Origin of the sequence: Burkholderia sp. Bp9143 (assembly GCF_003853645.1) — a bacterium.
GTDB lineage: Bacteria > Pseudomonadota > Gammaproteobacteria > Burkholderiales > Burkholderiaceae > Burkholderia.
In genome coordinates this window covers 57672-103550 of record NZ_QTPO01000032.1, presented here as the reverse complement: position 1 = coordinate 103550, position 45879 = coordinate 57672, and the positions used below count along the sequence as shown (strand labels likewise).

Genomic DNA, 45879 nt, shown 5'->3' with positions numbered 1-45879 from the left:
ACGGTGAACAAGAACGCGATCCCGAACGACCCGGAAAAGCCGTTCGTGACGAGCGGCATCCGTCTGGGTTCGCCGGCGATGACCACGCGCGGCTTCGGCCCTGCGGAAGCCGAGCAGGTCGGCAACCTGATCGCCGACGTGCTCGAGAACCCGGAAGATGCAGCGACGATCGAGCGCGTCCGCGCGCAAGTGGCCGAGCTGACCAAGCGTTTCCCGGTCTATCGCTGATCCGGCATGCGCTGCCCGTTCTGTCGGCATGAGGACACGCAGGTCGTCGACTCGCGCGTGTCCGAAGATGGCGCCGCGATTCGTCGGCGCCGTCGTTGTTCGGCTTGCGACAAGCGCTTCACGACGTACGAGCGGGTCGAGCTGAACCTGCCGGCCGTCGTGAAGAAGGACGGCAGCCGCACGGAATTCGACCGTCGCAAGATCGTCGCCAGCATGCAACTCGCGCTGCGCAAGCGGCCGGTTGCGGCTGACGCGATCGACGCGGCGGTCGCCCGCATCGAATATCAGCTGCTCGCAACTGGCGAGCGCGAAGTGCGTAGCGAGAAGCTTGGCGAACTCGTGATGAACGAGTTGCGCGGCCTCGATACGATCGCCTATGTCCGTTTCGCATCGGTTTACCGCCGGTTCGAGGACGTTTCCGAATTTGCCGACGTGATTGAAGAGTTCCGTCGCGCGGCCCCCTCCAAGCCTCCGCGTAAGCGCTGACGCGCTGCGTCCGTTCATCGTCTTCTCCGTGAGTTCAGTTCGCGCCGATTGTGTCGGCCGCGATCGCATGTCGCCAGTCGGCCGTTCGGCTAATGGCGCACGTTCGCACGCGTCGCTACAGTCGTCGCATCACGTTGACGGAGGGCGATGGCGATGGGACTGTACCGGCAGGGCGTTGAAAAACGCATGCGACGCTGCGGCGGCTTCACGCTCGTCGAGCTGATGGTCGCGATCGCGCTGGCAGCCGCGATCGGACTTTACGCGGCACCTGCATTCGATCAGTGGCGCACGCGCGAACGCGTGGATGCTCGCTCGCGCGCACTGCTCGGTGCGTTGTCGTTCGCGCGCGCCGAGGCGACGCGTCTCGGCGTGCGTGTCACGCTGTGCCGGGCCGGGCGCGATGGCGACTGCGTGCGCTCCGGCGAGCGGTGCGACCCGGCGGAATGGTCGTGCGGCTGGATCGTCAGCGGGCAGTTCGACGGGCAGTCGCGCGTGCTGCGGCGCTATCCGCGCGATGCCGATATCGCCGTTGCGGGCGCGGCGCACGATCTGGCATTTGCGCCGCCGGCGGGCCAGGTGATCGGCGGGATCAGGCGTTTTGAATTGCGTCCGCAGCGCGCGCTGTCCGGCGACGACACGCGCGTGTCGCGCTGCATCCGGATCGCGGCGGGCGGCCGGGCGCGCGTCGTCGCCGGTCGTTGCGACGCGGCATGAAGCGCGCGCTCAAGTCGATGCACGGCACGTCGCTGCTCGAAGCGGTGCTGGCCGTCGCGCTGCTCGCAATCGTGATGCTGGCTGTCGCCGGCAGCCAGCTCGCGATGACGCGCGCACAGCGGGCGACGATCTGGCGTGAACGCGCGCTGTGGCTGGCCGACGCACGCGTCGAGCGCCGGCACGCAGTCGCAGACGCCGGCGATGGCGATGGCATCGCGGCGCTCGCGGTCGCATCGTTGCCCGGCGGCACGATGACGCTCGACGGCGGGCCGGGCGGTATCCGCTACGTGATAGTCGGCTGGCGCCACGCCGACGCGGCGGCGCCAACGCGGTGCGAAGGCGCGGGGGCAACGATCAAGCCGCCGTCGTGCGTGCGGATTCCGTTTCGGGAGGCCGGGGCCAATGCCGATGAACGCTGATCGCCGCAGCCGCGCGCATACGCTGCTCGAAGTGCTGATCGCGATGACCGTCGGCCTGCTTGTGCTTGCCGCGGCCGGTGCGCTGTATCACGCTCAGCGCGTCGCGCAGCGGCGCGCGGAAGACGGGTTCCGGATGCGCGACGCGGCCGCGACCGCATTGATGCTGATCGGCCAGCAGATCCAGATGGCCGGGTTTCGACCGCTCGATGTCGAAGGCGCGTCGTCGTTGCCGCCGGTGTTCGGCTGTTCCGCGGGGCGCGTCCGAGGCGATGGCGCGCAGGTGCGCTGCGAAGCCGTGCGCGCGGCATCGGATGCAGTGCTGGTTCGGTATGTCGGCGACGCGGTGTCGACGTGGCCGACGATCAGCGCCCAGGTGTCGGATTGTCTCGGGCAGGGTGTCGGCGCTCCCGGTGAGCGGTCGCTTGTGGAAAACCGTTTCGACACGCATGTCAGTCCGTCGACGGGCGAGCCGGAGTTGTACTGCGAGGGAAGCGGGCGCCCGGGTACGCCGCAACCCGTCATGTCCGGCATCGACCAACTGCGCGTGCGTTACCTGCGTCGCGAAGGCGTGCAGTTCGTCGACGCGGAGGCGATGGGCGCCGGCGACTGGCACGATGTCGTCGCCGTGCATGTATGCGTGCGGGCGCGTGGCGAACCGATGCACAGGCCTGCGCGTCATGTCGATTGCGACGGTCGCCCGGCCGTTTCGCAGGATGGTCGCGCGCATCTGGTGCTGCATCGAATCGTTGCGTTGCGGAATGCCGCGGTCGCATTCGCCGATCCCGTCCGCGACGCGGCGCAGGACCATGAGGTATTGCGATGATCCACGCAAACGGATTCGTCGGCGAACTTGCGATGCGAATCGCGGCAAGCCGCGCAAGGAGGCGCGCCGTGGTTTTGCGACATGCAGCACGCGGTGAGGGCCTCATGCCGAGCCGAAGAGCAACGCGCACACGCTTTCCGTTCGCCAGCCGCGGCCGGCGTCGCGACGCCGGCCTTGCACTGCCTGCCGTGATCGCGGTCGGCGCGGCGGTCGCCGCGCTGACCGGTACCTGGTTCGAATCCGCACTGATGGAATCGCGCCGCACGCGTGCATTGTCGGACCGGTTGATTGCATTTCACGCGGCCGATGCAGCGCTGGTAGCCTGTACTGAGCGGTTGTTCCGGGGCGGGGCGCCGTACATGGACGAACCCGCGTCGCCCGGCGAGCCGGATGCATGGCGGCGTACGCCCGCGCTGAGCGTCGCCGACGCATTCGTTCCGTTTGCCTCCTGGCCGATGGCGGCCCAGCCGCCGCGTTGCCTGATCGAAGCCTGGCGAGGCGTCGGTCCGCAAGGGAGTCGCGCTTACCTCATCACCGCACGTGGTGTCGGCGGCCATGCGTCGAGCGTGGTCTGGCTGCAGAGTCAGGTCGCGCTGCGCGACGGACGCATCGTTGCGCAGCGCTGGCGTCGCGTCGCGGCGGTGCATCGATGAAACGGCCTGCATTGCTGCGACGATCGGCGGCGTTCACGTTGCTCGAACTGATGATCGTGCTCGCGATCGTCGCCGTGCTGGCCGGGTGGGGTATCCCGTCGTATCGCGAGCATGTCGCGCGCATGCATCGCGCATCCGCGGTCGCCGCGCTCTACCGCGCGGCTCAATTTCTCGAAACGCTGGACGGCGCGCCGCCACAGACGCTGCCGGACGCATACGCCCAGGCGCCGCCGGACGGGCACGCGGTCTACAGCGTGGCGCTGCGGCGATCGGTCGGCGACGATGCGCCCGTGGCCTATGAACTCGTTGCGAGTCCGCTCGATGCAGGCCCGATGCACAACGACGCATGCGGCGCGTTCACGCTGCGCTCGGACGGGACGAAAGGCAATGCGGGATCGAATGACGGAGAGGCTGACACGCAGGAGCGGACATGCTGGGGCGTACGTTGATCACGCGACAACGCACGGCAAGCCCACGGAGAACGCGCGACGGCACAGGGCCGTGCGCGTCTGTCGTCGCGTGTCAGTCGTCGTTCGCGGCAGGTCCGCGTTCGTCGCGCGACTGTTTCCAGATCTGGTAGACCTCCCACGCGGCGAACCCGACGGCGCCCCACTTCAGCGCAGGGCCCGCGCTCGCGCGCAGCAGCGAGCGAACGGGTTTCGCCAGCACGAGCGATGCGAGCGAACTCAACATCGGATACTGGTTGACGAGTTGCCCGAGGCTCGCGTTCAGGTTCCTGGCGGACTGGCTGAACTTGCCGCTCGACAGGCCGGGAATGAACACCTTGAGCCAACTGAAGCGCGTGACGGCGTGGCGCATTTCGGCGGCGGCTTCGGCAAGCTCGAGCCGCTCGACCTCGGACCGCAGGATCAGCAATTCCTTGCGGAGCGCGCGATGCTGCGATGCGCTCCAGTTCGATCGCGACGAATGGGGGCGGGGTGAATTGCCCGTGACGTTCTGGCTCATGGCGCGTCGGCGAAGTAGGTGAGAGGGGCGAACGCGACTGCGTTCACGGCTTGCCGCGGAAAATTTCGCGGTCTTTGTCGAGCTCGGCGAGCGTCGCCTCGAACACGGTCGGCGCATCGCTCAGGCCTGCGCGTGCCTTCACCGCACATACGATGCCGGCGATCGCGTACAGCGCGGTGATGGCCGCAAGCGATTGCCAGCGATAGGTGTCCCAGAACGCGATCGTGACGAGCACGGTCAGGCTGATGAGCGCCATCGTCGCGAGCATCATGGCGGCGAGCCCGAGGAACAGCACGCCCATCAGGCGTTCCTTCTCCTCGGCGAGTTCGATGCCGACCAGTTCGAGGCGCGTTTGCAGGAGGCCGATCGCGGAGCCGACGAGGCGGCGCAGCGGTCCCTGGCCGGACGGCTGCGGGTGGGTGTCTGTCGTCATGGATGAGGCGCTTGCGCGCGCAGTGAACGGCTAGGTCAAAGCCGGCCGGTGGCGAACCACCGGCCGGCTTCGGCACCCATGTGCCGCACCGGGCGGCACATGGGGCGGAACGGCGCTGAGCGCGTTACTTGCGGTTGATCAGCAGACCGATCAGCACGCCGACGCCGGCGGCGACGCCGATTGACGTCCACGGATGCTCGTGCACGTAGTCGTCGGTCGCGCGCGCGGCCTTCTTGCCTTTCTCGACCACCACGACCTGGACGTCGGTTGCCTTTTCCTTGGCCTGCTTCAGGCGCGACATGGCTTTTTCGCGCAGTTCGGCCGCACGGTCGCCCGTGCTGCTCGCCGCTTGCTTGAGCAGATCCTCGGCGTCCGCGAGAACGGTTTTGATATCCGACATCAGTTTCTCCTTGTTGATTTCCGACATTGCAACTCCCTTCATGCTGTCATGCTGCAGGTTCACATCCTAGCGAAACGCCTGCCCGCTGGCGAGCCGGGACGACACACGGCGGCAGTGCAAGACTGCATGTTAAACGACTCGCAATCATCAACAGAGCCGCAGACGATGCGAAAAGTTTCCCAGTGCGCCATCCGTCCCGGTTCGCCACCCGGCAAAAATGACAAAAAAGTATGAATATCAAACGTAATAATCGTTCGCATGTCCCATTGCTTCCCGTAAGCTGACGGACTGTCCCGCGCCGTCCAGCGCGCGGTTTCAACCAGCATCGTTCGAGGAGGGAACATCATGAGTCTGCGTCTTGGCGACATCGCACCGGATTTCGAGCAGGAATCGAGCCTGGGCTCCATCAAGTTTCACGAGTGGCTGGGCGACAGCTGGGGCGTCCTGTTCTCGCACCCGGCCGATTACACGCCAGTGTGCACGACTGAACTCGGGCTGACCTCGAAGCTGAAGGGCGAATTCGAGAAGCGCAATGTAAAGGTGATCGCGCTGTCGGTCGACGGCGTCGAATCGCACAAGGGCTGGATCAACGACATCAACGAAACGCAGTCGACCGTCGTCGGTTTCCCGATCATCGCCGACGCGGACCGCAAGGTGTCGCAGTTGTACGACATGATCCACCCGAACGCGAACGAAACGCTGACGGTGCGCTCGCTGTTCGTGATCGACCCGAACAAGAAGGTGCGGCTCACCATCACCTATCCGGCCAGCACCGGCCGAAACTTTGACGAAGTGTTGCGGGTGATCGACTCGCTGCAACTGACCGACAACTACAAGGTCGCGACGCCCGGCAACTGGAAGGACGGCGACGACGTCGTGATCGTGCCGTCGCTGCAGGATCCGGAAGAGCTGAAGCAACGCTTCCCGAAAGGCTTCAACGCCGTGCGTCCGTACCTGCGCCTCACGCCGCAGCCGAACAAGTAAGCGGCGGCTGCCGCATCGGCGGCGCGTGACGAACGCGCGCGCCGACGAAAACGGCCCGGCCGGCAGCGATGCCGGGCGGGCCGTGTCGTTTCAGCGGTGGCGATGCGGCGCGAAGGGCGCCGCGCAGCGCACGCGAATGATCAGAAGAATGCCTGGATGCCGGTTTGGGCGCGGCCCAGGATCAGCGCGTGGATGTCGTGCGTACCTTCGTACGTGTTCACCACTTCGAGGTTCACGAGGTGGCGCGCGACGCCGAATTCGTCCGAGATGCCGTTGCCGCCGAGCATGTCGCGCGCGAGCCGCGCGATGTCGAGCGCCTTGCCGCACGAGTTGCGCTTCATGATCGACGTGATCTCGACAGCCGCCGTGCCTTCGTCCTTCATCCGGCCGAGACGCAGCACACCCTGCAGGCCGAGCGTGATTTCGGTCTGCATGTCGGCGAGCTTCTTCTGGATCAGCTGGTTCGCGGCGAGCGGCCGGCCGAACTGCTTGCGGTCGAGCACGTACTGGCGCGCGGTGTGCCAGCAGGACTCGGCTGCGCCGAGCGCGCCCCAGGCGATCCCGTAGCGCGCCGAGTTCAGGCACGTGAACGGGCCGCGCAGGCCGCTGACGTTCGGCATCAGGTTCTCTTCGGGCACGAACACCTCGTCGAGGACGATCTCGCCGGTGATCGACGCACGCAGCCCGACCTTGCCGTGGATCGCCGGCGCCGACAGGCCCTTCCAGCCTTTCTCGAGGATGAAGCCGCGGATCGCGTCCTTGCCGTTTTCTTCCAATTTCGCCCACACGACAAACACGTCGGCGATCGGCGAGTTGGTGATCCACATCTTCGCGCCGGACAGCGAATAGCCGCCGGGCACTTTCTTCGCGCGCGTGACCATGCTGCCCGGGTCGGAGCCGTGGTTCGGCTCGGTCAGCCCGAAGCAGCCGATCCATTCGCCGGTCGCGAGCTTCGGCAGGTATTTCTGCTTCTGCGCGTCCGAGCCGAATTCGTGGATCGGCACCATCACGAGCGACGACTGCACGGACATCATCGAGCGGTACCCGGAGTCGACGCGTTCGACTTCGCGCGCGATCAGCCCGTAGCTCACGTAATTGAGGCCGGGGCCGCCATATTCTTCCGGAATCGTCGGGCCGAGCAGGCCGACCTCACCCATCTCGCGGAAGATTTCGGCGTCGGTGCGTTCATGGCGGAACGCCTCGGTGACGCGCGGCGCGAGCTTGTCGTGCGCGTACGCGTACGCGGCATCGCGCACCATCCGCTCTTCTTCGGTCAGTTGCTGGTCGAGCAGCAGCGGATCGTCCCAATGAAAAGTTGCAGCGGTCATCGTTTCATCTCCTGTCGGCCCAGAGTTAGCGCTTCAGCGCTTACTCTGGCCCCATGCTTCGCGGTCGGCCCAGAGTTAGCGCTTCAGCGCTTACTCTGGCCCCATGCTTCGCGGTCGGTCCAGAGTTGGCACTTCAGCACTTACTCCGGCTCCATGCTTCGCGGTCGGTCAGAGTTGGCGCTTCAACGCTTGCTCTGGTCTCATGCCTTACGGTCGGTCCCGGGTTGGCGCTTCGCTGCCTGGCCCGATGTCTAAAGTTCGCTTGACTAGAGTTTCGCTGTGCGGAACAATGTTTTGCAAAACGAACCCAGTGTAGCATCAGATGACGCTTTCAACCATCGACGAAACCACGATCGACGAACGCAAGTTCGTCGTTGCGCTCGCGCGCGGCCTCGACCTGTTGCGCGCATTCCGGCCCGGCGAGACGATGCTCGGCAATCGCGACTTCGCGGAGCGCACCGGGCTGCCGAAGGCGACGGTGAACCGGCTCGCCTATACGCTGACCGTGCTCGGCTACCTGCGCTACGACGAGACGCTCGGAAAGTATGCGCTCGACGCCGGCGTGCTGTCGCTCGGCTACGCGCTGTTGTCCGGCTCGGGGACGCTCGATCTCGCGCGGCCGCACATGCAGGCGCTCGCGCGCGAGATCGGCGCGGCCGTGTCGCTCGGCTGCCGCGACGGGCTCGACATGATCTATCTGGAGACGATCCGCAGCGAAACGGCGCTGACGCTCGGGCTGGCGCCCGGCTCCCGGCTGTCGATGCTGACGAGCTCGATGGGGCGCGCATACCTGGCCGTGCAGCCGGAGGACGTGCGCCGCGCGCTCTATGCCGATCTGCACCGGGCAGCCGGCGGCTCGGCCGACGCGGATGCGCTCGTCGCGGCCGCGCAGGACGCGGTGGCCGAATTTTCCGCGGGCGGATGCTGCTATTCGTTCCGCGCATGGCACATGGACGTGAACGCGGCGGCCGTGCCGTTTCGCGAGCCGCGCGAGGGGCGCTGGCTGATCCTGAGCTGCAGCGGGCCGGCGTCGTCGATGGACGAGGACGTCTTCCGCACGCAGGTCGGGCCGAAGCTGAAGGCGCTCGCGCAGCGGCTCGGGCAGACGGTCTGAAACGGGCGCCGCGAGCTGTGCGTCGTCGGGGGGGCTCGGGCACGGGAGAGGGCGCCGCGGCCGGTTGCAACGCGCGCGAACCACGCTCATCATCGTCCACCAGCTTTCCGACGATGACGAGGTTCGCGATGCCCCACCCGGAAACCATGGAAGGCGGTTGCGCATGCGGAGCGATCCGCTACCGGATCGCCGGCATTCCAACCGACGCAGGCTTTTGCCATTGCCGGCTCTGCCAGCGCACGACGGGTGCGGCGGTCGTCGCGTCGGCCTCGGTGCCGATCGACGCATTCGAGTATCTGCAGGGTGAGCCGACGGTCTATGCGTCGAGCGCGTGGGGCGAGCGGCGCTTTTGCGGCCGCTGCGGCGCGCAGCTCGAGTACCGGCTGGCTGTAGCCCCGACTACCGTGGAAATCAACTATGCGACGCTCGACGAGCCGTCGCGGCTGCATCCTGCGTGGCATGTCTGGTACGGAGACCGTTTCCCGGGCATCGAGATCGGCGACGATCTGCCGAAATACGCCGACGGCGGAAGAGACTAGGCCGCGGCCATCGGTGGCGATGCGGCGGCATCGAACATGCGAGCGTGTTCAACGCAGGTTCGACTGTTGCGCGTGACGGATAAAGCACCGAGTACCGCGCGGCATCGCGCCACGAACGACCCGGCGTGCCGACACCCCGATCCCCGCAGCAACACACTCGTTGAATCGAATCCACGATCCGGCGCGGCGCGCCCCGCCCCGCGAGCCGGCAGCCACGCCGTCAATCAGGCCGTGACGACCTTCGCGAACACCGGCCCCTGCATGAACCGCACGTCGTGCTGGCGCAGCAGCTCGCACTGCGTCTCGTCGACGACGCCGTCGAAAATCAGCGGAATCCGCACGCGCTGCGCATACGCGACCAACGCCTTCACCATCCCGTCGCGCAGTGCGATGCCCGCATCCATCTTGATGTAGTCGGGGCGCGCCATCTCCGATTCGACCGCGAGGATCCGGCCCGGGTCGGGCAGTTTGTCCGCGACCTTGAAGCCGTGATGCTGGTAGCTGCGCGTCAGGTAGCCGAGGAAGGTCTTGTGCGCGACCGCGACCGCCGGCAGCTCGATCACGATCCGCTCGGTCGGCAGCCCGAAACGCTGCAGCACCGACGAGAAATGCTTGCCATGGTCGTACTTCACGCTCTTGAGCAACCGTTCGTGCACGCGCAGGAACAGCAACCCGTGGCGTTGCGCGCCGAAGAAGTTGATCGCGTGCAGCGCACGCGACAGCCGGTCGATCGCGACGAGCGTCTGGTCGTCGACGGCCGAGTCGACCGGGTCGTGCGGCGCGCCCGTGACCAGCGTGACGGCCTGGAAGCCGAGTTCGTCGCCGTAGCGCTCGATCGCGTCCGCGAACGACGTCGACTGCGGCGCGCCGGGCATCGTCACGTCGTAGATCGGTTCATACGCGCTCGCGAGCGTGCGCTCCGGCAGATTGGCGCACGCGGTGCCGCCCTCGGCGAGCGCAAGGTGTTCCCGCAGATAGGGCAGTTGCCCGGCACGGACGACCAGCTCGGGAATGTTGGGCGGAATCATCGGCGTAGGAAGGAAAAATGGCGGCCGAAAGGGCCGCCTCATGTCTTGATATTAGCAGCGCGCGCCCGGCTCGGCTTGGCGTTTCGCTCATATGGTTATCCCGTCCTCGAGCCAATGGCTAGGGTTTACGTTGATTTCACTATTCGTAATTGGTTTTACTATTCGTAAATCCAAGGATTTGTCGCCGATCAAGAAAAGCGGCGTTCGGGCGCCCGGAACGGCGCCGTTTCCCGAATCCAATCAACAGGAAGCAAGGAGCGAGACGTGGCGGTTGACAGGAAGTGGACGGAGCAGGTCGGGCCGCGGCAGCGGCCGGCAACGGGCATGAGCGGAACGACGCAGCGCGCGGCGGCGCACGGACGGCGGGGCTGAGGAGCGGATGGCGACCATGAGCATCGATTACCAGACGCTGAAGTTCGACTACCGGCCGCGCGCGATGCGGGCCGCCGGCGATGACGCGGCCATCCACCCGGTGATCGTCGTCGGCGCGGGCCCGGTGGGCCTGTCGGCCGCGATCGACCTGGCGCAGCAGGGCGTACCTGTCGTGCTGCTCGACGACGACGACACGCTGTCGACGGGCTCGCGCGCGATCTGCTTCGCGAAGCGCACGCTCGAGATCTTCGACCGGCTCGGCTGCGGCGAGCGCTTCGTCGACAAGGGCGTGAGCTGGCACGTGGGCAAGGTGTTCCTGCAGGACGAACAGCTGTATGCGTTCGACCTGCTGCCGGAGGAAGGCCACGCGCGTCCCGCGTTCATCAACCTGCAGCAGTACTACGTCGAAGGCTATCTCGCCGAGCGCGCGTTCGCGCTGCCCAACCTCGACATTCGCTGGAAGCACAAGGTGACGGGTGTCGCGCAATCGTCGGAACACGCCACGCTCACCGTCGAGACGCCGGAAGGCGTCGAGACGCTGCACGCGCAATACGTGATCGCGGCCGACGGCTCGCGCAGCCCGATGCGCGCGGCGATGGGCCTCGAGAGCCGCGGCCGCACGTTCAAGGACCGCTTCCTGATCGCCGACGTGAAGATGAAGGCGGAATTCCCGACCGAGCGCTGGTTCTGGTTCGATCCGCCGTTTCACCGCAACCAGTCGGTGCTGCTGCACCGCCAGCCCGACAACGTGTGGCGCATCGACTTCCAGCTCGGCTGGGACGCCGATCCGGTCGCCGAGAAGCAGCCGGAACGCGTGATCCCGCGCGTGCGCGCGCTGCTCGGGGCGGACGTCGAGTTCGAACTCGAATGGGTGAGCGTCTATACGTTCCGCTGCCAGCGGATGGATACGTTCCGTCATGGCCGCGTGCTGTTCGCGGGCGATTCCGCGCACGGCGTGTCGCCGTTCGGTGCGCGCGGCGCGAACAGCGGCGTGCAGGACGCGGACAACCTCGCATGGAAGCTGAAGCTCGTGCTCGACGGCCGCGCGGACGACCGCCTGCTCGACACCTATGCGAGCGAGCGCGAGTTCGCGGCCGACGAGAACATCCGCAATTCGACGCGCTCGACCGACTTCATCACGCCGAAGAGCGCGGTGTCGCGCGTGTTCCGCGACGCGACGCTGAAGCTTGCTCGCGACTGCGAATTCGCGCGCAAGCTCGTGAACAGCGGCCGCCTGTCGGTGCCGGCCGTGCTGACCGATTCGCCGCTGAATACACCGGACCGCGATGGCGACGCGTTCGCGTGCGCGATGCGGCCGGGCGCGGCGGCGGCCGATGCGCCGGTGCGTGCGCAGGGCGCGTCGGGCTGGCTGCTGCGGCATCTGGGCGATGGCTTCGCGGGCGTGCTGTTCGGGTTGCCGGGCGACGCCGCCGCGCTCGCGCAGGCGCTCGACGGCCTCGCGCTGCCGGTGCGGCCGGTGCTGGTCGTGCCGGCCGGGCATGCGCAAGCGGTGGCCGGCGTCGACGTCGTGGAGGACGTCGACGGTTTCGTCGCGCAACGCTACGACGCGAAGCCCGGCACGTTCTACCTGCTGCGCCCCGACCAGCACGTCTGCGCGCGGATGCGCACGCTCGAGCGCCAGGCGATCGCCGACGCACTGGCGCGCGCGAGCTGCGCACGCGGAACACCGCATTGAACACGACAACGACACCGGCACTGGAGACACCCGTCATGCCCCGACTCGATACCCGCCCGCGCCTGGCCGATCCGGACGCGTTCTACGAAGCGCTGATCGACATGCATCGCGACCTGTCGGACGCCGACAGCCAGCTCGTCAACGCGAAGCTGATCCTGCTGCTGGCGAACCAGATCGGCGACGCCGACGTGCTGCGCGAAGCGATGGCGCTCGCGCGCCAGGGCGTGACGCCGCCCGTGCATCCGGCTGCCGAGGTGGCGCAGTGAGCGCGGCGCCGGCCGACGCGCGCGTGCTCGAAGTCGAGCGCGTGATCGACGAGACTCATCGTCCGGGCTTTCACTGGATGCTGCTCGTGTTGTGCGGGCTGTGTCTCGTGATCGACGGCTTCGATGCGCAGGCGATGGGGTATGTCGCACCGAGCGTGATCGCCGAATGGGGCGTGCCGAAGCAGACGCTGGGGCCCGTGTTCAGCGCGAGCCTGTTCGGGATGCTGCTCGGCGCGCTCGGGCTGTCGGTGCTGGCCGACCGGATCGGGCGGCGCCCGGTGCTGATCGGCTCGACGCTGTTCTTCGCGGTGACGATGCTCGCGACGCCGTTCGCGGGTTCGATTCCGGTGCTGATGGCGCTGCGCTTCGTCACGGGCCTCGGCCTCGGCTGCATCATGCCGAACGCGATGGCGCTGGTCGGCGAGTTCAGCCCGGCCGCGCATCGCGTGAAGCGGATGATGATCGTGTCGTGCGGCTTCACGCTCGGCGCCGCGATCGGCGGCTTCATCAGCGCCGCGCTGATTCCGGCGCTCGGCTGGCGCTCGGTGTTCTTCGTCGGCGGCGCGGTGCCGCTGGTGCTGACGCTCGCGATGTTCGCGCGCCTGCCCGAGTCGCTGCAGTTCCTCGTGCTGAAAGGGCGCGACGCGCAGGCACGCGACTGGCTCGCGCGCTTCGCGCCGCAGGCCGGCATCGACGCGAACACGCGCCTCGTCGTGCGCGAGCGCGCGGCGAGCGGCGCGCCGGTCGCCGAGCTGTTCCGCCATGGTCGCCTGCCGGTCACGCTGCTGCTGTGGGCCATCAGCTTCATGAACCTGATCGACCTGTACTTCCTGTCGAACTGGCTGCCGACCGTGATGCGCGACGCGGGCTATTCGCCGGGCACGGCGGTGATCGTCGGCACGGTGCTGCAGACGGGCGGCGTGATCGGCACGCTGTCGCTCGGCTGGTTCATCGAACGCCACGGCTTCGTGCGCGTGCTGTTCGCGTGCTTCGCGTGCGCGGCCGTCTCCGTCGGACTGATCGGCTCGGTCGCGCATGCGCTGCCGTGGCTGCTGCTCGTCGTGTTCGCGGGCGGATTCTGCGTGGTCGGCGGGCAGCCGGCCGTGAACGCGCTCGCGGGCCAGTATTACCCGACGTCGCTGCGCTCGACCGGCATCGGCTGGAGCCTCGGCATCGGCCGGATCGGCTCGGTGCTCGGTCCGCTCGTCGGCGGACAACTGATTGCGCTCAACTGGACCAACGGCGCGCTGTTCCATGCGGCCGCGGTGCCCGTGCTGTGCTCGGCGCTGTTCGTGCTGGGACTGGCCGGCGTAACGCGGCGCAACGGTGCGCAGGCGCCGAACGCCGCCATGAATTGATGGAGAAAGGAAACGATGACGCTTGACCTGTCGAAACCGGCGACCGCCGGCTACCTGAGCGGTTTCGCGAACGAATTCGCGACCGAGGCGCTGCCCGGCGCGTTGCCGCACGGCCGCAACTCGCCGCAGCGCGCGCCGTACGGGCTGTATGCGGAGCAGTTGTCGGGCACCGCGTTTACCGCGCCGCGCGGCCACAACCGCCGCTCGTGGATGTACCGAATCCGGCCGGCGGCCGTGCACCGGCCGTTCGAGCCGTTCACGGGCCCGCAGCGGCTCGTGTCGGAATTCGGCGATTCGGCCGACGTGCCGCCGACGCCGCCGAACCAGCTGCGCTGGGATCCGCTGCCGATGCCGGTCGAGCCGACCGATTTCGTCGAAGGGCTCGTGACGATGGCCGGCAACGGCTCGGCGGCCGCGATGAACGGCTGCGCGATCCACCTGTACGCGGCGAACCGCTCGATGCAGGACCGCTTCTTCTACAGCGCGGACGGCGAACTGCTGATCGTGCCGCAGCAAGGGCGCCTCTTCATCGCGACCGAATTCGGCCGGCTCGACGTCGAGCCGTTCGAGATCGCGGTGATCCCGCGCGGCGTGCGTTTTTCCGTCGCGCTGCCGGACGGCGACGCGCGCGGTTACATCTGCGAAAACTTCGGCGCGCTGCTGCGCCTGCCGGATCTCGGCCCGATCGGCTCGAACGGTCTCGCGAACCCGCGTGACTTCCTGACGCCGCAGGCCGCATACGAAGACCGCGAAGGCGCGTTCGAGCTGATCGCGAAGCTGAACGGCCGGCTGTGGCGCGCGGACATCGGCCATTCGCCGTTCGACGTCGTCGCGTGGCACGGCAACTACGCGCCGTACAAATACGACCTGCGCCTGTTCAACACGATTGGCTCGATCAGCTTCGACCATCCCGATCCGTCGATCTTCCTCGTGCTGCAGTCGCAGAGCGACACGCCGGGCGTCGACTCGATCGACTTCGTGATCTTCCCGCCGCGCTGGCTCGCGGCCGAGGATACGTTCCGCCCGCCGTGGTTCCATCGCAACGTCGCGAGCGAATTCATGGGGCTCGTGCACGGCGCGTACGACGCGAAGGCCGAGGGCTTCGTGCCGGGCGGCGCGAGCCTGCACAACTGCATGTCGGGCCACGGGCCCGACGCGGACACGTTCGAGAAGGCGTCGGCGAGCGACACGACGAAGCCGCACAAGGTCGACGCGACGATGGCGTTCATGTTCGAAACCCGCACGCTGATCCGGCCGACGCGCTACGCGCTCGACACCGCGCAACTGCAGGCCGACTACTTCGAATGCTGGCAAGGCATCAAGAAACACTTCAATCCGGAGCAAAAATGAGCGACACCCAAGACTGGCGCGCGACGCTCGACCCGGCTCGCAAGAGCTGGATCGAGACGGCGAACGATCCCGCCTGCGATTTCCCGATCCAGAACCTGCCGTTCGGGATCTTCAGCGATGCGAAGCAGGCGGCGCGCCATGCGGGCGTCGCGCTCGGCGACCAGATCGTCGATCTCGCCGCGCTCGCGCGTGCGGGCCTCGTGACGCTGCCGGCCGGCGCCGACGTGTTCGGCGCGCCGACGCTCAACCCGTTCATCGCGCTCGGCCGCGATGCGTGGCGCGGCGTGCGCGTGCAACTGTCGGACCTGTTCTCGCGCGACGACGCGCGGCTGCGCGACGACGCCGCGTTGCGCGCGCAAGTGCTCGTCGCGCAGCGCGACGCGACGCTGCACTTGCCGGTCGATATTCCCGGCTATACCGATTTCTATTCGTCGAAGGAGCATGCGACCAACGTCGGCTCGATGTTCCGTGATCCGAAGAATGCGCTGCTGCCGAACTGGTCGGAGATGCCGATCGGTTATAACGGCCGCGCGTCGTCGGTGGTCGTGAGCGGCACGCCGGTGCGACGCCCGAACGGGCAACTGAAGCTGCCCGACCAGGAGCGTCCGGTGTTCGGCGCGTGCCGCAAGCTCGATATCGAACTGGAGACGGGCTTCATCGTCGGCCGCGGCAACGCGCTCGGCGAGCCGATCGCGTGCGAGGACGCCGAAGCGCACATCTTCGGGATGGTGCTGCTGAACGACTGGAGCGCGCGCGACATCCAGCAGTGGGAATACGTGCCGCTCGGCCCGTTCAATTCGAAGGGCTTCGCGACGACGATCTCGCCGTGGATCGTCACGCTCGACGCGCTCGAACCGTTCCGCGTCGCGCAGCCCGAGCAGTCGCCGCAGCCGCTCGCGTATCTGCGGCATGCGGGCATGCATGCGTTCGACATCGCGCTGGAAGTGACGCTGCGCGCGGAGGGGGCCGCCGAAGCGACGTCGATCTGCCGCACCAACTTCAGGCACATGTACTGGACGATGGCGCAGCAGCTCGCGCATCACACGGTCGCGGGCTGCAACACGCGCGTCGGCGACCTGATGGGTTCGGGCACGATCAGCGGGCCGACCAGGGACTCGTTCGGCAGCCTGCTCGAACTGACGTGGAACGGCAAGGAGCCGCTCGCGCTGAATGGCGGCGGCAGCCGCACGTTCATCGAGGACGGCGACGAGCTCACGCTCGCGGGCTGGTGCCAGGGCGACGGCTATCGCGTCGGCTTCGGCGCGTGTGCCGGCAAGATCCTTCCAGCGCGGAGCGCGTGACGGACTGCGGCTCGACACGTCACGCGTAGTCCGGAAGGACAGGGCGGCCCGCATTGCGCGGGCCGTTTTCGTTTTGCCGGCGAGCGGCGGTGCGTATGCGCACGATGCATGCCGGTGTGTGACGGTGCGCACGAGCGTCAGCGTCACTATGTCTGCGTTTGCGTCTGCGTCTGCATCTGCGTCAACGTCAACGTCAACGTCAACGCCAGACCGCGCGCTGCAACGCGGCGCGTCGTTCCCACAGCGCGGCCGCGACGAACGCGGCGACGCAGACGACCAGCACGCCGATCAGCGCATTGCTCCCCAGCTGCTCCATCAACGCGCCCGCAACCAGCGGGCCGCCGAAGCTCGCGGCGCTCCACGACGCCGACACGAGCGAGCTCGCGGTAACGAGCGCCGCGCCTCGAAAGCGTTCGCCGCAAGCGACGAGCGACAGCGTGTAGATGCTGCCGGCCGCCGCGCCGAGCACGAACAGCAGCGGCCAGCACAGCCACGGATTCGCGATCACGAACGGCAGCAGCGGCAGGCCCGCGAGCACGATCCAGCCGGCGCCGAGGTGCACGCGTTCGCGGCCGAGCTTGTCCGCGAGCCAGCCGATCGGGAACTGCATCGCGGTGTCGCCGAACAGCATGATCGACGCGAGCAGCACGGCGGTCGCGCTGGCGACGCCGTGATCCATCGCGTAGAGCGGCAGCAGCGACAGCGCGAGCGTATCGAACAGCGCGAAGAAGCCGGTGCCGATGATCAGCGCGGGCATGCGCGGCAGCACGGCGAGCCAGCTGTCGTGCGCGGCGTGATGCGCGTCGTCGCCGGCGAGCGGCGCGCGCCGGATCGTCGCGAGCGTCGGCAGCGCGAGCAGGAACAGCGCGCCGCACAGCGCGAAGCGGATGTTCGTCGCGTCGGCGATCTGGCTGACGAGCACGGGGCCCGCCATCTGGAACAGCGTGAAATTGGTCGCGTAGATCGCGACCACGCGGCCGCGCGTCGAATCGTCGGCGAGCTGGTTGACCCATGCCTCGCCGATCGTGAACAGCAGCATCAGCGCCGCGCCGCACAGCACGCGCAGCACGGCCCACAGAATCAGGTTCGACGTGAACTGCATCAGCGCGGTGGCTGCCGCGAGCAGTACGACCGACACGACGATCGCGTGGCGTGCGCCGATACGCCGCGCGAGCGCGGTGACGAACGGGACGACCGCGAGGCCGCCCAAGGCCTGCGCGGCCGTCAACATGCCGACGACGTTGGTGCCGTGTCCGGCTTCGGTCAGTGCGAGCGCGGTGAGCGGCATCGTGGCGCCGGTGCCGAGACCGACCACAGCGACGCTCAGGATCAGCGCGAGGAAATCACGATTGAGAATGGCTTTCATCGGCCGCGATGCTACACCGCGGAAGTTGAAAGGTCCATGAAGGCCATCAGGATCGCATGGCGTTGCGTGCGCAACGAACCCGGCGACGCGCGGCTGGCGTGCCGCGCATCATACGGGTCATACGTATCCGGTCGGCCCGCTCACCGGGCGGCGTTCGAGCGACGCCGACCACAGCGTGAGCGCGAGCGCCGCGACGGCCATCGCGACCCCGACCCACGGCAGGTTCACGAGCGACACGCCGGAGCCGATCGCCGTCCCGCCGAGCCACGCGCCCGTCGCGTTGCCGAGGTTGAACGCGCCCTGGTTCAGCGTCGACGCGAGGTTCGGCGCATCGCTCGCGCGATCGACGATCAGGATCTGCAGCGGCGGCACGATCGCGAACGCGAGGATGCCCCACACGAAGATCGTCGCGAGCGTCGCGAACGGCAGGTGCATGGTGCCCGCGAACAGCGCGAGGACGATGCCGATCAGCGCGAGCGTCGCGATCAGCGACGGCATCCGGCGCCAGTCGGCGAGCTTGCCGCCGAGCGTGCCGCCGACGGTCAGGCCGAGGCCGAACAGCAGCAGCACGTAGGTGACCTGGCGCGGCGAGAAGCCCGTCACGTCCTCGAGGATCGGCGTGATGTACGTGAACACGCTGAACAGGCTCGCGGACGCGAGCACGCTGATGCCGAGCACCATCAGCACCTGCGGGTGCTTCAGCACGCTGAATTCGCGCGTGATGCTGGTGTCGGGCATCGCGAGGTGCTTCGGCAGGCATGCCGCGAGCGCGGCGGCCGCCGCGATGCCGATGCCGGTGACGGCCCAGAACGTCGCGCGCCAGCCATAGGCCTGGCCGAGCGCGGTGCCGAGTGGCACGCCGAGCACGTTCGCGAGCGTGAGGCCGGTGAACATCAGCGCGATCGCCTGCGCGCGACGGTTCGGCGCGACGAGGTTGCTCGCGACCACCGAACCGATCCCGAAGAACGCGCCATGGCAGAACGCGGTGACGACCCGCGCGGCCATCAGCACCGCATAGCCGGGCGCGATCGCGCAGAACAGGTTGCCCGCGATGAACAGCCCGATCAGGCCCATCAGCGCGCGCTTGCGCGGCATCTGCGCGGTGACGATCGCGAGGATCGGCGCGCCGATCGTCACGCCGAGCGCGTAGCCCGACACGAGCATCCCGGCGGCCGGGATCGACACGCCGAGGTCGCGGGCGACGTTGGGCAGCAGCCCCATGATCACGAACTCGGTGGTACCGATTCCAAATGCGGCGACGGCAAGGGCGAAAAGAGGTAACGGCATCGCGGTGGGCTACGGAAAAGGCCGCGGCCCAAGGCCGGCGCGGGATGCGCGGAACGGGCGGGGCGGGGAGACATCAGCCGCGATTCTACTTCAGTGAAAACCCCTATGCTCGGGGTCAAAACGGGTGTTGCCGGCATGCGACGCAGTGCCGGCGCAGGGTGCGCCACAGTGTGGGATTGTGCGGTGTCCAGTGGTGCTGGCGTGGAGAAATATCGGGTCGGAGTGAAGCCGGCGGAGCGGCCGTGCCGCGCGCCGTACGTTCGGTCAGCGGCCGGGCAGGGTGCTGGCGGGTGTCGAGTCGGCGCGGTCGTCCGGTGCGGCAACCTCGGGCGACGGCGACGAGCCGGCGGTCGTGCCGGAGGATGCCGCGCCATCGGCGGCCTGCGTCGCCGGCGCGTCCCAGCCGTTTTCGAACAGGCACGCGTCGATCGGCATCCGCGCGGCCCAGCGCTCTTCCTCGAGCATCGGCTTTGCATAGAACGCGTCGACGTGCCCGACGCACAGCACGGCGATCGGCTTCGCGCCGGCCGGCATGCCGAGCAGCGTGCGCAGCGCATCGACGTCGAACAGCGACACCCAGCCCATCCCGAGCCCTTCCGCGCGCGCGGCGAGCCACATGTTCTGGATCGCGCAGGCGGCGGACGCGAGGTCCATTTCCGGCAGCGTGCGGCGGCCGAACACGTGGCGCTCGCGATCGTCGGTCAGCGCGACGACCAGCAACTCGCCGCATTCGCGCACGCCTTCGACCTTCAGCCGCATGAATTCGTCCTGCCGCTCGCCGAGCGCATCGGCGGTCGCGCGGCGCTCGGCCTCGACCAGCGCATGAATCGCGGTGCGCAGCGCGGGATCGGTGATGCGGATGAAGCGCCACGGCTGCATGAAGCCGACGCTCGGCGCGTGGTGTGCGGCGCGCAGCAATCGCGCGAGCGTGGCCGGATCGACGGGCGCCGGCGTGAAGTGGCGCATGTCGCGCCGTTCGAAGATGGCGCGGTAGACCGCGGCAATGGCGGAGTCGTCGAAACGCATGAGCGGCAGAAGCAGGGGGAGGTCGGCGCAACGATAGCAGACACCGCGCGTGCGGCGTTACATCAGTCGAAACAAAATGATGAATCGTTGACGGATCGCGTGCGCCGGGCGCCGTGGGTCAGCGACCCGACGTGACGACGTTGGTCGGCGTGCCGGCGTGCCACGCCTCGATGTTCAGCAGTGTCGTGTGCGCGATCTCGGCGAGCGCCTCGCGCGTGAAGAACGCCTGGTGCGACGTGACGATCACGTTCGGGAACGTCAGCAGGCGCGCGAGCACGTCGTCCTGCAGCGGCAGGTCGGAGTGATCCTCGAAGAACAGGCCGCTTTCCTCCTCGTACACGTCGAGCCCGAGATGGCCGAGCTGGCCGCTCTTGAGCGCGTCGACCAGCGCCTGCGCGTCGACCAGGCCGCCGCGGCCGGTATTGATCAGCATCGCGCCATGCTTCATCCGCGCGAGCGTCTGCGCGTTGATCAGATGGTGCGTCGACGGCAGCAGCGGGCAGTGCAGGCTGACGATGTCGGCTTGGTGCAGCAGCGCGTCGAGCTCGACGTAGCGCGCGCCGAACGCGATCAGCTCGTCGTCGTACGGCGGCATCGAGTGTGCGAGCACGTGCATGCCGAAGCCCATCATGATCTTCGCGAACACGCTGCCGATCAGGCCGGTGCCGATCACGCCGACGGTCTTGCCGTGCAGGTCGAAGCCGAGCAGGCCGTTCAGCGAGAAGTCGCCTTCGCGCGTGCGTGCGACCGCGCGCGGCAGCCGGCGGTTGAGCGCGAGGATCAGCGCGACCGCGTGTTCGGCAACCGCATGCGGTGAATACGCGGGCACGCGCACGACCGCGATGCCGAGCCGCTCGGCGGCGGCCAGGTCGACGTGGTTGAAGCCGGCCGAGCGCAGCGCGATCAGGCGCGTGCCGCCGTCGGCAAGCCGCTCGAGCACGGCCGCGTCGACGGTGTCGTTGACGAACGGACAGACGACCTCATAGCCGTGCGCGAGAATCGCGGTGTCCGCGTCGAGGTGCGACGGCTGGAAGCGCAGCCGATAGCCGAATTGCCGGTTGGCGGCGGTAAACGATTCGTCGTCGTACTGCCGGCTGCTGAACAGGATCACGCGCACGCTGCACCTCCAATGGCTGTCGCGTGCAGTTTACTGCAGCCCCGTCTGCCGGCCCGTGACGATATCGACGCGCTCGGGCGTGCGCAGGAAGCCGTAGCCGGCCCGCTCGCGGGCCGCCTGCACGCCGAAATGCTCGAGTGCGTGCTCGACGAAGCTGCGTGTACGGGCCGGCACGTACTGGCGGTTCGGGTAGACGAGCGACAGCTGCGCGTCCGGGTCGTCGATCCGGTAGGCGGCCAACAGCCGCACGAGCGTGCCGGTGGCGAGCGCGTCGGCGACGCACGGCTCGGGCAGCACCGCGATGCCGGACCCGGCGACGGCCGCCGCCTGCACCAGCGCCAGCTGGTTGACCGTGCAGGTCGGGCGCACCGTGATCGAATGCGTGGCGCCGTCGTGGCCGACCAGCCGCCACGCGGGCGCATGCTGGTGCGGCGCGAGCGCGACCCAGTCGTGGCCCGGCAGGTCATCGGGCGCGCGCGGCTCGCCGCGCCGTTCGAGATAGGCGGGTGCCGCGCATGCGACGAACGGGGTCGGTGCGAGGGCGTGGCCGATCAGCGTCGGGTTGCCGTCGAGCCGGTTGCCGGTCACGATGCCGACGTCGTAGCCCGAATCGAGCACGTCGAGCGGCCCCTCGGCGACGGTGAGCTGCACGCGCAGTTCGGGGTAACGGTGCCGGAAACTGCTGACGAGCGGCGTCAGCGCGGGCGGCGACAGCAGGCCCGACGCGACGACCCGCAGCGTGCCGGCCGGCTCGCGCACGGCGTGCGCGACGGATGCCTCGAGATGGTCGAATTCCTCGAGCAGCGCACGGCAGCCGTCGAGGTAGCGCAGGCCGGCCTCGGTCAGCGACAGGTTGCGCGTGGTGCGGTGGATCAGCCGCGTGTTCAGGTGAGACTCGAGCATCGCGATCGAACGCGTGACGAGCGCATTGGACACGCCTAGATGGTGCGCCGCGCGCCGGAAGCTCTGCTGCTCGGCGACGCAGACGAACACACGCATGGTCTGAATCTGGTTCATGGCTCGCGAATTTCTGGCCCGGTTGATTGATTCTGGTGGTGATTTTTCGGTGCACGACCTGGAAAATCGTCGCGCGACACTCGGTTCTCGTTCGTATCGAAAAATCGGTTTTTCGATTCTGCAGACGATTGTTCATTACGGAAGCGATATCCGTCAACCTGAGAAAAGGGGCGGGTTGCGTAAAATCGAAATCACGGGTATCGCTTTAACGGATCGGGGGCGCTGGCGTGCGCCGGGGTTAGCTGGGAGTGTATTGAGGAAAACTGCCGTGGATTTGAATGTTTTCCATGTAAATCAATTGGTTGTGCGTGATGGAGCGCAGCCGGATGCGGTAATGGGTGAAATCGATCACCAATAGATGCTGTGGTAATGGATGTTTTTTGCGAAGGTCCGGTTTTCGAGGGCGGATTCCTGTCGCGCGATTTTTAGCGTGATGACCGGTATTTCGGTCGACGCGTGCATCGTGCTGAACTTGGGCATCAAGAGGTGCGTCGCAATATTGGCGGAGAAAATCGCGGGCATCGAACAGTCGTTGGAACCGTTCCGCATGCGGCCGGCAATGCCGCCGCAATACGAAACCCGGTCATGCGACGCGGGCGCGGCCGGCTGGCCCGGTCCGTCGACCGGGCCGGCGTCACGCTGTCCGGCGGCGCGTGCCTCTTGCGCGCGGACGCGGAACGCGGAATGATCGATCAGTTCGCCGTGCCGTGCGGCGAACGACGTCCGAGCGTTTTCTTCCTTCCTCTTTTACCTGCCATGTCCATCGATCATTCGCCGATTCCCTGTCCCGTCGTCGTGCCGCTCGACGCGATCCTGCCCGAAGAACCGCTGCTGATGATGGGGGCCGGCCCGGTCCCGATCCCGGCCGCGGTCGCGAAGGCGAACACGATCGTGATCAACCACCTCGGCGCGACGATGGCGAAGATCATCGAGCAGGTGAAGGAGATGGCGCGCTATGTGTTCCAGACCCGCACGAAGTGGGTGCTCGGCGTCGCCGGCCCCGGTTCCGCCGCGATGGAAATGGCGATCTCGAACCTCGCGTGGCGCGGCACGCGCGTGCTGTCGATCCGCAACGGCTTCTTCAGTGCGCGGATGGCCGAGATGGCCACGCGCGTCGGTGCCGACGTCGCGACGCTCGAAGTAGCCGACCGCTCGGTCGCGAGCCTCGACGAGATCGCGGACGCGATCGCACGCGAGCGGCCCGAGATCGTCACGATCGTGCAGGGCGAGACGTCGAACACCGTGTGGAACCGCGACCTGCGCGACATCGCGGCGCTCGCGAAGGCGGCCGGCGCGCTGGTCGTCGTCGACGCGGTGTGCACGCTGTCGACGATGCCGCTCGAGATGGACGCGTGGGGCATCGACGCGGTGATCACCGGCGGCCAGAAGGGGCTGTCGTCGATCCCCGGCGTGTCGCTGATCGCATTCTCCGACGCCGCGTGGGAGCGGATGAAGCAGCGTCCGGAACCGAACGCGCACTGGTGCCTCGACATGGCGCTCGCGGAGAACTTCTGGCACAACGCGGGCTATCACTACACGGCACCGGTGTCGGGCGTGCTCGCGCTGCACGAGGCGCTGCGGCTCGTCTGCGCGGAGACGCTCGAAAGCCGCTTCGCGCGCCACCTGCGCTGCTCGCTCGCGTTGCAGGCGGGCGTCGAGGCGATGGGGCTCGCGCTCTATGCGCCGAAGGACTGCCGGCTCAATTCGGTGGTCGGGATCGAGACGCCCGAAGGGCTGACGCCCGGGATGGTGTGCGGCCATATCTCGAAGCAGTACCAGGTCGAGATCTCGGGCTCGTTCGGGCTGCCGATCGTGCGGATCGGCCAGATGGGCGAACAGTGTCGCGAACACAACCTGTTCCGCACGCTGCATGCGTTCGGCCGCACGATGGTCGATCTGAAGGTGCCGGTCGACCTGCCGGCCGGCGTGGCCGCGCTCGAGCAGGAACTGTCGCAGCGGGGCGCGTAAGCGGGGAGACGGTCGTGCCGGGTGCGCGGGGCGCGGCCGGCCGTTGAACGACGCGCGCGGCGCTCAGCCGCCCTGCATCGCGCGCCGGTACGCGTTCGGCGTCGTGCCGTGCGCGTCGCGAAAGCGATGGCTGAAGTGGCCGGCGTTCGCGTAGCCGCATTCGGCCGCGACCTGCGCGAGCGGCAGCGCGGTCGTGCGCAGCAGCAGGCGCGCCCGTGCGAGCCGCTGCTCGGCCACCCACGCGTGCGGCGCGCGGCCGAACGACAGCCGGAACATCCGCGAGAAGTGGTATTCGGACAGTGCGGCGACGTCCGCCAGTTCGCCGAGCGTCAGCGGCTGCGACAGGTAGCTGTCGATGTAGTCGCGCACGCGGCGGCGCACGGCCGGCGCGAGCCCGCCGCGGAACGGCACGTCGGTGCGCGTCGTGCTCTGGCCGCGCAGCAGCAGGCTCAGCACTTCGTGCGCGGCCTCGTTTACGCGCAGCCGTCCGTCGGCATCGTCCCAGCGCTCCAGCGCAAGCGAACGGAACTGCGCCGCGATACGCGCATCCTCGAAATAGGTGCGGTCGGCGAGCTTCAGCTCGCGCGGCTCGCGGTCGAGTTCGCGGATCGCGCGCTGCGTGAAGTGCTCGGGCAGGAAGTACAGGTGGATGAAGTGCATCTCGCCGCGCACCCACCAGCGCGATTCATGGTCGCCCGGCAGCGCGCACAGCAGGCTCGGCGCGCCGTAGCGCGGCACACGTTCGCGCTCCGTCCGGTAGCCGCCGTCGAGATAGCACGACAGCGTATGGTGGCCGGGCTGTTCGTAGATCGTCTCGCTTTCGTCGGTGATGCGCGTCCATTCGGCGATCGCGAGATGATCGCCGAGCCACGTGAAGCGCTCGAGCGTCGCGTTCGCCTCGGCGAGGGTGCGGCACACCGACTGCAGGCCGAACGGCATCGCACCGCCGGCAAGGGCGGCGGCGTGATCGACGGGCGGGGCGTACAGGGACGAACTCATGGTGCGACGAGTATAAGCGCGAGCGCGGCGCGCCGTGCGGCCGCCCGAAAAAGACAGCAATTCCGGACAATCCGCGCAGGCGGGGCGGCGGCATAGTCGGAACCCGTTTCACTCGTTTCGCTTCGTTGCCGCCATGAACCTGTCGCTTTATTTCATCACCGTGCTGATCTGGGGCACCACCTGGATCGCGATCAAATGGCAGCTCGGCGCCGTGCCGCCACCCGTGTCGATCGCGTGGCGCTTCTGGCTTGCGGCGGCCGTGCTGTTCGCGCTGCTGCGCGTGATGCGCCGGCCGGTGCGTCCGCCGCGTGAGGCATGGCGCTACCTCGTCGCGCAGGGCGTCGCGCTGTTTTGCCTGAATTTCCTGTGCTTCTACTACTCGGAGCAGGTCGTGCCGAGCGGCCTCGTCGCGGTGATCTTCTCGACCGCGCCGCTGCTGAATTCGATCAACGGCCGGCTGTTCATGGGCCGCCCGCTGCGGCCGTCCGCGATCGCCGGCGCGCTGCTCGGGCTGACCGGCATCGCATGCCTGTTCTGGCAGCAGATGGCCGGCCACCTCGACGATCATGCGACCTGGACGGGCCTCGCGATCGCGTTCGCGGGCACGATGTGCTTCTCGGCCGGCAACCTGCTGTCGAGCCGGATGCAATCGATGGGGCTGCATCCGCTCGCGACCAACGGCTGGGCGATGCTGATCGGCGCGGCGATCCTGACGGTCGGCAGCGCCGTGGCCGGGTTGCCGTTCATGATCGACCCAAGCCCGCGCTATCTCGGCGCGCTCGTCTATCTGGCGGTGCCGGGCTCGGTGATCGGGTTCACTGCCTACCTGACCCTCGTCGGCCGGATCGGGCCGGAGCGCGCCGCGTACTGCACGGTGCTGTTCCCGATCGTCGCGCTGGCCGTGTCGACAGTCTTCGAGGGCTACCAGTGGTCGCCGCTCGCGGTGATCGGGCTGCTGCTCGTGCTGGCCGGCAATCTCGTCGCATTCGACCTGACGCGCCGGTTGTTCCTGCGCACGGCGTGATCGGCGCGGCCGTCGTGACGGCCGCCGGAAATAAAAAACGCCCGCGCGATGCGGGCGTTTTCCTTTGGACGCCAGGTCGTCCGGTGAGCGGCCCGCTCACGCCGCCGCGCCGCTCGCCGCGACCCGCGCCTGCCGCTGGTACAGCGCCATCGACAGCGCGACGCCCGCCGCCGCGGCCGCCGCCGCGAACAGGAACACCTGCGGATAGCCGAACGCACCGGCCACATAACCGGCGAGCGGACCCGTGATGCCGAGCGACAGGTCGAGAAACACCGAATACGCGGACAGCGCCGCGCCGCGGCTCGCCGGCGGGACGAGCGCGACGGCCTCGACGCCGAGTGCCGGGAAGATCAGCGCAAAGCCGAAGCCGGTCAGTGCGGCGCCGACCAGCGCGACGTGCGGCACGGGCGCGAGCCACAGCAGCACGAGGCCCGAGCATTCGAACGCGAACGACACGATCGCGACGCGGAAGCCGCCGTAGGTCTTGATCGTGTTCGCGAACAGCAGTCGCGCGCCGATGAACAGCGTTCCGAACACGGTCAGTGACAGCGCGGCGTTCGGCCAGTGGCGCGCCGCGTAGTACAGCGTGACGAAGGTCGCGATCGAACCGAAGCCGGCCGAGCCGAGCGCGAGGCCGAGGCCGTGCGGCAGCACGCGCGTGAACACGCTCGCATAAGACATCCGTTCGCCGTGCACGAGCGGCACGGAAGCGATCAGGCGCGCGAGGTAGAAGCCGATCGCGGCGAGCGCGATCACGATCACGCCGATCAGCGCCGGATTCAGCGTATGCGCGATCGCGACGCCGACGGGCGCGCCGAGCGCGAGCGCGCCGTAGGTCGCGATGCCGTTCCATGAGATCACCTTCGCGTTGTGCGCGACGCCGACCCGTCCGATGCCCCACAGGATCGCACCGGTGCCGCACAGACTTTCGCCGACGCCGAGCACGAGCCGGCTCGCGACCAGCAGCACGAGGCTCGCGACCGGCCAGTGAGCCAGCAGCAGCGCGACGAGCAGCAGCACGCCCGACACGCCGCAGCCGATCAGCCCGCGCAACACCGTCTGCTTCGGCCCGAGCGTATCGGCAAAGCGCCCCGCGAGCGGGCGCGAGGCGAGCGTTGCGAAATACTGGACGCTGATCGCCCCGCCCGCGACGATCGCGGAAAAGCCGAGGTCGTCGTGGACGAAGCCCGGCAGCACGGCGAGCGGCAGGCCGATGGTCAGGTAGCAGATGAACGTGAAGCAGACGACGGACACGATTTGCAGCGTGACGGCAAACCCGCTGCGCGGCGGTGTGACGGAATCGGAGGACATGGGGTCGGATCGAATGAGCGAAACGGAACGGAAGGCGGCGAAAAACGGAATCGGGATTTTCCCATGGAACCGGTTTTCACGCAGGTACCGTTTAGTTAATCGCGACCCGTTTTCGGTGCTGACGAATCGCTGACGGACCGGTGCGGGCGGGCCCGGAACCCAGGCGGGGCAAGGCGTGCGACGCCTGACGGGCGGCCCCGGCGCTCATATCGCGGCAGTTATATGGGCCCCATGCGTGATGGGCTATGGGTTGCGGAATTTGATGGTGATAGCGTGCAAACTGTCAGAGAAACGTCGGTCGAGCGCCCCGCGCAGGCCGCCTTGCCCCCACTTGAAGAACCATAGAGACATGAGTGAGCCGATTCGCTTCTACCATCGTCACGCGGTCCGCGAAGTCAGCGGCGCGGACGTCACCCGCACCGTGCTGCAGTACCTGCGCGAGGATGCGCACTGCACGGGCACCAAGGAAGGCTGTGCGGAAGGCGACTGCGGCGCGTGCACGGTCGTCGTCGGCGAACTGACCGACGCCGGCGCGGTCGAGTTCAAGGCCGTCAACGCGTGCATCCAGTTCCTGCCGACGCTCGACGGCAAGGCGCTGTTGACGGTGGAAGACCTGCGCCAGCCGGACGGTTCGCTGCATCCGGTGCAGCAGGCGATGGTCGACTGCCACGGCTCGCAATGCGGGTTCTGCACGCCCGGCTTCGTGATGTCGATGTGGGCGCTGTACGAGAAGCACGGCCACGAAGGCTGCGGCAGCGCGTGCGCGAAGGCGAAGGATGTGCCGACGCGCACCGAGATCGCCGATGCGCTCACCGGCAACCTGTGCCGCTGCACCGGCTATCGCCCGATCGTCGATGCGGCCGTGCAGATGTTCGATGCGACCGGCGAAGGTGCGCCGGCGCCGTCGGCACCGGTCGACACGGCCGCGCTGGCTCGCACGCTCGCGTCGCTCAAGCGCGACGACACGTTCGACTACACGACGCTCGACGGCGCGCGCTTCGCGGCGCCGCGCACGCTCGACGCGCTGGCCGCGCTGAAGGTCGAGCGCCCGGACGCGCGGCTCCTCGCCGGTAGTACCGACATGGGCCTGTGGGTTACCAAGCAGATGCGCCGTCTCGACGACTTGATCTACGTCGGCCAGATCGCCGAACTGCAGCACGTCGTGCACGGCGACGACTGGATCGAGATCGGCGCGGGCGTGACGGTCGAGGACGGGTATGCGGCACTCGCCGGCACGTATCCGGAACTGACCGAAATGTGGAAGCGCTTCGCATCGCTGCCGATCCGCAACGCGGGGACGATCGGCGGCAACGTCGCGAACGGCTCGCCGATCGGCGACTCGATGCCGGGCCTGATCGCGCTCGGTGCGCGCGTCGTGCTGCGCGGCGGCGACACGGTGCGCGAGCTGCCGCTCGAGGCGCTCTACACCGGCTATCAGCAAAAGGACATGGCGCCGCACGAATTCGTCGTCGGCGTGAAGGTGCCGACCCGCACCGGCGCGCGCGCGAAGCTGCAGTTCCGCACCTACAAGCTGTCGAAGCGGTTCGACTCCGACATTTCGGCGGTGTGCGCGGCGTTCGCGTTCATCGCGGACGGCGAACTGATCCGCGAGCCGCGCATCGCGTTCGGCGGGATGGCCGCGACGCCGAAGCGTGCGACGCATACGGAAGGCCTGCTCGACGGCGCGCAGTGGCACGAAGCCACCGCGCAGGCCGCGATGCAGGCGCTCGAGCTCGACTACCAGCCGCTCACCGACATGCGTGCGACGAGCGCGTATCGTCTCGATACCGCGAAGAACCTGATGTACCGATTCTGGCTGGAGACGCGCCCGCACGATCCGCTGCCGCCGCAAGCGCTGAACGTGCGTGAAGTGGCCGCCGAAGCCGGCGCCGACGTTGCCGATGCGTCGGCGCGCGTCTGAAGACGGAGAACACCGAACATGAACCAGCAAGCAGAACCGTTCCTGAACACCCTCGACCCGCAGGCCGACGCGGCCCAGGTGCACGTATCGCGCGCACACGAATCGGCCCACCTGCACGTGAGCGGGCGCGCGACCTACACCGACGACATCCCGCTCGTCGCGGGCACGCTGCACGCGGCGCTCGGGTTGTCCGCGAAGCCGCACGCGAAGATCGTCTCGATGAACTTCGACGAGGTGCGCGCGACGCCCGGCGTGGTTGCCGTGTTCACGGCCGACGATATCCCCGGCGTCAACGATTGCGGTCCGATCATCCACGACGATCCGGTGCTCGCCAAGGGCATCGTGCAGTTCGTCGGCCAGCCGATGTTCATCGTCGTCGCGACGTCGCATGAAACCGCGCGGCTTGCCGCGCGCCGCGCGCAGGTCGACTACGAGGAGCTGCCCGCGATCCTGACCGCGCAGGACGCGCGCAAGGCCGAAACCTACGTGATCCCGCCGCTGAAGCTCGCACGCGGCGACGCGGCCGCGCGGCTCGCCGCCGCGCCGCATCGCGAGTCGGGCGAGATGCTGCTCGGCGGCCAGGAGCAGTTCTACCTGGAAGGACAGATCGCGTACGCGGTGCCGAAGGACGACGACGGCATGCACGTGTACTGCTCGACGCAGCACCCGAGCGAAATGCAGCACCTCGTCGCGCACGTGCTCGGCGTCGCGTCGCACAACGTGCTGGTCGAATGCCGCCGGATGGGCGGCGGGTTCGGCGGCAAGGAATCGCAATCGGGCCTGTTTGCGTGCTGCGCGGCGCTCGCCGCGTGGAAGCTGCTGTGCCCGGTGAAGCTGCGTCCGGACCGCGACGACGACATGATGATCACCGGCAAGCGGCACGACTTCCATTACCGCTTCGACGTCGGCTACGACGACGACGGCCGCCTCGACGGCGTCGCGCTCGACATGACGTCGCGCTGCGGCTTCTCGGCCGACCTGTCGGGCCCGGTGATGACGCGCGCGGTGTGCCACTTCGACAACGCGTACTGGCTCGGCGACGTCGACATCGCCGGCTACTGCGGCAAGACCAACACGCAGTCGAACACCGCGTTCCGCGGCTTCGGCGGCCCGCAGGGCGCGTTCGCGATCGAGTACATCCTCGACGACGTCGCGCGCGCGCTCGGCCGCGATCCGCTCGACGTGCGCTACGCGAACCTGTACGGCAAGACCGAGCGCAACGTGACGCCTTACGGGCAGACGGTCGAGGACAACGTGCTGCAGGAACTGCTCGGCGAACTCGAGACGACGAGCGACTACCGCGCGCGGCGCGCGGGCGTGCGCGAATTCAACGCACGCAATACGGTGCTGAAGAAGGGCATCGCGCTCACGCCGGTGAAGTTCGGCATCGCGTTCAACGTCACGCACTTCAACCAGGCCGGCGCGCTGGTGCACATCTACACCGACGGCTCGGTGCTCGTGAACCACGGCGGCACGGAGATGGGGCAGGGGCTCAACACGAAGGTCGCGCAGGTCGTCGCGCACGAGCTCGGCATCCGTTTCGGCCGGATCCGCGTGACGGCGACCGACACGAGCAAGGTCGCGAACACGTCCGCGACGGCCGCGTCGACGGGCTCCGACCTGAACGGCAAGGCCGCGCAGGATGCGGCGCGCCAGCTGCGCGAGCGCCTCGCGGTATTCGCGGCGAAGCAGTTCGGCGACGGCAAGGTCGATGCGGCCGACGTGAAGTTCGGCAACGACTTCGTGTGGATCGGTGGCGCGAGCGTGCCGTTCGGCGAAGTGATCGCGAAGGCATACCTCGCGCGCGTGCAGTTGTGGTCCGACGGTTTCTACGCGACGCCGAAGCTGCACTGGGATCAGTCGAAGCTGCAGGGCCGGCCGTTCTACTACTACTCGTACGGCGCGGCCGTGTCGGAAGTCGTGATCGACACGCTGACGGGCGAGATGCGCACGCTGCGCGTCGATGCACTCCACGACGTGGGCGCATCGCTGAACCCGGCGCTCGACATCGGCCAGGTCGAAGGCGCGTTCATCCAGGGGATGGGCTGGCTCACGACAGAGGAGCTGTGGTGGAACAAGGGCGGCAAGCTGATGACGCATGCGCCGTCCACGTACAAGATCCCGACCGTCAACGACACGCCGCCCGAGTTCAACGTGCGGCTGTTCCAGAACCGCAACGTGGAGGACAGCATCCACCGGTCGAAGGCCGTCGGCGAGCCACCGCTGCTGCTGCCGTTCTCCGTGTTCTTCGCGGTGCGCGACGCGATTGCCGCGGTTGGCGACTACCGGGTGAATCCGCCGCTCGACGCGCCGGCCACCGGCGAGTCGATCCTGCGCGCGGTGCATGCGGTGCATGCGGTGCGTGCGGCGAGCGCCGCGCGGGCAGGCTGAGATGAAAATGGCCCCCACGCTCACTTGGTTCGCTGCCCCCGAGGGGGCAGTCAGCCTCCTTGGGGCGGCCCGGCGGAGGCTGACATGAACGGGCCCGCTCGTTCGCTGCGTGCCGCGTCGCATGCGCCCGTCGCCGGGTGCGACGGCGCGTGCGGCACCACGCCCGCGCAGACGTTCGCGCCAGGCACCGGCCAGCGTAACCGCGCGACCGTCGCGCCGCCGCCGATGCACATCGTGCTGTTCGGCGCGGGGCACGTCGGTCACGCGCTCGTCACGCTGCTCGGCGCATTGCCGTGTGTCGTGCAGTGGGTCGATACGCGCGACGAGCTGTTCCCGGACGAATGTCCGCCGAACGTGCAGCCGGAGCCGACCGATACGCCCGAGGCCGTCGTCGACGCAGCGCCGCCCGGCGCGTACTTCCTCGTGATGACGCACAACCATGCGCTCGACTTCTCGCTCGCCGCGCAGATCATGCGGCGGCGCGACTTCGCGTACTTCGGGATGATCGGTTCGCGCACCAAGCGCGTGAAGTTCGAGCGCCGGCTCGCCGCGCGCGGCGTCGATCCGGCGCGGCTCACCGAGATGGTGTGTCCGATCGGCGTCGCGGGCATCGTCGACAAGGCGCCCGGCGCGATCGCGGTGGCGGTCTGCGCGGAACTGCTGCAGGCCCGCTCGGGCATGCCGGTGGCCGATGCGAAGGCGGCCGCGGCGGGGCGCGTGCGCGACGACGTGAGCTGCGCGCGCTGACGACGCGCAGCCGATACCCCCGGCGCACCTCGGCGCGTTTTTGCCTACACTGCACGGATCGCGCGGCATCGGGCCGCGCGTCCTTGCGTGCAGGCACCATGTCCGATCATCAGGTCTATCTCGACGCGCTCGATGCGAGCCTCGTCGCCATCGAGCGCTGGCTGTCCGGCACCGATACTTCACCCGCGGCGCTCGATGCGCTGCTTGCACCTTTCTCCGCCGAATTCACGATGATCATGACCGACGGTCGCGCGCTCGACCGTGACGGCACGCGCGTGCTGTTCACGAAGCTCGGCGGCGCGAAGCCGGGGCTGCGCATCGCGCTGTCGGACCTCCGCGTGCTGTTGGCCGACGCGTCGCATGCGGTGCTCACCTATCTCGAAGCGCAGCAGGCGGCGTCGGGCGAACTGCCCGCGCGTCGCGCGACCGCCGTGTTCGCGCGCGACGCGGCAGGCGTCGTGCGCTGGACCCATCTGCAGGAAACCTTCTGCACGGCCTGAGCGGCCGCGCTGCGTGATCCCGCGCGGGCCATCCCGTGCCGGTTCAGCGCTTGCGGCCGCGTGCGGCCGTCAGCTCGTCGGACACGCTCTGCATCAGCGCGCACAGCCACGCGATGTCGGTCGGGCGATCGGGGTGCGGGTGCGTGAGCAGGTAGCTCTTGATGCGCGGGAACGGCACGGGCGGCGTGACGACGACGAGCGGCAGCAGCCGCGCATAGTGCGTCGCGAAGCGGCGCGTCGTCGTGAAGATCAGGTCCGACTGCAGCAGCACCTGCGGCACGATCCCGAAGTACGGCAGCGTCGTCACGATCCGACGCGTGAGGCGGGCGCGGGCGAGGCCGATCTCGATCGCGTTGCGCTTGTCGCCGGTGTACGGCGTCGGCGCGACGTGCGCGGCCGACGCGTAGGCTTCGCGCGTGAGCGGTTCACGGGCGAGCGGATGCGCGTCGCGCATCAGGCACACGATCGTGTCGGAGAACAGGTCCTGGCGCGCGAACTGCGGGTCGGGCTTCGGCCAGTTGCCGATCACGAGATCGAGCGCGCCCGATTCGAGCGCCTCCGCGTGATCGAGCGCGGGATTCAGCGAGTCGATTTCCAGATGCGCATGCGGCGCCGTGTCGCGAAAGCGTTCGATCAGCGTCGGCATGAAGAAATCGTTCAGGTAGTCGGGCGCGGCGACGCGGAACGTGCGTCGTGCGGACGACGGGTCGAAGTCGCCGTGCGGCGTCGCGATGAAGTCGACCTCGCGCAGCGCGCGCGTCGCGGCGCCGAGCAGCGACGCGCCGTACTCGGTCGGCACCATCCCGGACTTGCCGCGCACGAGAATCGGGTCGTTCAGCGTCTCGCGCAGCTTGCGCAGCGCGGTGCTGATCGCGGGCTGGGTCTGGTTCAGCCGCAACGCGGCCTGCGTGACGCTGCGCTCGAGCAGCAGCGTGCGTAACACGCGCACGAGCCAGATATCGAGCGAGGCGGTACGGTCGTCGTCTTCCATCGGGGCGGGGTGATTCGGGTGAAGCGTAACCTTAACGCAGCCGCGCGTTCGCGTGCGTGATACCGGCCATCACGCGCGCCCCTTCGGCAGCATGCTGATCCGCTTGACCTCGCGCGATTCGAGCCAGGTCGGCGTGCGCGCGCAGTAAAGCAGCATCGGCAGCGCGTCCTCGCCCCAGAACAGCTGCTGGTTCATCCAGAAGGTCGGTACGCCGAACACGCCGAGCGCGATCGCGTCGTCGGTGTTGCGGCGCAACTGCGCGCTCGTTTCCTCGAATTCGATCAACTCGTCGCCGTGCCCGACGCCGACGCGCTCGCACAGCGCCGCGAACCCGTCCGGCGTCGACGGATCGTTGCCGTCGTGCCAGATGAAGCGGAATATTTCCAGCACGGTCGCGGTGTCGGCGCGCAGCGCGATCGCGAGGCGCAGCACCTTGTCGGAGTCGAACGGATGCGCGGGCGGCATCTTGAAGCGGATGCCGAGCTGTTCGGCGCGAAACAGCGCGTGGCGGTACGTGAACACGCGCTTGGCCGGCACGTCGGCGCTCGAGCGCTGTCCCCAATGGCGCTGCAGGTCGGGCAGCGACACGGCGACGGGTTCGAACGGCACGTCCGGCCACTTGTCGTGCTGTTCGAGCAGCAGGTAGGAGAACGGCGACACGAAGTCGAAGAACCAGGCGGGTTGGGCAGTGTCGAGGCCGGTTGTCATGGCGATCTCCAGAGGGTGGGGCGTGCGTGCCTGGCGGTGGCCTTCATGTTACGCGGCGGCGCGTGGATGCAGCAATGATCGCGGATTGGCCGCTCACGCGGAACCGGGAGTCGCCCGGGGGGGCTCGCCGGCCGATGGCGCCGCCGGGCCGCCGCGCGCGGCCACGAGGCCGCCGGCGCCGGGTGTGCCCGACGCGGCGTCGTGGTCGTGCGCGGTGAGCCGCTCGCGCACGAAGCCGATGTGCTCGCGCAGCACGTAGAACTGCCCCGCATACGCGAGCGGCATCTTCATCCGGTTCACGGCTTCCTCGATGTCGTCGAGTTCGTCGAGCAACTGGACGCGCTCCTCGGCCGTATGCTCGCCGAGCGCGCGGCGCTCGAGCGCGATCAGCGCGCCGTACCACCGGTAGATGCGCGAACGCACGCGCCAGCCGTACAGCGACGGCACCAGCCGCAGCCCGGGGATCAGCACGACGATCAGCGGCACCACGACGACGAGCAGCCGGTCGACGAGACTTGCGACCCAGAACGGCAGCCGCCGGTACAGGAAGGTCTTGCCGGACTTGTAATAGCGCCCCGCATCGTCGGACAGCGGGAAGCCGCGCGTGACGGCCGACGGGAATTCGCCCGCGTGCTGCAGGATCGTCGCGTGGCCGTGCACTTCGCGCGCGGCCTCGATCAGCAGGTCGGACAGCGCGGGGTGCAGCGTATCGCGCGCGACCAGCTCGATCGTCGGCGCGACCGTATGGAGATCGGCGGGCGGCAGGTTGCGGCCGAGATCGTAGACGCCCATCGGCAGCGTGATCGCGGTCAGGTACGGAAAGCGCCGCGCATAGGCCTCGGCTTGCGTGAACGAGTACACGTGCACGCCGGGCGCGCGGAACAGCTTCGCCATCACCGGGATCTGCGTCGAGTCGCCGGACAGGAACGCGGCGTCGATCTTGCCGTCGAGCAGCGCGGCCGCGGCGTCCTCGCCGGCGGTCGGCAGCAGCTCGGTCGAGCCGCCCGGTTCGATGCCGTTCATCTTCAGCAGCGCCAGGCTCAATTCGCGCGCGCCGCTGCCCTCCGCGCCGAGCGCGAGCCGCTTGCCCTTGAAGTCGGACAGGCGCGCGACCACCGGCCCGCGGTACATGATCGCGAGCGGCACGTAGCCGATGCTGCCGAGCGATACCAGGTGTTCGTCGCGCTCCTTCGGGCCGATGCCGCTCTGCACGAAGCCGACGTCGACCGGGGCGTTCGGGTTCGACAGCCGCGCGAGGTTCTGCGCGGATCCTTCGGATGACTGGACGTCGAGCGTGACGCCGTTCTTCGCGAGGATCGCCTTGTATTTCTGCGCGGCGTTCCAGTAGGTGCTGCCGGGCGGGCCGGACGAAATCACGAGCGTGGACGGCGGCGCCGGCTGGATCAGCCTGACCGCGAGCCAGACCGCCGCGACCGAGAGCAGCACGGTGGGGCCGATCGACAGCGCGAGGTCGCGCCACGACACCGCGACGAAGCGGGTGAGGATGCGGCGGGGCGGGCGAGGGCGAGCTGGCTTCATGGAGTGGGCGGATGACACGGGCGTGACGCATCGATGACGGCCGTCACGGACGAGGCACGCGATGCACGTTCTGGCGGCGATGGTACCCGGTTTCGCCCGGCGTGCGCGAGTCTGACACCGTGGCGCGGCGGCGGGCAGGGGCGAGCGCGCGGGCGGCCGCGCGTCAAAAGCTTTGCGCTTCGGCGGGCGCTGGATTACATTGTGCGACGCAGCCGCGCCCGATTCGCGCGCGACCCGGCACGCAATGAGACCGGGCGCGTCCGGCCGGCGGCTGTCCGGCCCGGCCGGCCCGCATTCGCGCGCGCCGGCCGCCGGCCCGTGTCGCCTCTCTCGCATCGCCGTGGAAATCATCGGCCGTCCCGCCCGTTCGCGCGCGGGCCGGCTGCCTTTGGGGGTATCCGGCCGTACTGTGCACGGCCGTTCCGGAGTTACAAGGAGATAGCATGAAGTCGATCGTGTTGAGAGCGTTGGGTGTTGTGGCCGTGGCGGCCTGTCTGTCGGGCAGCGTATACGCGCAGTCCAGCGATGCGGCGGCAACCGAGGCGCCGGCCGCGGCGGCGAGCTCGCCGAAGGCCGCGGCCAAGGCCGCGAGGAAGGCGAACAGCAAGCTCGGCTACGCGGTGCGCAAGGCAATTACGAAGGCAGGTGGCATCGACGTGGCGCACCTCGTCGTGCGGTCGAAGGGCGGCGCGATCACGCTGGAGGGCACGGTGCCCGACCAGGCACAGATCGACAAGGCGGAAGAGGCGGCGAAGGGTGTGAGTGGCGTGACGTCGGTCACGAACAAGCTGAAGGTCAAGCAGCAATGATGCCGGGCGGCGGCGCGCCAGCGCCGCGCGCCCGCTTTCAGGCGGGCCCCGGCGTGCCGGGGCCCGTTTGCGCTTTAGAATGCCCCCGGACCTGCCGCTTCGCGCCAGGCCCCCGAGCGGGTATCCCCCAAGGGGGCTGCCTGCGGGGCGGAAAACCTTGGGCGGCCCCGGTGTTTTCTTGAGAGGCCGCGAGCTGCGCACGACGCAGCGGCGGACCGATAACGATATCGAGAGGGCGGCAATGACGACGCACGGGTGGGGCAGTCGGATTCTCTTCGGCGCGGCGCTGGTCGCGGTCGCGGTGCTCGGCGCCTGCAACGGCGACGATTCTGGCGAGCGCAACCGGCTGCCCGGGTTCGTGTCCGGCAGCGTGCGCACCACCGCCTATGACGGCACGAGCGACGACCTGCTGACGGCCGGTCTCGGCAAGACGGGCCTCGCCGCCGCCACCGCGCCCGCGTTCGCGAATCCGTCCCGGCCGACGAGCGTCGAACTTCGCCGGGTCGCGATCTGGTCGAACTACCGCGCGCTCGTCGACATGAGCGCCAACGGCGGCTACGGCCGCTTCTGGGGGCCGAACGTCGACCTCGACGGCAACGACACGCTCGGCGAAGGCAAGATTCCCGGCACGGAATATCTCGCGTATTCCGACGATGGCAGCGGCCGCAAGAACGTGACGCTGCTCGTGCAGGTGCCCGCGAGCTTCGATCCGGCGCAGCCGTGCATCGTCACCGCGACGTCGTCCGGTTCGCGCGGCGTGTATGGCGCGATTTCGGCGGCCGGCGAGTGGGGCCTCAAGCGCGGCTGCGCGGTCGCGTACAACGACAAGGGCGGCGGCAACGGCGCGCACGAACTCGGCTCCGACACGATCACGCTGATCGACGGCACGCTCGCCGACGCGGTGCTCGCCGGCAATGCCAGTCTCTTCACCGCCAACGTGACGAGCGGCGACCTGACCGCGTTCAACAGCCGCTTCCCGAACCGCTACGCATTCAAGCACGCGCATTCGCAGCAGAATCCCGAGCAGGACTGGGGGCGCGCGACGCTGCAGTCGGTCGAATTCGCCTATTGGGCGCTCAACGAGCAGTTCGGACCGCTGCTCGACAGCTCGAATCACGGCGTGCGCTACCACCCGGGCGACATCACGACGATCGCCGCGTCCGTCAGCAACGGCGGCGGCGCGGCGCTCGCGGCGGCCGAGCAGGACACGCGCCGCTGGATCACCGCGGTCGTGGTCGGCGAGCCGCAGGTCAACGTGCGGATGGCGCCGAATGTGGTCGTGCGCGAGGGCGGCCAGCCGGTGCCGTCGTTCGGCCGGCCGCTGGCCGACTACGCGACGCTCGCGAACCTGCTGGAGCCGTGCGCGGCCGCATCGGCGTCGCTCGCGGGCGCACCGTACCTGAGCGCGCTGCCGGCCGCCACCACGCAGTCGATCCGCACGCAGCGCTGCGCGACGCTCGCCGCGGCGGGGCTCGTGTCGGGGGCCGATACGCAGAGCCAGGCGGCCGACGCGCTCGCGCAACTGCATGCGGCCGGCTATCTCGTCGATTCCGACCTGCTGCAGGCGCCGATGTGGGATTCGCAGGCGATTCCGGCGATCGCGGTCACCTATGCGAACGCGTACACGCGCTCGCGCGTGACCGACAACCTGTGCAATTTCAGCTTCGCGACGACCAATGCGGCGACGGGCGCGGTCGCGCCGCCCGCCACGTCGCCGATGCCGGCCGTGTTCGGCCTGGGCAACGGCGTGCCGCCGACGGCAGGCGTCAATCTCGTGTTCAACACCGGCGCGGGTGTCGACCACCGGCTCGCGACGCCCGACGCGAGTTTCGCGGGCGCGCTGTGCCTGCGCCAGCTGTGGACCAACGGGATGCTCGACATGTCGACGAACGTCGATGCGGTGCGCGTGAACGCGAACCTGCAGGGCAAGCCCGCGATCATCGTGCAGGGCCGCAGCGACGCGCTCGTGCCCGTGAATCACGCGTCGCGCGCGTACGTCGCGCAGAACAGCATCAGCGAAGGCAGCCGCAGCCAGCTCGTGTTCTACGAGGTGACGAACGGGCAGCACTTCGATGCGTTCCTGCCCGTCGCGGGCTTCGACACGCGCTTCGTGCCGGTCCACTACTACAACCTCCAGGCGCTGAACCTGATGTGGCGGCACCTGAAGAGCGGTGCCGCGCTGCCGCCGTCGCAGGTGGTGCGCACGGTGCCGCGCGGCGGCACGCCGGGCGCCGCGCCGGCGCTGACGAGCACGAACCTGCCGCCGATCTCGGCGACCCCCGGCGCGAACGCGATCACGGCTGGCGCCGGCGCGATCGACGTGCCGCTCTGAGCGCGCCCGCCGCGCCGCAATACGGAAGCCGGACCGTCGTCCGGCTTTTTTCTTTTCAGCGTCTGGAATCGGTCCCGTATTGACCTTTATCGGAATGTCGCGCGCTGTAACAAATTATTACTTTACGGCGGAAAACCCGGAAACTATTATGCGCCGATATTTTCACTTAATTTAATAAATTCCCGTAAAGACAATATTCCTTTCCGTATAGTTAATCGATCCTTTCGATTTTATTAGATCGGCTCGAGTTGCGATTGGTCGCCGTTTCGCGATTGATCGGCATTTCGCCGAGGGGGATTGTTCGTCCGTTTGACGCGAAGGCGCCTTGTCCGGCGGGCTTTGCGGGGGATGATTTTGCTTGTCGTTTCTCGCGCATGCAGAGGGCGCGCCTGAATTCGCATTGCTGCACGTTATTGAATTGTCGTTCGCAATGGAATTGATTCCATTGTGTGGTCGCGGAATATGGGTGGGGTAAATCGTGCCGGTCGGTATTTGCCGATTCGGTAAAAAACTCGGGGTGCATCGCAAAACGAATGCGCTCCCGGTGCGGAGCGCCGGCGCAAATGATCCTTTGCGGCCGGCGGTATTTATCGTTCTGTTCGAGAGGCAATAATGACGACACTGAAGTCCTTGAAAGACGGTTTCGCGCTATTTGGAACGACACTGAGCGTGCCGCTCGCCGCAGCCGCGGCGGCGGCGCTGCTCGTCACGGGGTGCGGCGGCGACGACGGGTCGGGTCCGAGCGCTGCCACCGCGGCAGCCGCGACGACGTCGACCGGCAGTACGTCGGCCAGCACCAATGCAACGGCCGCCGTCCCGGCCGACCAGCCGTACGTCGACAACGACGTGTACGGCACCGGGCCGAACGACGCGGTCACGGATTCGACCGAAGGGGCCGCGGTCGTGCATCGCCAGGTCACGATCGGCGGCAAGACCGTCCAGTACACGGCCACCACCGGGCACCTGACCACGATCGACCCGATCACGTCGGCGCCGAACGCGAAGATGTTCTACGTCGCATATACGCAGGACAACCCGGACCCGTCGAAGCCGCGCCCGGTCACGTTCTTCTACAACGGCGGCCCCGGCTCGTCGTCGGTCTACCTGCTGCTCGGCTCGTTCGGGCCGAAACGCCTGCAGTCGTCGTTCCCGAACTTCACGCCGCCGGCCCCGTACAAGCTGCTCGACAACCCGGACAGCCTGCTCGACCGCACCGATCTGGTGTTCATCAACCCGGTCGGCACCGGCTACTCGGCGGCGATCGCCCCGGCGAAGAACAAGGACTTCTGGGGCACCGACCAGGACGCGCACTCGATCGACCGCTTCATCCAGCGCTACCTGACCAAGTACGCGCGCTGGAACTCGCCGAAATTCCTGTTCGGCGAGTCGTACGGCACGGCGCGTAGCGCGGTCGTGTCGTGGGTGCTGCATGAGGACGGCATCGACCTGAACGGGATCACGCTGCAGTCGTCGATCCTCGACTATGCGAATGCGCTGTCCGCGCCGGGCACCTTCCCGACACTCGCGGCCGATGCGTTCTACTGGAAGAAGACTACCCTCAACCCGACGCCGACCGATCTCGATGCGTACATGGTGCAGGCCCGCAACTACGCGGACAACACGCTCGCGCCGCTCGCGCAGAAGCCGAACCCGCAGGACGGCGGCTTCGTGAACGTGCGGCTGAACCTGAACCTGCAGACCGCGCAGCAGATGGGCGCGTACATCGGCACGGATCCGACGTCGCTGATCCAGACCTTCGGCAACCCGGCCGCGCTCGGCAACGTGCCGTCGTCGGACGACAACCCGCCGTACACGTTCTTCCTGACGCTCGTGCCCGGTACGCAGATCGGCCAGTACGACGGTCGCGCGAACTTCACGGGCAAGGGCATCGCGCCGTACATCCTGCCGAACTCGGGCAGCAACGATCCGTCGATCACGAACGTCGGCGGCGCGTACACGGTGCTGTGGAACAGCTACATCAACACCGACCTCAAGTACACGTCGACGTCGTCGTTCGTGGACCTGAACGACCAGGTCTTCAACAACTGGGACTTCAGCCACACGGACCCGACCGGCGCGAACAGGGGCGGCGGCAATACGCTGTACACGGCCGGCGACCTGGCGGCGACGATGAGCGTGAACCCGGACCTGAAGGTGCTGTCGGCGAATGGCTACTTCGACGCGGTCACGCCGTTCCACCAGACCGAGCTGACGCTCGCGCAGATGCCGCTCGATCCGACGCTCAAGGCGCAGAACCTGACGATCAAGAACTATCCGTCGGGCCACATGATCTACCTGAACGACGCGTCGCGGACCGCGCTGAAGGGCGATCTCGGCAACTTCTACGACGGGATCCTCGCGAACCGTACCGCGCTGCAGCGCGTGCTGAAGCTGCAGGCGCGCACGCAGCAGTTGAAGCAGCAACAGCTGAAGCAGCAGGGGCAGTAAGCATCGCGTTGCGGCCCGCGCGGCCCGGTCTTGCGCAGGGAGGTGCGGGTTCGCGAGGCCCCGGATGGACGACAGCCTGATCGGCGCAGGCCGGTCGGGCTGTTTTTTTCAGAGGGGAGCGGTGCCGGCGGCTGGAGGCGGCGCCCGGCGGCGCCGTTACGCGAGCACGAGCCTCACGCCGACTCCGACGAGCGTCGCGGCGAGCAGGTTGCGCAGCAGTCGCTCGGGCGCACGCGCCGACAGCAGGCTGCCGAGCACGATGCCGGGCAGCGAGCCGAGCAGCAGCGACAGCAGCATCGACCAGTCGACCGAGCCGAGCAACCAGTGGCCCATGCCGGCAACGAGCGTGAGCGGCACCGCGTGCGCGATGTCGGAGCCGACGATGCGCGCGGTCGCGAGCGTCGGGTACAGCAGCAGCAGCACCGTGACGCCGATCGCGCCGGCGCCGACCGACGTCATCGACACGAGCACGCCGAGCACGGCGCCCGTCAGCACGGTGGACCACAGCGTGCGTGCGGGGCTCGGCGCGAGCGGATTGCGCGCGGCGAGCGCGGTCAGTTGCGGCCGGAAGATCAGCGCGAGCGACGTGAGCAGCAGCGCGACGCCGAGCACCAGCTGGATCATCCGCGCGGTGCCGGGCGAGTTCATTCCGTGCGTGTGGAGCACCCACAGCGTGACGGCCGCGGCCGGGACGCTTCCGGCCGCGAGCCGGCCGGTGATGCGCCAGTCGATCGACCCTTTCAGTCCGTGGACGAGCGTGCCGGTGGCCTTGGTCGCGGCCGCGTACAGCAGGTCGGTGCCGACCGCCGTCGCGGGGTGGACGCCGAACAGCAGCACGAGGATCGGCGTCATCAGCGAACCGCCGCCGACGCCCGTCAGGCCGACGAGAATGCCGACGAACAGGCCGGACAGGGAGTACAGCAGATCGATATGGGGAAGCGACATCGGAAGCAGGCGGTTATGCGGCGTTCGGCGGCGGCGCGCGGCGGCGGCGCGCGCGTCAAAGTCCGCCATTGTCGCAAAAGTGGCGCGTCGGTGTACGACTACGTTAAAAATCGGCCGAGAAGGACCGCCGGACGGGCCGTTCGCGGTGGGTCAAACGGTCGTTTGAACAGGTGCCGGGCCTGACGGGACGGCGCGCCGGCGTTGGCGGGTTGTGATGCCGATGGCCGGCTATCGGGTGTGGCGGGGATGGGACGCGGGGCGGCGCGCGCCCCGGTTCAGGCCGGGCGGCCGTCAATGCATCGCGGGGCCGACGCCCGAAACGGCGTCCTGGCGGCGGATGCGCAGCGCGAGGCCGAGCAACCCGGCCGCGGCCGCACATGCCGCACCGACCGCGAACGCGGCGTGGTAGCCGCCGTTCAGCGCGTCGAGCGGCGACGCGTGCACCACCGCGAACGCATCGGTGCGCGCGGCCGCGAGGCTCGCGAGCACGGCGAGGCCGAGTGCGCCGCCCATCATGAACGCGGTGTTGACGATGCCCGACGCGAGCCCCGAATCGGCCGGGTCGACGTCGCTCATCGCGGCGAGCAGCATCGGGTTGAACGCGACGCCCGCGCCGATGCCGAGCAGCGTCATGCCCGGCAGCACGTGCCAGACGAAGCTGCCGTCCGCCGGCGCGCGCGAAAACAGCGCGAGGCCGCATGCGGCGATCAGCAGGCCGGCCGCGATCGGGCCGCGGATCCCGAAGCGCATCACGATCCGCGCCGACAGCCCGAGCGAGAACGCGGCCATGATCAGGTTCGCCGGCAGGAACGCGAGCCCGACCTGCAGCGGCCCGTAGCCGAGCACGCGCTGCATGTAGAGCGCGGACAGGAAGAACCACGCGAACATCGCGGCCGCCCACAGCACGCCGATCACGTTCGCGAGCGCGACGTTGCGCGCCGCGAACAGCGTGAGCGGCATCAGTGGATGCGCGACGCGCGCCTCGATCGCGATGAACAGCGCGAGCAGCACGACGGCCGCGCCGATCAGCGCGACGGTCTGCGTCGACAGCCAGCCGGTCTCGTTGCCGCCGACGATCCCGTAGACCGCGAGCATCAGCGACGCGGTCACGGTGATCGCGCCCGCGACGTCGAGCCGCACGGTACCGGCCGGCGCGCGCATGCGCGGCAGCAGCGCGACGCACATCGCATAGACCGCGATGCCGATCGGCAGGTTGACGAGGAAGATCCAGTGCCACGACAGCGTGCTCGTCAAGAGCCCGCCGAGCAGCACGCCGATGCTGCCGCCGCCCGCGCAGACGAACCCGTAGACGCCCATCGCGCGCGCCCGTTCGCCCGGTTCGGTGAACAGATTCATGATCAGCGACAGCGACACGGCCGACACGATCGCGCCGCCGAAACCCTGCACCGCGCGCGCCGCGATCAGCATCGTCTGCGATTGCGCGAGGCCGCAGGCGAGCGACGCGAGCGTGAACACGACGAGGCCCGCGAGGAACATGCGCCGCTGGCCGTACAGGTCGCCGAGCCGGCCGCCGAGCAGCAGGCAGCCACCGAACGTCAGCAGGTATGCGTTGACGACCCACACGAGGGCCGTCTCGGTGAAATGGAGGTCGGTGCTGATCGACGGCAGCGCAACGTTCACGATCGTGCTGTCGAGCACGATCATCAGCACGCCGAGGCAGAGGACGATCAGCGCGTACCAGCGCTTCTCGCCGTGGATCCCGTGGGTCATGGGCCTGCAGCCTTCCGATAGCTATTTGAAAGGCTGCATTGTAGACGTCATTCGCGCGCGCTTCCTGCCGGTTTGTGGCAGGAGCGACGCGTAGCGGCGGCGCGTGCCGCGCGGCGCCGGACGTTATCCGCGCGGCGGCAGTTCGCAGCCGTCGGGGCCGCACGCGGCCGCGTCGTTGCCGGCGAATTCGACGATGGCGCCGTCGCGCCACGCCTGCTCGAGCGCCTGCGCGAACACGTCGGCCGGTTGCGCGCCCGACACCGCGTAGCGGCCGCCGAACACGAACAGCGGCACGCCGCGTCCGCCGATCTGCGCGGCGCGCGCGATGTCGGCCTCGACTTCGTCACGGTATGCGTCGCTGCGCAGCACGGCTTCGACGGCCGAACGCTCGAGCCCCGTTTCGACCGCGAAGTCGATCAGCGCCGCGTGGTCGAACAGCGAGCCGTGCTCGCAGAAATAGGCGCGATACAGGCGCTCGGTCAGTGCGTGCGCGCGGCCGGTCGCTTCCGCGAGCTTCACGAGCCGATGACCGTCGAGCGTGTCGCCGACGAACGTGCCGGGCAGGTCGTAGCGAAGCCCGACGCTCGCGGCCGCATCGGTCACCTGGCGCAGCATCTGATCGACCTGGGCGGGCGACATCCGGTACTTGCCCGCGAGCATCGCCTCGACCGGTTCGACCGGCTGGCCCGGCATCAGCCGGTACGCGCGCAGCGCGACGTCGACGTGCTCTGCGTGCGCGAACGCGGCGAGCGCCTCGTCGAAGCGGCGCTTGCCGATCCAGCACCACGGGCAGATCAGGTCGGACCAGATTTCGACGGTCAGGGTCGGGCGGGCAGTCGGGGCGGGGGTGGTCGTCATGGGCGGTCCGGGACGGCAAATAAATGTAACCGGGACTATATCACTTTGGGCTTCGACGCTCGGTCGTGGTCTGGCCCGGGCGGAAGGGGCCGGCCCGGACGCATCACGAAGCGTGGACACGGGCGGCGTGTACCGGTAGCGATTGCCGATGCCGATGCCGATGCCGATGCCGATGCCGATGCCGATGCCGATGCCGATGCCGATGCCGATGCCGACGGCGACAGGTCCGGCGAACCGGCCCGCAGCGGACGCCGCTTACGCGTCGCCCTGCGTTTCCTTCAGATGCTTCAGGTGCTTGTAGACGGTCGCGCGCCCCATCCCGAGCACGTTCGCGACGTAGTTCGCGGCGCTCTTGCCGCGGAACGCGCCTTCCGCGTACAGCGCCT

General features: G+C 68.4%; 45 protein-coding genes and 1 pseudogene (1 of these 46 cut by a window edge). 25 read left to right on the top strand and 21 right to left on the bottom strand.

Going from position 1 to position 45879, the window contains the following annotated elements; genetic code table 11:
• The 7 genes and pseudogenes from glyA to DIE23_RS23595 form a co-directional block, all read left to right on the top strand.
• Positions 1-228: pseudogene (gene glyA / locus DIE23_RS23625) on the top strand (serine hydroxymethyltransferase); the annotation flags it as partial.
• Positions 229-234: 6 nt separating this feature from the next.
• Positions 235-714, top strand: coding sequence for a transcriptional regulator NrdR (gene nrdR, locus DIE23_RS23620; RefSeq protein WP_124614350.1), 480 nt, complete (start codon positions 235-237; stop codon positions 712-714).
• Between the two features lie 153 nt (positions 715-867).
• The gene (locus DIE23_RS23615) at positions 868-1428 is read left to right on the top strand and encodes a GspH/FimT family pseudopilin (protein WP_124614354.1); all 561 of its coding nucleotides are present in this window, start codon (positions 868-870) and stop codon (positions 1426-1428) included.
• The gene (locus tag DIE23_RS23610) at positions 1425-1847 is read left to right on the top strand and encodes a hypothetical protein (protein WP_124614349.1); all 423 of its coding nucleotides are present in this window, start codon (positions 1425-1427) and stop codon (positions 1845-1847) included. The genes DIE23_RS23615 and DIE23_RS23610 overlap by 4 nt, the downstream gene beginning before the upstream one ends.
• Complete coding sequence (locus DIE23_RS23605; RefSeq protein WP_124614348.1) at positions 1831-2670, top strand: PilW family protein; 840 nt, start codon at positions 1831-1833, stop codon at positions 2668-2670. The genes DIE23_RS23610 and DIE23_RS23605 overlap by 17 nt, the downstream gene beginning before the upstream one ends.
• Positions 2671-2774: 104 nt before the next feature.
• Positions 2775-3323: a hypothetical protein gene (locus DIE23_RS23600; RefSeq protein ID WP_260436150.1), complete on the top strand. Its 549-nt coding sequence runs from the start codon at positions 2775-2777 to the stop codon at positions 3321-3323.
• Positions 3320-3772 (top strand): type IV pilin protein, encoded by a 453-nt coding sequence (locus tag DIE23_RS23595; protein ID WP_124614347.1) that lies wholly within the window; start codon positions 3320-3322, stop codon positions 3770-3772. Before DIE23_RS23600 ends, DIE23_RS23595 begins: the two co-directional genes overlap by 4 nt.
• A gap of 73 nt (positions 3773-3845) precedes the next feature.
• Here DIE23_RS23595 and DIE23_RS23590 read toward each other — a convergent pair whose 3' ends face one another.
• The 3 genes from DIE23_RS23590 to DIE23_RS23580 form a co-directional block, all read right to left on the bottom strand.
• A complete protein-coding gene (locus DIE23_RS23590) occupies positions 3846-4289 on the bottom strand; it encodes a DUF3318 domain-containing protein (RefSeq protein ID WP_124614346.1) in 444 nt (147 codons plus the stop codon).
• 43 nt (positions 4290-4332) lie between these two features.
• Positions 4333-4722 carry a phage holin family protein gene (locus tag DIE23_RS23585; RefSeq protein WP_124614345.1) on the bottom strand — a complete coding sequence of 130 codons (390 nt, stop codon included), beginning with the start codon at positions 4720-4722 and terminating at the stop codon, positions 4333-4335.
• Between the two features lie 124 nt (positions 4723-4846).
• Positions 4847-5149: a YqjD family protein gene (locus DIE23_RS23580; RefSeq protein ID WP_006754606.1), complete on the bottom strand. Its 303-nt coding sequence runs from the start codon at positions 5147-5149 to the stop codon at positions 4847-4849.
• Positions 5150-5467: 318 nt separating this feature from the next.
• Between DIE23_RS23580 and DIE23_RS23575 the strand changes: the two genes are divergently transcribed.
• A complete protein-coding gene (locus DIE23_RS23575) occupies positions 5468-6106 on the top strand; it encodes a peroxiredoxin (RefSeq protein WP_124614344.1) in 639 nt (212 codons plus the stop codon).
• Positions 6107-6246: 140 nt separating this feature from the next.
• Here DIE23_RS23575 and DIE23_RS23570 read toward each other — a convergent pair whose 3' ends face one another.
• Positions 6247-7434 (bottom strand): acyl-CoA dehydrogenase, encoded by a 1188-nt coding sequence (locus tag DIE23_RS23570; protein ID WP_124614343.1) that lies wholly within the window; start codon positions 7432-7434, stop codon positions 6247-6249.
• Positions 7435-7756: 322 nt separating this feature from the next.
• On the opposite strand from DIE23_RS23570, the gene DIE23_RS23565 reads away from it, so the two are divergent.
• Both DIE23_RS23565 and DIE23_RS23560 read left to right on the top strand, forming a co-directional pair.
• Positions 7757-8548 carry an IclR family transcriptional regulator gene (locus tag DIE23_RS23565; RefSeq protein WP_124614342.1) on the top strand — a complete coding sequence of 264 codons (792 nt, stop codon included), beginning with the start codon at positions 7757-7759 and terminating at the stop codon, positions 8546-8548.
• A 128-nt stretch (positions 8549-8676) separates the two neighbouring features.
• Positions 8677-9087, top strand: coding sequence for a GFA family protein (locus DIE23_RS23560; RefSeq protein ID WP_124614341.1), 411 nt, complete (start codon positions 8677-8679; stop codon positions 9085-9087).
• Between the two features lie 224 nt (positions 9088-9311).
• On the opposite strand, the gene DIE23_RS23555 is transcribed toward DIE23_RS23560, so the two are convergent.
• Entirely contained in the window at positions 9312-10115 is an 804-nt protein-coding gene (locus DIE23_RS23555) for an EAL domain-containing protein (protein WP_124614340.1), read from the bottom strand.
• Between the two features lie 379 nt (positions 10116-10494).
• Between DIE23_RS23555 and DIE23_RS23545 the strand changes: the two genes are divergently transcribed.
• From DIE23_RS23545 to fahA, 5 genes are read left to right on the top strand one after another with little or no spacing between them, the layout of a single operon-like run.
• Complete coding sequence (locus DIE23_RS23545; RefSeq protein WP_124614339.1) at positions 10495-12183, top strand: FAD-dependent oxidoreductase; 1689 nt, start codon at positions 10495-10497, stop codon at positions 12181-12183.
• Positions 12184-12218: 35 nt separating this feature from the next.
• A complete protein-coding gene (locus tag DIE23_RS23540; RefSeq protein WP_014897947.1) occupies positions 12219-12449 on the top strand; it encodes a DUF2783 domain-containing protein in 231 nt (76 codons plus the stop codon).
• Positions 12446-13807, top strand: a complete 1362-nt coding sequence (locus DIE23_RS23535; protein WP_124614338.1) for an MFS transporter — start codon at positions 12446-12448, stop codon at positions 13805-13807. The genes DIE23_RS23540 and DIE23_RS23535 overlap by 4 nt, the downstream gene beginning before the upstream one ends.
• Before the next feature lie 15 nt (positions 13808-13822).
• Positions 13823-15157 carry a homogentisate 1,2-dioxygenase gene (gene hmgA, locus DIE23_RS23530; RefSeq protein ID WP_124614337.1) on the top strand — a complete coding sequence of 445 codons (1335 nt, stop codon included), beginning with the start codon at positions 13823-13825 and terminating at the stop codon, positions 15155-15157.
• A complete protein-coding gene (fahA, locus tag DIE23_RS23525; protein ID WP_124614336.1) occupies positions 15154-16458 on the top strand; it encodes a fumarylacetoacetase in 1305 nt (434 codons plus the stop codon). Before hmgA ends, fahA begins: the two co-directional genes overlap by 4 nt.
• 199 nt (positions 16459-16657) lie before the next feature.
• Here fahA and DIE23_RS23520 read toward each other — a convergent pair whose 3' ends face one another.
• The 5 genes from DIE23_RS23520 to DIE23_RS23500 all read right to left on the bottom strand — a co-directional run bounded on the left by DIE23_RS23520 (position 16658) and on the right by DIE23_RS23500 (position 22271).
• Positions 16658-17824, bottom strand: a complete 1167-nt coding sequence (locus DIE23_RS23520; protein WP_124614335.1) for an MFS transporter — start codon at positions 17822-17824, stop codon at positions 16658-16660.
• A gap of 117 nt (positions 17825-17941) precedes the next feature.
• Complete coding sequence (locus DIE23_RS23515) at positions 17942-19111, bottom strand: MFS transporter (RefSeq protein WP_124614334.1); 1170 nt, start codon at positions 19109-19111, stop codon at positions 17942-17944.
• Positions 19112-19375: 264 nt separating this feature from the next.
• The gene (gene bluB, locus DIE23_RS23510; RefSeq protein ID WP_124614333.1) at positions 19376-20137 is read right to left on the bottom strand and encodes a 5,6-dimethylbenzimidazole synthase; all 762 of its coding nucleotides are present in this window, start codon (positions 20135-20137) and stop codon (positions 19376-19378) included.
• A gap of 118 nt (positions 20138-20255) precedes the next feature.
• On the bottom strand, positions 20256-21254 hold the full coding sequence (locus tag DIE23_RS23505) for a 2-hydroxyacid dehydrogenase (RefSeq protein WP_124614332.1): 999 nt from the start codon (positions 21252-21254) through the stop codon (positions 20256-20258).
• 30 nt (positions 21255-21284) lie between these two features.
• On the bottom strand, positions 21285-22271 hold the full coding sequence (locus DIE23_RS23500) for a LysR family transcriptional regulator (protein ID WP_124614331.1): 987 nt from the start codon (positions 22269-22271) through the stop codon (positions 21285-21287).
• On the opposite strand from DIE23_RS23500, the gene DIE23_RS39675 reads away from it, so the two are divergent.
• Positions 22270-22629: a hypothetical protein gene (locus DIE23_RS39675; protein WP_185646525.1), complete on the top strand. Its 360-nt coding sequence runs from the start codon at positions 22270-22272 to the stop codon at positions 22627-22629. The genes DIE23_RS23500 and DIE23_RS39675 overlap by 2 nt on opposite strands.
• Here the strand turns inward: DIE23_RS39675 and DIE23_RS39670 are convergent.
• Entirely contained in the window at positions 22620-22793 is a 174-nt protein-coding gene (locus tag DIE23_RS39670) for a hypothetical protein (RefSeq protein ID WP_185646524.1), read from the bottom strand. The genes DIE23_RS39675 and DIE23_RS39670 overlap by 10 nt on opposite strands.
• A 234-nt stretch (positions 22794-23027) precedes the next feature.
• Between DIE23_RS39670 and DIE23_RS23495 the strand changes: the two genes are divergently transcribed.
• Positions 23028-24239: an alanine--glyoxylate aminotransferase family protein gene (locus DIE23_RS23495; protein WP_124614330.1), complete on the top strand. Its 1212-nt coding sequence runs from the start codon at positions 23028-23030 to the stop codon at positions 24237-24239.
• 63 nt (positions 24240-24302) lie between these two features.
• Here the strand turns inward: DIE23_RS23495 and DIE23_RS23490 are convergent, their stop codons facing one another.
• Positions 24303-25238 (bottom strand): helix-turn-helix domain-containing protein, encoded by a 936-nt coding sequence (locus tag DIE23_RS23490; RefSeq protein ID WP_124614329.1) that lies wholly within the window; start codon positions 25236-25238, stop codon positions 24303-24305.
• Positions 25239-25371: 133 nt separating this feature from the next.
• Here DIE23_RS23490 and DIE23_RS23485 point away from each other — a divergent pair, with 133 nt between their 5' ends.
• Positions 25372-26262 carry a DMT family transporter gene (locus DIE23_RS23485; protein ID WP_124614328.1) on the top strand — a complete coding sequence of 297 codons (891 nt, stop codon included), beginning with the start codon at positions 25372-25374 and terminating at the stop codon, positions 26260-26262.
• Between the two features lie 96 nt (positions 26263-26358).
• Here DIE23_RS23485 and DIE23_RS23480 read toward each other — a convergent pair whose 3' ends face one another.
• Positions 26359-27573 (bottom strand): MFS transporter, encoded by a 1215-nt coding sequence (locus DIE23_RS23480; protein WP_124614327.1) that lies wholly within the window; start codon positions 27571-27573, stop codon positions 26359-26361.
• Between the two features lie 349 nt (positions 27574-27922).
• On the opposite strand from DIE23_RS23480, the gene xdhA reads away from it, so the two are divergent.
• The 4 genes from xdhA (at position 27923) to DIE23_RS23460 (ending at position 33132) form a co-directional block, all read left to right on the top strand.
• Positions 27923-29494 (top strand): xanthine dehydrogenase small subunit, encoded by a 1572-nt coding sequence (gene xdhA / locus DIE23_RS23475; RefSeq protein ID WP_124614326.1) that lies wholly within the window; start codon positions 27923-27925, stop codon positions 29492-29494.
• A gap of 18 nt (positions 29495-29512) precedes the next feature.
• Positions 29513-31885 carry a xanthine dehydrogenase molybdopterin binding subunit gene (gene xdhB / locus DIE23_RS23470; protein ID WP_124614325.1) on the top strand — a complete coding sequence of 791 codons (2373 nt, stop codon included), beginning with the start codon at positions 29513-29515 and terminating at the stop codon, positions 31883-31885.
• Between the two features lie 84 nt (positions 31886-31969).
• The gene (xdhC, locus tag DIE23_RS23465) at positions 31970-32632 is read left to right on the top strand and encodes a xanthine dehydrogenase accessory protein XdhC (protein WP_124614324.1); all 663 of its coding nucleotides are present in this window, start codon (positions 31970-31972) and stop codon (positions 32630-32632) included.
• Positions 32633-32730: 98 nt separating this feature from the next.
• Positions 32731-33132, top strand: coding sequence for a polyketide cyclase (locus DIE23_RS23460; RefSeq protein ID WP_124614323.1), 402 nt, complete (start codon positions 32731-32733; stop codon positions 33130-33132).
• A 43-nt stretch (positions 33133-33175) separates the two neighbouring features.
• Here the strand turns inward: DIE23_RS23460 and DIE23_RS23455 are convergent, their stop codons facing one another.
• The 3 genes from DIE23_RS23455 to DIE23_RS23445 all read right to left on the bottom strand — a co-directional run bounded on the left by DIE23_RS23455 (position 33176) and on the right by DIE23_RS23445 (position 36370).
• A complete protein-coding gene (locus DIE23_RS23455) occupies positions 33176-34123 on the bottom strand; it encodes a LysR family transcriptional regulator (protein WP_124614322.1) in 948 nt (315 codons plus the stop codon).
• A gap of 69 nt (positions 34124-34192) precedes the next feature.
• Positions 34193-34831, bottom strand: coding sequence for a 2-hydroxychromene-2-carboxylate isomerase (locus DIE23_RS23450; RefSeq protein WP_124614321.1), 639 nt, complete (start codon positions 34829-34831; stop codon positions 34193-34195).
• Positions 34832-34924: 93 nt separating this feature from the next.
• Positions 34925-36370, bottom strand: coding sequence for a TAXI family TRAP transporter solute-binding subunit (locus DIE23_RS23445; protein ID WP_124614320.1), 1446 nt, complete (start codon positions 36368-36370; stop codon positions 34925-34927).
• Positions 36371-36813: 443 nt separating this feature from the next.
• Between DIE23_RS23445 and DIE23_RS23440 the strand changes: the two genes are divergently transcribed.
• On the top strand, positions 36814-37179 hold the full coding sequence (locus tag DIE23_RS23440) for a BON domain-containing protein (RefSeq protein ID WP_124614319.1): 366 nt from the start codon (positions 36814-36816) through the stop codon (positions 37177-37179).
• Between the two features lie 241 nt (positions 37180-37420).
• The gene (locus DIE23_RS23435) at positions 37421-39511 is read left to right on the top strand and encodes a D-(-)-3-hydroxybutyrate oligomer hydrolase (protein ID WP_124614318.1); all 2091 of its coding nucleotides are present in this window, start codon (positions 37421-37423) and stop codon (positions 39509-39511) included.
• A gap of 211 nt (positions 39512-39722) precedes the next feature.
• Here DIE23_RS23435 and DIE23_RS23430 read toward each other — a convergent pair whose 3' ends face one another.
• Complete coding sequence (locus tag DIE23_RS23430) at positions 39723-40133, bottom strand: hypothetical protein (protein ID WP_260436149.1); 411 nt, start codon at positions 40131-40133, stop codon at positions 39723-39725.
• On the opposite strand from DIE23_RS23430, the gene DIE23_RS23425 reads away from it, so the two are divergent.
• The gene (locus tag DIE23_RS23425; RefSeq protein WP_124614317.1) at positions 40124-41959 is read left to right on the top strand and encodes a S10 family peptidase; all 1836 of its coding nucleotides are present in this window, start codon (positions 40124-40126) and stop codon (positions 41957-41959) included. The genes DIE23_RS23430 and DIE23_RS23425 overlap by 10 nt on opposite strands.
• A 156-nt stretch (positions 41960-42115) precedes the next feature.
• On the opposite strand, the gene DIE23_RS23420 is transcribed toward DIE23_RS23425, so the two are convergent.
• The 4 genes from DIE23_RS23420 to DIE23_RS23405 all read right to left on the bottom strand — a co-directional run.
• Positions 42116-42904: a sulfite exporter TauE/SafE family protein gene (locus tag DIE23_RS23420; protein ID WP_124614316.1), complete on the bottom strand. Its 789-nt coding sequence runs from the start codon at positions 42902-42904 to the stop codon at positions 42116-42118.
• 291 nt (positions 42905-43195) lie between these two features.
• Positions 43196-44635, bottom strand: a complete 1440-nt coding sequence (locus tag DIE23_RS23415) for a DHA2 family efflux MFS transporter permease subunit (RefSeq protein WP_124614315.1) — start codon at positions 44633-44635, stop codon at positions 43196-43198.
• Positions 44636-44758: 123 nt separating this feature from the next.
• Positions 44759-45493, bottom strand: coding sequence for a DsbA family oxidoreductase (locus DIE23_RS23410; RefSeq protein WP_124614314.1), 735 nt, complete (start codon positions 45491-45493; stop codon positions 44759-44761).
• 255 nt (positions 45494-45748) lie between these two features.
• A protein-coding gene (locus DIE23_RS23405; protein ID WP_124614313.1) for a transcriptional regulator crosses the window boundary here: on the bottom strand, positions 45749-45879 show its 3' portion. The gene runs 664 nt beyond the window's last position; the window shows 131 of its 795 coding nt (coding positions 665-795); its start codon lies off the right edge, out of view — the gene reads right to left on this strand; it ends in the stop codon at positions 45749-45751.

What these genes read in the sequence shown, in the direction of transcription:
- DIE23_RS23435 (WP_124614318.1), top strand. Translation starts at nt 37,421, where the DNA reads ATGACGACGCACGGGTGGGGCAGTCGGATTCTCTTCGGCGCGGCGCTG.
- DIE23_RS23495 (WP_124614330.1), top strand. Translation starts at nt 23,028, where the DNA reads ATGTCCATCGATCATTCGCCGATTCCCTGTCCCGTCGTCGTGCCGCTC.
- DIE23_RS23590 (WP_124614346.1), bottom strand. Translation starts at nt 4,289, where the DNA reads ATGAGCCAGAACGTCACGGGCAATTCACCCCGCCCCCATTCGTCGCGA.
- DIE23_RS23540 (WP_014897947.1), top strand. Translation starts at nt 12,219, where the DNA reads ATGCCCCGACTCGATACCCGCCCGCGCCTGGCCGATCCGGACGCGTTC.
- DIE23_RS23615 (WP_124614354.1), top strand. Translation starts at nt 868, where the DNA reads ATGGGACTGTACCGGCAGGGCGTTGAAAAACGCATGCGACGCTGCGGC.
- xdhA (WP_124614326.1), top strand. Translation starts at nt 27,923, where the DNA reads ATGAGTGAGCCGATTCGCTTCTACCATCGTCACGCGGTCCGCGAAGTC.
- DIE23_RS23445 (WP_124614320.1), bottom strand. Translation starts at nt 36,370, where the DNA reads ATGAAGCCAGCTCGCCCTCGCCCGCCCCGCCGCATCCTCACCCGCTTC.
- DIE23_RS23455 (WP_124614322.1), bottom strand. Translation starts at nt 34,123, where the DNA reads ATGGAAGACGACGACCGTACCGCCTCGCTCGATATCTGGCTCGTGCGC.
- DIE23_RS23600 (WP_260436150.1), top strand. Translation starts at nt 2,775, where the DNA reads ATGCCGAGCCGAAGAGCAACGCGCACACGCTTTCCGTTCGCCAGCCGC.
- hmgA (WP_124614337.1), top strand. Translation starts at nt 13,823, where the DNA reads ATGACGCTTGACCTGTCGAAACCGGCGACCGCCGGCTACCTGAGCGGT.
- DIE23_RS23515 (WP_124614334.1), bottom strand. Translation starts at nt 19,111, where the DNA reads ATGCCGTTACCTCTTTTCGCCCTTGCCGTCGCCGCATTTGGAATCGGT.
- DIE23_RS23565 (WP_124614342.1), top strand. Translation starts at nt 7,757, where the DNA reads ATGACGCTTTCAACCATCGACGAAACCACGATCGACGAACGCAAGTTC.
- DIE23_RS23460 (WP_124614323.1), top strand. Translation starts at nt 32,731, where the DNA reads ATGTCCGATCATCAGGTCTATCTCGACGCGCTCGATGCGAGCCTCGTC.
- DIE23_RS23570 (WP_124614343.1), bottom strand. Translation starts at nt 7,434, where the DNA reads ATGACCGCTGCAACTTTTCATTGGGACGATCCGCTGCTGCTCGACCAG.
- DIE23_RS23415 (WP_124614315.1), bottom strand. Translation starts at nt 44,635, where the DNA reads ATGACCCACGGGATCCACGGCGAGAAGCGCTGGTACGCGCTGATCGTC.
- DIE23_RS23425 (WP_124614317.1), top strand. Translation starts at nt 40,124, where the DNA reads ATGACGACACTGAAGTCCTTGAAAGACGGTTTCGCGCTATTTGGAACG.
- fahA (WP_124614336.1), top strand. Translation starts at nt 15,154, where the DNA reads ATGAGCGACACCCAAGACTGGCGCGCGACGCTCGACCCGGCTCGCAAG.
- DIE23_RS23555 (WP_124614340.1), bottom strand. Translation starts at nt 10,115, where the DNA reads ATGATTCCGCCCAACATTCCCGAGCTGGTCGTCCGTGCCGGGCAACTG.
- xdhB (WP_124614325.1), top strand. Translation starts at nt 29,513, where the DNA reads ATGAACCAGCAAGCAGAACCGTTCCTGAACACCCTCGACCCGCAGGCC.
- DIE23_RS23605 (WP_124614348.1), top strand. Translation starts at nt 1,831, where the DNA reads ATGCCGATGAACGCTGATCGCCGCAGCCGCGCGCATACGCTGCTCGAA.
- DIE23_RS23485 (WP_124614328.1), top strand. Translation starts at nt 25,372, where the DNA reads ATGAACCTGTCGCTTTATTTCATCACCGTGCTGATCTGGGGCACCACC.
- DIE23_RS23610 (WP_124614349.1), top strand. Translation starts at nt 1,425, where the DNA reads ATGAAGCGCGCGCTCAAGTCGATGCACGGCACGTCGCTGCTCGAAGCG.
- DIE23_RS23440 (WP_124614319.1), top strand. Translation starts at nt 36,814, where the DNA reads ATGAAGTCGATCGTGTTGAGAGCGTTGGGTGTTGTGGCCGTGGCGGCC.
- DIE23_RS23575 (WP_124614344.1), top strand. Translation starts at nt 5,468, where the DNA reads ATGAGTCTGCGTCTTGGCGACATCGCACCGGATTTCGAGCAGGAATCG.
- bluB (WP_124614333.1), bottom strand. Translation starts at nt 20,137, where the DNA reads ATGCGTTTCGACGACTCCGCCATTGCCGCGGTCTACCGCGCCATCTTC.
- DIE23_RS23580 (WP_006754606.1), bottom strand. Translation starts at nt 5,149, where the DNA reads ATGTCGGAAATCAACAAGGAGAAACTGATGTCGGATATCAAAACCGTT.
- DIE23_RS23480 (WP_124614327.1), bottom strand. Translation starts at nt 27,573, where the DNA reads ATGTCCTCCGATTCCGTCACACCGCCGCGCAGCGGGTTTGCCGTCACG.
- DIE23_RS39675 (WP_185646525.1), top strand. Translation starts at nt 22,270, where the DNA reads ATGGCTCGCGAATTTCTGGCCCGGTTGATTGATTCTGGTGGTGATTTT.
- DIE23_RS23450 (WP_124614321.1), bottom strand. Translation starts at nt 34,831, where the DNA reads ATGACAACCGGCCTCGACACTGCCCAACCCGCCTGGTTCTTCGACTTC.
- DIE23_RS23560 (WP_124614341.1), top strand. Translation starts at nt 8,677, where the DNA reads ATGCCCCACCCGGAAACCATGGAAGGCGGTTGCGCATGCGGAGCGATC.
- DIE23_RS23410 (WP_124614314.1), bottom strand. Translation starts at nt 45,493, where the DNA reads ATGACGACCACCCCCGCCCCGACTGCCCGCCCGACCCTGACCGTCGAA.
- DIE23_RS23520 (WP_124614335.1), bottom strand. Translation starts at nt 17,824, where the DNA reads ATGAAAGCCATTCTCAATCGTGATTTCCTCGCGCTGATCCTGAGCGTC.
- xdhC (WP_124614324.1), top strand. Translation starts at nt 31,970, where the DNA reads ATGAACGGGCCCGCTCGTTCGCTGCGTGCCGCGTCGCATGCGCCCGTC.
- nrdR (WP_124614350.1), top strand. Translation starts at nt 235, where the DNA reads ATGCGCTGCCCGTTCTGTCGGCATGAGGACACGCAGGTCGTCGACTCG.
- DIE23_RS23500 (WP_124614331.1), bottom strand. Translation starts at nt 22,271, where the DNA reads ATGAACCAGATTCAGACCATGCGTGTGTTCGTCTGCGTCGCCGAGCAG.
- DIE23_RS23545 (WP_124614339.1), top strand. Translation starts at nt 10,495, where the DNA reads ATGGCGACCATGAGCATCGATTACCAGACGCTGAAGTTCGACTACCGG.
- DIE23_RS23490 (WP_124614329.1), bottom strand. Translation starts at nt 25,238, where the DNA reads ATGAGTTCGTCCCTGTACGCCCCGCCCGTCGATCACGCCGCCGCCCTT.
- DIE23_RS39670 (WP_185646524.1), bottom strand. Translation starts at nt 22,793, where the DNA reads ATGCCCGCGATTTTCTCCGCCAATATTGCGACGCACCTCTTGATGCCC.
- DIE23_RS23585 (WP_124614345.1), bottom strand. Translation starts at nt 4,722, where the DNA reads ATGACGACAGACACCCACCCGCAGCCGTCCGGCCAGGGACCGCTGCGC.
- DIE23_RS23420 (WP_124614316.1), bottom strand. Translation starts at nt 42,904, where the DNA reads ATGTCGCTTCCCCATATCGATCTGCTGTACTCCCTGTCCGGCCTGTTC.
- DIE23_RS23595 (WP_124614347.1), top strand. Translation starts at nt 3,320, where the DNA reads ATGAAACGGCCTGCATTGCTGCGACGATCGGCGGCGTTCACGTTGCTC.